Origin of the sequence: Pseudooceanicola sp. HF7, assembly GCF_011806405.1 — a bacterium.
GTDB lineage: Bacteria > Pseudomonadota > Alphaproteobacteria > Rhodobacterales > Rhodobacteraceae > Pseudooceanicola.
The window spans coordinates 1-50428 of the sequence record NZ_JAATOW010000033.1; the positions used below are offsets into that span (position 1 = coordinate 1).

Here is a 50428-nt window from a genome sequence, read left to right on the forward strand (position 1 = left end):
GTCATCGGCGGCGGCTGGGCCGCGCGCTTCCTGCTGAACGGCTGGGACGTGGCCCTGTTCGACCCGGACCCGCAAGCCCCCCGCAAGATAGAAGAGGTGCTGGCAAATGCCCGCGCCTCGCTTCCCGGGCTCTATGACCGGGCTTTGCCGGAAGAGGGCACCCTGACCTTTGCGAGCACCGTGGCAGAGGCGGTTACCGGCGCCGACTGGGTGCAGGGAAACGGGGCTGAGCGGCTTGGGCTGGAGCATTTCGTCTTTGCCCAGATCATGGGCGCCCCGCCGGGGGGCGGGTTTATCGCCCCCCCGACCCCGGGTATCAAGGCCTCTGACCTGGCGGCCAAAGGTGCGCCGGTCGTAGTGGTCCACCCCTTCAACCCGGTCTACCTGCTGCCCCTGGCAGAGCTGTCGGGTCCGGAAGAGCTGCGCACCCGTGCTGAAGAAGTGGTGCGCTCCATCGGTATGTTCCCCCTGCACCTGAAGACGGAAATCGACGCCTTCATCGGCAACCGCTTTCAGGAGGCCGTCTGGCGCGAGGCGCTCTGGATGCTGAAGGACGGGATCGCCACCACGGAAGAGATCGACGATGCGATCCGCATGTCCTTCGGCCTTCGCTGGGCGCAGATGGGCCTGTTCGAGACTTACCGCATCGCGGGCGGGGAGCAGGGCATGAAGGCCTTCCTGGACCAGTTCGGCCCCACGCTGTCCTGGCCCTGGACCAAGCTCATGGACGTACCAGATCTGGACCAGGCGCTGACCGAGAAGATCGCGGCGCAATCCGATGCCCAGTCAGGCGCACGGTCGATCCGGGAGCTTGAGCGCCTGCGCGACGACAACCTTGTCGGCATTCTGCGCAGCCTGCGCCAATCGGGCAGCGGGGCCGGGCAGGTGATCCTGGATCACGAAGCCGCCCTGCCGCAGGGGGGCGAAAGGGACGGGTTGCCGGTCACCACCCGCCGTGCCGTGCCCGCCACCTGGACCGATTACAATGGCCACATGAACGAGGCCGCCTATCTTGAGCTGGGCACCTGGGCCACCGATGGCTTCATGCAGCGGATCGGCGCGGGGCCGGAGTACATCGCCTCCGGCAAGAGTTTCTTCACCGTGGACACCCGCATCCGCTACCTGGCAGAGGTCCACCGGGGTGCCGTGCTGACAGCTACCACGCAGGTGCTGAAGGGCGAGGGCAAGAAGATGCACCTCTTCCACCGGGTCTGGGATGGCGATACCCTGGCCGCAACCATCGAAACCCTGTTGCTGCACACCGATCTGACCACGCGGCGCAGCTGCCCGCCGGAGCCCGAAGTGGCAAGCGCTCTGGACTCTCTGGCGCGCGCCCATGAAGGTCTTGAGACAAGCGGCAGCGGCACCGCCGTCGGCCAGCGCGGCTAATGACCCAGAAGGAGACAGACATGACCCTGCAAGAAACCCCGTTCTCCGCCGATATGTCAGAGGCAGAGCGCAAGACCCGCGAAGACCTGGCGGCTTGCTATCGCCTCGCGGCGCAACACAAGTTCACCGACCATATCTATACCCACATCACCGCCCGCGTGCCGGGCACTGAGAACCACTTCCTGATCAACCCCTACGGCTGGCGTTGGGAAGAGATCACGGCCTCTTCGCTGGTCAAGATCGACGTGGACGGCAACAAGGTGGACGGCTCGCCCCACCGGGTGAATCCCGCCGGCTTCACCATCCATTCGGCCGTGCACATGCACCGTCATGACGCTGCCTGGATCATGCACACCCACACCCGCGCGGGCGTCGCCGTCTCCTGCATGGAAGAGGGGCTGATGCCGCTCAACCAGATCTCTTTGCAGTTCCACAACCGCATTGCCTACCACGATTTCGAAGGCATCGCGCTGGATCTTGAGGAACGCGAACGCATCGTGGCGGATTTTGGGAGCCACCCGGTGATGATCCTGCGCAACCACGGCCTCATCGCCACGGGCCGCAGCGCCGCAGAGATGTACAACAACATGTTCTACCTGGAGCGCGCCTGCGAGATCCAGGTCGCCGCGACCTCCTCTGGCCGCCCCCTGAAGAAGATCGACGATGCAGTCGCGGACCGCGTGCATGGCCAATACGTCCAGATGCTGGACGACGATGGTGACCTGGAGCTGGAATGGCAGGCGCACCTGCGCTCCATCGCCGACATCGGCTCCGATTACCGCAGCTGATCGCAGCTAGACCCGGCCCTTCACAGCCTGTTCAGCAGGGTGCTCATCGCCTGATGAATACGGCGCAGTCGATCCGTTACGGTTTCCCCGGCGCGCAGAGGGCCGGGGACCTCAAGCCCCAGGGGCAGGTCTGCGGGCAGGGTGCGCAGCAGGCCAGGCAGGTCGATCTGCCCCTCGCCCGGGGCCAGCCGTTCTCCGCGCGCGGCGGCCAGAAGCTCCTCGGTCGTGTAGCTGGCTTGCACCGGCGCATCGCAGAGATGGGCAAAGGGGAGACGGTCCGGCGGGATCGCGGCAAGCTGATCCAGGGTGGACCCCGAGCGGCTGAAATGCAGTGCATCGACCAGCAGGCCGGGCAGGGGCCCCGCCGCCTGCACAACCTGCCAGCAGGTGGCAAGGTCGGGCACAGGCGTCCAGGGGAAGAACTCCAGCACCACGCGCAGGCCCCGGTCAGCCGCGGCCCGGGACAGGGCGGCCAGGTTGGCCGACAGGCGTGACAGGTCCGCATCATAGGGCGCGGCGATGACGGTGCGGGCTGCCAGTTCTGCGCCGGTGTCGAGCACGGGCAGGAGGCTGTTCAGCCGGAAGTCCGGGGTCAGGCGCAGGAATTCCACATCCGAGACCTTCAGCCCCGTGGCCTTCAGCGCGCTGCGCGTGGCGCGCAGATCGGCGGCAGAGGTCAGCGGATAGCCCGGGCTGTCATCGGTCACGCGCAGAAGGCGCAACCCGACGGCATCGAACCCGGCGCTGGCGGCGGCTTCGATCAGGGCGGGGGGCGGCAGGTCTATGGCGCTCAGATGCGCCAGGCTCAGGGTCCGGGTCATTGCAGTCCCTCCGCCGCGTCGCGCCCGGCGATGAAGCCGAAGGTAAGCGCCGGGCCAAGGTTTATGCCCCCCGCAGGGTAATGCCCTCCAAAGACGCTCGCGCTGTCTGTGCCCGCCGCCCAGAGGCCGGGGATCGGGGTACCTGTGCCGTCCAGAACCCGGGCACGACCATCGGTGGTGAGCCCCGCGAAGGTGCCGAAGCTGCCCGGAACAACCTCTACCGCGAAGAAGGGGGGCTTCAGGATCGGGGCCACGCAGGGGTTCGGTCCGTGATCGGGATCGCCCTGCAGCCGCATATAGGGGGTGGTGCCGCGCCCGAAGGCGGGGTCTTCGCCCGTTGCTGCATCGCGGTTCCAGTCGGAGAACGTGCGCTCCAGTCCCGTCGCATCAATCCCGCAGGCCTGTGCCAGGGCGGCGATGGTTCGGCCCGTTTTCAGGGTAGCCGCGTCGCACCCAGGGTCGCCAGGGCAGGGGGCGGGGCCGCACGATGCCCAGCCCGTAGTGGCGCAGGAAGCGGTGATCGCAAATCAGCCAGGAGCGCGCCGGTGCGTCAGGCGGCACGGCACGCAAAAGCGCCTCGACATAGTCATGATAGCCCAGCCCTTCGTTGCAGAAGCGCCGGCCATCGCGGAGCACGGCGATCAGTCCGGGCTTGCCGCGCTCGATGATATGGGGAAAGCCGCCGCTGCGGCCATCTGGCCAGGGTACGTGGGAGACCGGGCAGAGCGCCGCGGGGCTGGCGAGGTCTGTCGTGACGGTTGCGCCCAGGTCCTCGGCCAGGGCCAAGCCATCGCCGGTGGCTTCGGGCACGGCCAGGCTGCGGTGTTCGCCGTCACGTGGGAAAAGCGCCGCGCGGCGGGCGGTGTCATGGGGAAAGCCGCCACAGGCCAGCACCACGCCGACATTGCAGGCCAGCCCTGAGCCATCGCGCAGGCGCAGGCCGGTAACCGGGCCCCCGCCGCCCTGCGGCGCATCGGGCGGCGCGGCGCGTTCCAGCGCGGCAACCTCCACGCCGGTGTGGATCTTCACCCCGCGGGCGCGCGCCGCCTGAAGCAGGCGTGCCACAAGGGCGTTGCCATTGCGGAGCTCCATTCCGCGGCCATGCAGGGCAAGGTCGCGCAGGTGGCGCAGCACACGACGGCACGCATAATAAAGGGCGGGGGCAGAGCGTGTCATGGTCATGAAGGCGCGCAGGTCCGGCCCGGCCTGGATGGTCATGCCAAGGAAGCTGGTTTCGGGCAGGGGTTTGCGCAGAAGGGCGATATCCGCCCCGAGCGCCCGCCCGTCAAACGCCCGCGCGATGACGGAGCGCCCCCCGGTCCCTGCGCCGGGCAGGTCGCCGTAGGTGTCCGGGATGGCACTGCCGGGATCGAAAGCCAGCCCGGCCTCCTGCTCGAGGAAGTCGATCATCGCCGGCGCGCCGGCCAGAAAGGCATCGATGCGCTCAGGATCAAAACGGTTGCCCATCACCGCTTGCAGGTAGAGCCGCGCGTCTTCCGGCCTGTCTTTCACCCCGGCGCGTTTCACCACTGGGTTCCCCGGTGCCCAGATCCAGCCGCCGGACCAGGCGGTGGTGCCGCCCAGCACATCGGCCTTTTCCAGCAAGGTGACCCGCAGACCGCTGGCGGCGGCGGTGACGGCAGCGCTCAGCCCGGCGGCCCCGGACCCGATGACGATCAGATCGATGTTCGACGTGGTCATGGCGGCTCCTCTTCCCTTGGCAAAGAGGTTGTCCGGAAATGAATTAACGTCAATGACACAATCTGCTATCAACGTAACATCAGGTTATCCAAGGAGGGGTCGATGCGCGAACTGACCCTGCGCCAGATCGAGGTCATCCGGGCGGTGATGCTGCGCGGCACGATTGCCGGGGCCGCGGAATTGTTGGGCGTATCTGCGCCCGGGATCTCGAGGCTGGTGAAACACACGGAGGAGTCGCTGGGCCTGCGGCTGTTCGAGCGGCGCGCAGGGCTTTTCGTGCCCTCTGTCGCGGCAAGTCGGGTCTTTGACCAGATCCGCGAGGTCTACAAGGGTGTCGAGAACCTGCAGGACGCGCTGGCCTCGCTTCAGAAGGGCGAGGAAGTGCAGCTTGCCTTCGCCTCTGCCCCCTCTGTTGCGCAGTTCATCGCAGCGCGTGCAATCCGGGCGATCCGGGCGCGCTACCCGGACCTCTACATCGACCTCAACATCCTCAAGATCGAGGAAACGACCGATTACCTGCTGCTGGAGCGCGGAGAATTCGTTCTCATGAGTTCGCCCATCCGCAATCCGGGGATCCAGAGTGAAAAGCTGGTGAACGGCCGCATCATCGCGATCCTGCCAGAGGGGCATCCGCTGGCCGAGCAGGAGGTCGTCTCGGTTCACGATCTGGCCCGGGAGCCGCTGATCGGGGTAGATCCGGTCGACCCCTATGGCAGCACCGTGGCGCGGCCCTTCCGCGAGGCGGGGCTGGACGTGCGCCACTCCATGCGCGGGCGCTTTGCACAGACGGTCGTCAGCCTGGTACGGCACGGGCTGGGCGTGGCGCTGATCGACGAATTCAGCGTGGCCGAGGTCTACATGCCCGGCGTCGTCCGCCGGCCGATCCTGGAAGAAACGGCGATCGACATCTACGCGGTGACCAAGAAGGATCGCGTTCTGTCCAATTTCGCGGAGTTCAGCATCCGCCAGTTTCGCCGCGAGCTGACGGAGGCCGGGCGCACCTGGTTCGACGGCCAGAGCTGAGGATAACATCACGTTATCAATATTACCATTTTGGTATTTGACGTTAACGGCAAGGACCGCTCAGACTGGCGGCATCCGGGTATGGGGAGGACCGTATCCGAAAGTTTGAAGTGGGAGGACACTCATGAAACGTTTTGTTTTCGGTGCTGTTTCGGCAGTGATCGTGTCGGCATCCTGCGCCATGGCGCAGGATTACCCGACCAAGGAAATCCAGGGCATCATCCAATGGGGGGCCAGCGGCTCCACCGATACGGTGATGCGCTCCGTCACGCCCCATGCCGAAGAGGCCCTGGGCGGCACGATCGTCATGCAGAACATGACCGGCGGTGTCGGTGCCATCGCGCTGAACCACGTGGCTGGCCAGAAGGCCGATGGCTACACGCTGCTGATGGGGGCGGAAAACCCGCTGCTCTACAAGGTTATGGGCCTGGGCGACAAGGACTACACCGACTTCATCCCGGTCAACATCCTGGCCCGGGGTACGCCGATCCTGGTGGCGAACCCCGAAGCGCCCTTCGACGATTACGCTGGCATGATGGAATACATTGACGCCAATCCCGGTGAGCTGCGCCTGGGCGCGACCGGCCCGGGTGGCCTGCCCTCTGTCGTCACCGGCATGATCGGCTCCGTTGAAGGCGAGATGGACGTGATCTCTGTCCCCTATGACGGCGACGGCCCGGCGCTGACCGCGCTGCAAGGCGGTGCGATCGACGTGATGCCCGCCGTTCTTGGCGCGGCCATCGAAGGCATCCGTGCCGGCAAGATGAAGCCGCTGGCGATCTTCGACGTTGAGGCGAACCCCAAGCTGCCAGACGTCCCGCCCGTCACCGACTTCAACGAGGGCTACAACACCTACCTGCCCTGGGGCCCCTTCTTCGGCGTTTTCGTCGCCAAGGGCACGCCTGATGACGTGGTTGCCAAGCTGTCCGCGGCCTATGCCGAAGGGGCCAAGAACCCCGACTTCGTGGAGCTGATGGACAATCGCGGCTTTTCCATGATGGGCATTTCCGGCGCCGAGGCCGAGGATTTCCTGGCCAAGTGGCAGCAGGGCACGACCTGGCTTCTGCAGGACGCCGGCCTGACGAAGGCATCGCCGGAAGAGTTCGGCATCGCCCGTCCGGATGCCGACTGATCCCGACCCAGGCTGCGCAGCCATGGCTGCGTGACGATCCCGGCGCCGCGCTTCCGCACCGAAGTGCGGCGCCTTTTTTCCGGCTATCCAGGCAGGCGCCTCGGCGTCGCGCATGACGACAAGAGGGGAGGACCCCATGTCCAGGACCACACCCAGCACCGCGGCCGAGGCCCGGGCCTCTGGCAGGACCAGGATTGAACCTGATCACCACGACGGCACCTCCGATGCGGCCCCCGGCGGCTACGAGGAAGAGCGCCGCCCCGGAGAGCTTGTCTTTGGCGTCCTGCTGCTGCTGGCCAGCCTTGGCCTGCTCTGGAGCGCCTATGGCATTTCCGGGTTCCAGGCCCTGTCCGGCCCTGGCACCGTACCCATGGCCGTGACCCTTGCCATGGTGATTTCTGCCGCGCTTATCGTGCTGCGCACGGCCCGCCTGCCGAAGGTCAGCGGGGAAACCGTGCTGAAGGATATCCTGCCGGTCACCGTGATGATCGTGGCGGCGCTGCTGGTCTGCTACGGCGTGCTGCTGCGGCCCCTGGGCTTCCTGCCCACCTCTGCGCTGTTCCTGATCGTGTCGATCAAGATGCTCTCCGGCCGCGGCTGGGGCTGGACGCTGTTCATCGCTCTGGGCAGCCTGCTGCTGGTCTGGCTGATCTTCCGCATTGTCTTCACCGTGCTCATGCCGGTGGGCGTGGTGCCCGAGGCCGAGCTGATCCAGGTCTTCCGCAACCTGTTCGCGGGAGGTGCCTGATGGATACCCTGCTGGCTTTCCTGACCATCTTCACCCATCCCCAGCTTCTGATGCTGGTGGGTCTTGGCACCTTTGCCGGCGTTTACGTCGGTGCGATCCCGGGGCTGTCGGTCACCATGGCGGTGTCGATCCTGATCTCCTTCACCTTCTCCTGGGATGTTTACCCGGCGATCTCTCTGATGATCGGCATCTACATGGGCGGGGTCTATGGCGGCTCGCGCACGGCGATCCTGCTGAACATCCCCGGCGCGCCCTCTGCTATTGCCACGGCGATGGACGGCTATCCCCTGGCCAAGCGCGGAGAGGCGGGCACCGCCATCGGCGTGACCACGGTGATGTCTTTCCTGGGCGGCTTCGTCGGCATCGGAATCCTGGCGCTGGCTGCGCCGATGGTGGCGGATTTCGCCCTGCGCTTCCAGCCGCGCGATTACATGCTGCTGGCGATCCTGGGCATCCTGCTGGTGGGCTCCCTGTCCCAGGGCAGCCTGGTGAAGGGCATCTTTGCCGGAGCGCTTGGTCTGGCCGTGGGCGCCGTGGGGCGCGATCCGCTGACCTTTACCGAGCGCTTCACCTTCGATCTTTCCATCATGGAGGGCGGGATTTCCTTCATCGCGGTGATGATCGGCATGTTCGGCATTTCCGAGGCGCTGATGCAGCTGCATCACGTCGACAAGGCCGCCGTGCGCCAGAAGATCAGCCGCATCGTGCCATCGTTGTCCACGGTCAGGAAGCACCTTCCGCTCAGCCTTCAGACATCCACCATCGGGGTGATCATCGGCGCGCTTCCGGGCACTGGCGGGGATATCGCGGCCCTGATGGCCTATGACCACGCCAAGCGCGTGACCAAGAACCCCGAGCGCCCCTTCGGCGAAGGCGCGATGGAGGGACTTGTCGCACCGGAGACCGCCAACAACGCCGCTGTTGGTGGGGCCTTCATCCCGATGATGACTCTTGGCATTCCCGGCGACGCGGTGACCGCGATCATGATCGGGGCGCTGTTCATCCACGGGCTGAACCCCGGCCCGATGCTGATGATCGACCAGCCGGATATGTTCTGGTTCATCGTCGGGGCGCTGGTCTGTGCTAATGTCTTCATGCTGATCTTCGGACTCACCGGCATCCGCCTGTTCTCCAAGATCGTCGAGATGCCGCGGGCGGTCCTGATCCCCCTGATCATGCTGCTGTCGATCGTAGGCGCTTATGCGGTCAACAACTCGATCAACGATGTCTACTGGATGCTCGGCTTCGGCTTCTTCGGCTACTTCATGCGCCATTACGGCTATCCGCTGGGTCCGGTGATCCTGGGGGTGATCCTGTCACGGCTGCTGGATGACAACTGGCGGCGCGCGATCATCTCTGAACGCGAGGACCTGGGCCGCTTCTTCATGGGTATCTTCACCAGCCCGCTCTCTCTGGTTCTGTTCTGCGCCGTGATCCTGATCTTCGTCTCCCAGACACCGATCTGGACCCGGGCAAAGCGGCGCCTTCTGGGCCGTTCCGGCAAGGAGGTCGAACAATGACGGATACGCTCAAACTGGGCCTGATCGGGGACAACATCGCCCGGTCGCGCTCGCCCTTGTTGCACCGGCTTGCGGGCAATCAGAACGAGATCGCGGTGACCTATGACCGGCTGGTCCCGCGCGACCTGGACCGGGATTTCGACAGCGTCTTCGCGGATTGCGCCGAAGGGGGCTATCGCGGGATCAACGTGACCTATCCCTACAAGGAGCTGGCCGCGGCCAAGGTTCGAGTGGACGACCTGCTAGTACGCGCCATCGGGGCGGTGAATACCGTCACCTTCGCCCCCGAGGGGCCGCGCGGCTTCAACACCGACTACTCCGGCTTCATGGCGGCCTATCGCGCCGCGCGCGGCGAGGCAGAGACCGGCACGGTGTTGATGATCGGCACTGGCGGGGTCGGGCGGGCCGTGGCCTTCGGGCTGGCCGGGCTGGGCTGTCGCCGGTTGCGACTGGTCGATCGCGACCCGGCCAAGGCCGAGGCTTTGACAGAGGCACTGCATTCGGTGGATGCAGAGATGGATATCTCCATCTGGCTGAACGCGGAGAATGCAGCCGAGGGTGCCTGCGGGCTGATCAACTGCACCCCCGTCGGCATGGTCGGTCACGATGGCACGCCGTTGCCCGCGGCAGCCATGGCCGGGGCCGGCTGGGCCTTTGACGCGGTCTATACGCCGACGGACACGCAGTTCCTGACCGATGCGGCCGCCGCGGGCCTGTCGATCATATCGGGCTGGGAGCTGTTCTACTGGCAGGGCGTCCATGCCTGGCGGCTCTTTTCCGGGCGTGGCCTGGACGAGGCCGCCCTGCGCACGGCGCTTCTGGCGCCGGAAAACGACACCTGACACTGCCCGCCATCGTGAGAACATTCCTGGGAGAAAGCTGATGAAAACCGCCATCGCCACGGTCTCTATCTCTGGCACCCTGACGGAGAAGCTGGAGGCCATCGCCGCCGCCGGGTTCGACGGGATAGAGATCTTCGAACAGGATTTCATCACCGATATCGGGTCGGCCCGCGACGTCGGCAACCGGATCCGGGATCAGGGGCTTGAGATCTCCCTTTTCCAGCCGTTCCGCGATTTCGAAGGTCTGCCGGAGGAGCTGCGCGTCAAGGCCTTTGACCGGGCGGAGCGCAAGTTCGACCTGATGCAGGACCTGGGCGCGGATCTGGTGCTGGTCTGTTCTTCGGTGCATCCAAAGGCGCTTGGCGGGATCGACCGGGCCGCGGATGACCTGCGAGAGCTGGGCGAACGGGCGGCGGCGCGCGGGCTGCGGATCGGCTACGAGGCCCTGGCCTGGGGGCGGCACGTCAACGACCACCGCGACGCCTGGGAGATCGTGCGCCGCGCCGATCACGACAGTGTCGGCATTATCTTGGACAGTTTCCACACGCTGGGCCGCGGCCTGGATCCGGAGTCCATCCGCCGCATTCCCGGCGACAAGATCTTCTTCGTGCAGATGGCCGATGCGCCGAAGATCGACATGGACCTGCTTTACTGGTCCCGCCATTTTCGCAACATGCCAGGAGAGGGCGACCTGCCGGTAACCGACTTCATGCGGGCGGTGCTGGCGGCGGGCTATACCGGGCCCGTCAGCCTTGAGATCTTCAACGACCAGTTCCGGGGCGGCAGCCCGAACACCATCGCGCGGGATGGCTACCGTTCCCTCATGGCGCTGCTGGATGACGTGCGCCGCCAGGAGCCCGATGTTCCCGCCCCCCTGCCGGTCATGCCCGCACGGCAAAGGATCGACGGGACCTCTTTCATCGAGTTTGCCACTCGTGGCGCGGACGGCGACCAGTTGCGCGCCCAGCTGACCGCCCTTGGTTTTGCCCAGACGGGTAAACACATGGCCAAGGCGGTGACCCTCTGGCAGCAGGGCGATATCCGTATCGTCGTGAACGAGGAAGAGGGCGATTTCGCCGGCACCGCCTACAACATGCACGGCACCTCCGTCTGTGATGTCGGGCTGGCCGTCTCCTCTGCCAGCGAGACGCTGGAGCGGGCCAAGGCGCTTGGCGCGCGGGGGTTCACCCAGCAACCGGCGCTTGGGCAGCTGGACATCCCGGCAATCCGCGGGCTGGGGGGTAGCCTGCTGCATGTGCTGGATGACAGTCACGCTTCCGTCTGGACCCGGGAATTCGGCGCAGAGCCGAAGGGGCCGAAAGGTGCCGGTCTGCAAGCGGTGGATCACATTGCGCAGACCTTGACCTATGACGAAATGCTCAGCTGGTCGCTGTTCTACGGCACGCTCTTCGACATGGAGAAATCCCCGATGGTCGACGTGATCGACCCTGACGGGTTGGTGCGCTCCCAGGCGCTGTCGACGCCGGAGGGCCGCTTCCGCATCACGCTGAACGGGGCAGAGACGCACCGCACGCTGGCCGGGGCCTTCCTGGCAGATAGTTTCGGCGCGCCGGTCCAGCACATCGCCTTCACCACCGAAGACATCTTTGCCAGTGCAGAGGCCCTGGCCAGCGCGGGGTTCGATCCGCTGCCGATCCCGGGGAATTACTACGACGACCTAGCCAGCCGCTTCGACATCCCGTCCGAGAAACTGGCGCGTATGAAGACGTTGCAGATCCTGTACGACGCAGAGGACGGACAGGAGTTCTTCCAGAGCTACAGCCGCCCCTTTCAGGGCGGGATCTTCTTCGAAATCGTGCAGCGCGCATCTGGATATCGGGGCTACGGCGCCCCAAACGCACCCTTCCGCATCGCCGCGCAGAAACGCCTGGCCCCGGCCAAGGGAATGCCACGGATCTGAGGGGCGCTCTGCTTCTTGACGGAGCGGACGGGACTTGGAATCGGTACTGTATTCAACAGTTTTGGTAATCGTAGAATACGGCCTGTACTCTACGCTTTCAAAAAGTGTAGGATACAGCCATGGAACGCCATTCCCCCATCGCCCATGCGGCCTATCACGATCTGCTGCGCCTGCTGAAGGATGACGCGGCCAGCGGTCTGCGCGGCACGCCCACATCCTTGACCCGCAACGGGCGGGTCTATTGGTACGACAGCTACCGGATCGGCTCTTCCGTCCAGAAGACCTATATCGGCGAGGACAGCGAAGAGCTGCGCGCGCGGCTAGAGCAGGCCCAAGCCCTGAAGGAGCAGGCCAGCGCCCGCCGGGCCGCCCGCAGCCGGCTGGTGCGGCTGCTCAGAGCAGAAGGGTTCCTGGGGATCGATCAGGGGACCGGCGGCCTGCTGAACGCCCTCGCGCAGGCGGGCACTTTCCGGCTTGGTGGCACCATAGTGGGGACCCATGCCTTCCGCCTCTACGAAGGCGAGCTGGGCCTGCGCTATGCCTTTGACGACACCGCCCAGACCGGGGACATCGACATTGCCTCTTTCGAGCGGCTCTCCCTCGCTCTTGAAGACCGCGCCGATCCCCCGGTGGGCGAGGTGCTGGCCGGATTCCGCTTTGCCCCGATGCCAGCGCTGGACAACCGGCAGGCCTGGCGCTGGACCCAGTCCAAGAGCGGCACGTTGGTCGAATTCCTGACCCCCGCCTTCGGCGAGGAAGGCCTGCGCCCGCTGGCGGCGCTGGATGTGCGTGCCCAGGCGTTGCACTACCTGAACTACCTGATCGCAGAGCCGATCCACGCGGTGGCGCTCTATCGCTCCGGCGTGCTGGTGCAGGTGCCCCGCCCGGAGCGTTTCGCGATCCACAAGCTGATCGTGTCGACCCGACGCCCCGCGGGCGACCGGCTGAAATCGGAAAAGGATCGCCGGCAGGCCGAGGTCCTGTGCCGCGCCCTGGCCGAAGACCGTCCCGACGAACTGGCCGACGCCCTGGAAGAGGCGCGCAGCCGGGGGCCGCAGTGGACACGCCGGCTGGACATGGCTCTGGACCGGATGCCCGCCCTGCGCGCCCTGCTGAAGGGGCTGGAGACCGGATGAGCCCGGAAACCGGCGTTCGATCCGTCTGGTGATGCAAAGACTTGGGGCGCTGCTTTCAGCTGTCGCCGGTAAAGCCGAGCTGGCTTGAGATATCCCCGGCGACAGAGGTCAGCAGGTGGATGTATTCGCCGCGACGCCCCTCGTCGAAGCGGAAGATCGGAAAGGCGATCGAGATCGCGCCGACGGATTTGCCCAGGTGGTTGCGCAGCGGCACGGCCATGCAACGCACCCCGGCTTCGCTTTCCTCGATCTCTTCGGAAAAGCCATTGGACCGGGTCAGGGCGATCTGCTCGCGCAGGGCTTCCGGCGTGGTGATCGTGTTGGGCGCGCGTTTGTCAAAGGTCATCTGGCTTATGCGTTCCTCGACCTCGCTTTCATCGCGGAAGGACAGCAGTGCCTTGCCGAGAGAGGTGGAATGCAACGGGTTGCGCATGCCGATGGTGGACTTCATCGACAGGTTGAACGCCGAGGGGTAACTGTGCACGTAGACGACGCGCTGATCGTGGTCATCCATGATGCCCAGGTTGATCGTTTCCCCGGTGCTGCGCGCCAGCTTGCCCATGCCAGCATCGGCGATGTGCAGCAGGTCGCTTTCCTGTTTCACGGCCCGTGCAGCGACGGAGAACAGCTTCATCGTCAGGCCGTATTTCTCTGTCTCCTCGTCCTGGTGCACATAGCCGAGGTCCACCATGGTCTGCAGCAGCCGATGCGTGGTGCTCTTTGAGGTCATTGCCCGCTGCGCGATGGCCGCAAGGCTGGCTTCCCTGTCTTCGGACAGGGTTTCAAGGACAGAGAACACCTTGAGAACCGAGGCGACATTCTCTGATTTCTGGGGATTCGTTGCCATGCGGACCATTCGCTTATTTATGGAATGCCATTCTGAAAAAATCACGCCGCTGTGTCAAGGAAGTCGGTGGCGTCATGCTAACCAATGGATAATTAACGATTTAATTGGATATTACGTGGCTCTGAAATGACTTGCGAGAGCCATGCCGTTATGATTACATGTTTCGGAACGGCGTTTCACTTTTGAAATGACCCGGGAGACTGGCAAGGGAGGCCCATCGAATGCATCCGCTTCTGCGGCAGAAGGATCACTTCATCACGCGTGACAAGGTTTGCGCGCTGATCGACCGGTTGACCGACAATCTGATCAATATCGAAGACACCACCGGGGAGTTCCTGCTGCGGCTCGAAGATGGCCGCGTGATCGATACAAAGGGCTGGGCAGGCTGGGAATGGACCCATGGCATCGGTCTTTACGGGTTGTTCAAATACGCTCAGCTGACCGGCAACACCAATGCCAGGAAGATCATCCACGACTGGTTCTCGGAGCGCCTGGCAGAGGGCACACCGACCAAGAATATCAACACGGTCGCGCCCTTCCTGACGCTTGCGAACCTTTACGCGGAGAGCCCGGATCCCACCTGGGTCCCCCTGATGGAGACCTGGGCCGACTGGGTGATGCACGAGATGCCAAAGACCCGCGCGGGCGGATTGCAGCACATCGTCTACAATTCGGTCAACGACCAGCAGATGTGGGACGACACGCTGATGATGTCAGTGCTGCCGCTGGCCCGGATCGGGCAGGTGCTGGACCATCCCGAGTACATCGAGGAAGCCAAGTACCAGTTCCTGATCCATTGCCAGTACCTGATGGATACCCAGACCGGCCTGTGGTTTCACGGCTGGACCTTCGATGGCAATCACAACTTTGCCCGTGCGCTCTGGGCGCGGGGCAACTCCTGGATCACCATCGCCATCCCGGAGTTCATCGACATGCTGCGCCTGCCGGAAAGCGATCCGATCCGTCGCCACTTGACCGGCCTGCTGGAACGACAGGCAGAGACGCTGAAGGCCACCCAGGCCGAAAGCGGGCTGTGGCACACGCTGCTCGACGATCCCGACAGCTACGAAGAGGCCTCGGCCACCGCCGGCTTCGCCTACGGTCTACTGAAGGCCACCCGGATGCGGCTGCTGTCCGAAGACTACAAGGATTGTGCCGAACGCGCGGTGAAGGGCGTCGTGGCCAATATCAACGACGAGGGTGAGCTGCTGAACACCAGCTTCGGCACCGCCATGGGAGAAGACCTGGACTACTACCGGCAGATCAAGCTGACCTCGATGCCCTACGGGCAGGCGATGGCGATGTTCTGCCTGTGCGAATACCTGCGCGGCTACATCTGACGGCCGCATTATCGTCAATTTCAGGGAGGATAAGACGATGAACAAGATCATGATGAGCACGGCCGTGCTGGCCCTCATGGCCGGCGCCACCCACGCGGAAACGCTGCGTTTTGCCTATGCCAGCAACGCCACCCCCACCAAGGAAGCCATGGCCAAGTTCGGCGAGCTGGTCGAGGAAAAGACCGGCGGCGACGTGACCGTGGAATACTTCCCCGACAGCCAGCTGGGCGGCGAACGCGAGCTCGTGGAGATGGTGCAGGGCGGCCTGCTGGACATGACCAAGGTCTCCGGCGGGCTGATGGAAAGCTTCTCTTCGGTCTACGGCGTCTTCTCCATGCCCTACCTCTTCGACGACGAGGCGCATTTCTACACCGCCATGGACGATGCAGAGATCATGGGCCCGATCTATTCCGCCACCGAAGGCCAGGGCATGGTCGGCCTGACCTACTACAACTCCGGCGCGCGCAACTTCTATACCTCAGACAGCCCGGTCGAAAGCGTGGCGGACTTGAAGGGTCTGAAGATCCGCGTGATGCAAAGCCCGACCTCCATCGAGATGGTCAAGATGCTGGGCGGCTCCCCCATCGCCATGGGCCAGGGCGAGGTCTACACCTCCATCCAGCAGGGCGTCCTGGACGGGGCTGAGAACAACGAATACGCCGTCACCGTGGCCCGTCACGGCGAAGTGGCAAAGTACTACAGCTACGACATGCACAGCCGCATCCCCGACATCCTGCTGATCTCTACCGCGACGCTTGAGCGCCTGTCCGAAGAGAACCGCAAGGCGGTGATCGAAGCGGCCAAGGAAAGCACCGAATACCACAAGGAGCTCTGGGGCGAGGCGATCGAGGCGGAGAAGGCCAAGGCGCAAGAGGAATTCGGCGTTGAGTTCTTCTATCCCGACGTGGCCGAGTTCCAGGCCGCCGTGCAGCCGATGTACGACGAACTGAAATCCGAGCCCGAGAAATACGCGGTCTACGAGCAGATCCGCACCGTGGCCACGGAGTGATCATGCGCCTGATGCGCCGTATCCTTGACGTGACGGTCGGTGGCCTGTGCTGCCTGCTTCTGGCCGGCATGGTTGCCGTCCTGGCCTGGCAGGTCTTCAGTCGCTACATACTGAACGATCCTTCGACCTTCTCCGAAGAGGCGCTGCGCTTCGGTGTCATCTGGCTGTCCCTGATGGGGGCAGCCTATTCCACCGGGCAGGGCACCCACATGGCCGTGGACCTGCTGCAGGGCGTCCTGAACGGGCGCGCCCTTGTCGCGCAACGCTGCCTGGTGCCGCTGTCCCTTGCCATCTTCGGCATCGGCGTGCTCGTGCTGGGGGGCTGGCACGGCGTGCAGATCGCGCGCGGCCAGACCAGTGCCGTACTGCAGATCCCCATGGGCCTGGTCTATGCCAGCCTGCCCGTGAGCGGCGCGCTGATGGCGCTTTATTCGCTTCTCAACCTGACTGACATCCTGCGCGGCGACCGCGCCCCGGCCGATCCGATGGAACGCGCCGTGATTTCCGGAGACTGACCCATGGCCGGACAAGCAAGCCTCGTGCTGATCGGCATATTCGGCGTTCTGGCCTTCCTGGGCGTGCCGCTGGCAGTCTCCATCGTGGCCGCTGCCCTGGGCGCGGTGATGCTGGTGGCGCCGCTGGACATGGCGCTATTCACCTCGGCCCAGAAGATGATGTCCAGCCTGGACAGCTTCAGCCTGCTGGCGGTGCCCTTCTTCATCCTGTCGGGGGTGATGATGAACTCCGGCGGGATCGCGATCCGGTTGGTGAACTTCGCCAAGCTGATTTCAGGCCGCATTCCCGGCGCCCTGGCCCAGACCAATATCGCCGGCAACATGCTGTTCGGCTCGATCTCGGGCTCTGCCATCGCGGCCTCTACCTCCATCGGTGGGGTGATGGTGCCGATGCAGCGCAAGGAAGGCTACGACAACCGCTTCGCGGCGGCGGTCAACATCGTCTCTGCGCCCACGGGCATGCTGATCCCACCCACGACCGCCTTTATCATCTACTCGCTGGTCTCTGGCGGGACCTCAATCGCGGCGCTGTTCATCGGCGGAGCGGTGGCCGGGGCGCTCTGGGGGATCGGGCTTATGGTGCTGACCGGCTTCATGGCCTGGCGGCGCGGCTACAGGCAACCGGCGGCACCTCCCTTCCAGAGGCCTGGCGCATCACCCGCGAAGCGATCCCCAGCCTGTTCCTGATCGTGCTGGTCATCGGCGGCATCACCATGGGCATCTTCACCGCAGTCGAGGCCTCTGGCATCGCGGTGCTTTACACCATGTTGCTGGCCTTCGTGATCCATCGCACGATGCCCGTCACAGCCATGCCCGGCTTCCTGCTGGAAACCGCCCAGATCACGGGTACGATCATGCTGCTGCTGGCGGCCTCTGCCGCGCTGAGCTTTGCCATGGCCTTTACCGGCATCCCGGCGGCCCTGTCGGCCCTTATCCTGAGCATCAGCGAGAACCCGGCGGTGGTCATGCTGATCATCAACGTGATCCTGCTGGTGGTCGGCTGCTTCATGGATATCGGGCCCGCGATCCTGATCTTCACCCCGATCCTGCTGCCCATCGCCCAGAAGGTCGGTTACGATCCGATCCACTTCGGCATCGTCATGGTCTTCAACCTGGCGATCGGCACCATCACGCCCCCCGTTGGGACAGGCCTGTTCGTGGGTGCCTCCGTCGCAAGGGAAAGGGTCGAACGGATCGTTCCGGTCCTTCTGCCCTTCTACCTTCTGCTCTTCGCCCTGCTGCTGCTGGTCACCTATGTCCCTGCGCTGACATTGACCCTACCGCGTCTGCTGGATCTCTGATCCCGGCTAGCCAGGCGTTGCCAACCCTCCCCCTCCCGAAACCAAGGAGACATTCCATGCTGAACGTCGAAACACGTCACGCCGTCCACCCCGAACATGCTGCCCTGATGGACACCGACGGGCTGCGCAGCGCCTTCATGGGCGAGGGCCTGTTCGTCGAAGGCCAGATCAACCTGATCTATACCCATTACGACCGTTTCGTCCTGGGCGGGGCCGTGCCCGGCAGCGGCAAGCTGGTGCTAGACGTGGTCGAAGAGACCAAGACCCCCAATTTCCTGGACCGCCGCGAGATGGGCATCGTCAACGTCGGTGAAACCGGCACCGTTTCCGCGGGGGGCGAGACCTATTCGATGAACCGCGGCGATGTCCTTTACCTGGGCAAGGGCAGCGGCGCCGTGACCTTCGAAGGGGCCGGTCGGTTCTACATCACCTCCGCCCCCGCGCATGAGGCCAAGCCCAGCAAGCTGATCACCCTGGACGATTGTGTCGAGGTCAAGCTGGGCGCCAGCGAAACCTCGAACAAGCGGACCATCAAGCAGTTCATCCACCCTACCGTGATGGACAGCTGCCAGCTGATCCTGGGCTATACCTCGCTTGAGGACGGGTCCGTCTGGAACACCATGCCCGCCCATATTCACGACCGCCGGATGGAGGCCTACCTATACTGGGGCATGTCCGAAGAGGCGCGCGTGCTGCACCTGATGGGCGAACCCGAAGAGACCCGACACATGTTCATCGCCAACGAGCAGGCGGCAATCTCTCCGCCCTGGTCGATCCACGCGGGCGCGGGTATCGGGGAATATACCTTCATCTGGGCCATGGCGGGCGACAACGTCGATTACACCGACATGGACTTCATCCAGCCCGCGGAGCTGAAGTGATGAGCCTGTTTTCCCTGACGGGCCGCCGGGCGCTGGTTACCGGGGCCAACACCGGTATCGGGCAGGCCATCGCCGTGGCGCTGGCGGGACAGGGCGCCTCTGTTACCTGCGCCGGTCGTCGTAGCTGCGCCGAGACGGTCGCGGAGATTCAGGCCGCTGGCGGTACCGCCGAGGAACTGATCCTGGACCTGGCCGACCCGATGGCGGCAAAGGACCTGTTCGCCGGGGCGGGCTATTCGATCCTGGTCAACAATGCTGGGATCATCCGCCGCAATGACAGCGTCGATTTCACGGAAGAGGACTGGGATGCCGTCGTCGACGTGAACATGAAGGCGCTGTTCTTTACCTGCCAGGCCTTCGGGCGTGAGCTGATCGCGCAGGGGCAGGAGGGTAATATCGTCAACGTCGCTTCGCTGCTGTCCTTCCAGGGCGGGATCCGGGTGCCCAGCTATACGGCCTCCAAGCATGGTGTGTCCGGGATTACCAAGATCCTGTGCAATGAATGGGCCGGCAAGGGCATCACCGTGAACGCCATTGCGCCGGGCTACATCGCAACCAACAACACCGAGGCGCTGCGTGAGGATCCCGAGCGCAGCCGCGCGATCCTGGAGCGCATCCCCGCCGGTCGCTGGGGCAAGCCCGAGGATATCGGCGGCACGGCGGCCTACCTATGTTCGCCCGCAGCCGCCTATGTGAACGGCGCGGTGCTGAACGTCGATGGCGGCTGGATGGCGCGATGAACGCAAAGATCATCTGCCTGGGCGAGGCCATGGGGGAAATCTCTGTCGCGCCCGGCGGGACGTCGGTCAATGTCGGCGGAGATACCTTCAACACGGCCATCTACATGGTGCGCGAGGGGCTGACAGCAGGCTTTGCCAGTGCCATCGGCCCGGATCCCTTCGGGAAGATGATCCGGGACCGATTGGGCGTCGAAGGGGTGGCAGACCTGCTGTTCGAAAGCCCCGAAGAGACCGGGCTTTATGCGATCACCACTGCGCCCGACGGTGAGCGCAGTTTCTACTATTGGCGCGCGCAGGCGGCAGCCCGGGGCCTGCTGCGCCGACATGGCAGCGCGCTGGCCCCGCTTCTCGCAGAAACCGAGGGGATCTACCTGTCCGGCATCACGCTTTGGGTGCTGGAACAGGATGCGGAGGCGCTTCTGGGCCTATTGCGCGGCGCGCGGGCCGGTGGGACCAAGGTGATGTTCGACGGCAATTACCGCCCCCGCCTCTGGGACGGGCAAGAGGATCGCGCAAGGGAGTTGTTCGCCGAGGTGATGGCCCTGTCTGACATGGTGTTCCCTACCTTCGAGGATGAGCAGCTCTTGTGGCAGGACGGTGATCCGCAGGCCGTGATCGACCGCATCTTGGCCTTGGGTCCGCAGCTTGTCGTGCTGAAACAGGGGGCGCAGGGCTGTATCCTCGCCACGCCCGAAGGCCAGAACCACGTGCCAGTGCCCCAGCCGGTCACACCCCTGGACACCACTGCGGCGGGGGACAGTTTCAACGCTGCCTTTCTGGCCGCGCTTTGGTCCGGCGCTTCCGCGCAGGAGGCCGCGCTGGCCGGGCATCGCCTGGCGGGCAAGGTGATCCGCCATCGTGGGGCGCTGATCTGAGCAGACGGACCCGCCTCTGCACTTCCGGATCCGTCAGCACCGGCAGCGGCGCAGGGCCGTCTGCCAGTTGGCCTGCAGTTGCGCCGGGGCCGCCCGATCCATTCCTTCATCACCGACGATGGCATCTCTGACGCCACCGCCAGGGAATTCGCGCTGCGCGGGATCGAGGTCCTGGTCGCCCGCTAGCGATCAGGGGTGCTTTCAGGTGCGCCCAGGTCAAGCCGCGGCGCTGGTTGCCTCGCTGGCAAGCTGGGCGTTCAGCTTGTGGATCTGCACGGCGGCATCGGCGGCTTCCCGACCCTTCTTGACGAAATGAGCGTGATAGAAGCCTTCGTGTTCCGCAGAGGGCTGGAAATGGTGCGGCGTCAGCGAAACGGAGAAGACCGGCACTTCGGTCGCCATCTGCGCATCCATGAGGCCGCTGACCACGGCCTGGGCCACGAAATCATGGCGGTAGATGCCACCATCGACCACCAGCGCAGCGGCGGCGATACCGTCATAGCGCCCGGTGCGCGCCAGCTTCTGGGCCAGCATCGGCATTTCAAAGGCGCCGGGAACGTCGAAGCTGTCGACGGTTGCGCCAGGCAGCAACTCTGCCAGGCGTTCGGTGAAACCGGCATAGGCCTGATCGACGATATCGGCATGCCAGCGCGCCTTGATGAAGGCGAAGGTAGGGGATTTTGTCATGTCTCTGGTCCTTATTCCGAATGACAAGATCCCAGAGCACGTCTGCACGCATGCGCCATCCCCGCAAAAGGGTCGGCGCGTACCTGCATTCTCTTCCATCCGGACTATGACCGTCGGCTCCGGAATTCCACCGGGATCTGCTGACCCGCCACAAGGGACGGCGCTCGCGGGCTATTACCGCCGGTGGGGAATCTCACCCCGCCCTGAGAACGTCCAAAAGCAATATCAGTGGAGTTGCGCAGGTCAAGACAGCAGGATGGGGGCAGGACGCCTTTGACGGCACGGCGTAAAGTCCCTAGGCAGAGGCTGTGACGGAGGGCAGCCGCCCGAAACCCACAGCGTTCAGATGAATTATTCACATAATCTCTATTACCCGGGCGCCGCTACGCCTTGCGGAACTGCCGCCTCTTTCAGCACAAAAACAGGGATACGGAAAAATCCCAATCAAAACCTCAGGATCCATGGTCAGCGCCGCAATCGGCCCTAGATGCAGCCCTGAGCCAACCAAAGCTTGACAATGCAACAGGTTGATCCCGCAATGCACCGGGACGCCAACCTTGGAGAACCACATGCCGCAATCTGCCAGACCCGGAACCCCCAGAACGATATTGATCGTCGCAGGCGCGCTTGGCGGGCTTGCCATCGCGATCTACAATTACGTGACGCCGCTGACCGGGGTGAATGGCACCTATGGCGCGGCATTGGCGATCTTTGGCTGCGCCATGCTGATCCTCGGGGCTTTCGTGGTTCAGCTGACACCGCCGGGTGCACTGCGGGGCAGCTTCCGCTTCCTGATCGGCCTAGGCGCGGTGCTGACCGCGCTGGCGGGATACTTCCTGCATGAATGGTGGCTGATCGTGGCCATGGCGATCACCCTGCTGGGGCTGGCCTTCGATATCGCGCAATCGCGTACGACCCGGAAAGGAGCCCTGGCATGAGCCCCCTGCCCCTCAGGAAATCCGCCCCCCTCACCCTGACCGCCGCGGCCATCGCGCTGTGCTTGCCCCTGGCCACCTGGGCGCAGGACACGAGCACGACCGGAGATGTCGCCGCCCCCGAAGCCACCGAGACCGTGATCCCGGAAGGTACCGGGACAGAGGCCGGCGATACGGCACAGACCGAAAGCGCCGAGACTGAAGCTCCGGCGGCGGAAAGTGCCGACACCGAGGCGAGCGAGACCGAAAGCGCGGACACAGAGATCACGCCCTCTGACGAAGCAGAGACCGATGCGGATACAAGCGCCGATACGGATGCCGCGCCCGAACCCTCTCCTGAAGCCGATACAGCCGAGACCCCGGCGCCCGAGGCCGCAGAGGGTGAGGGAACTGCGGCAGAGACCCCTGCCCCCTCTGACGATGCGGAGGCTGAGGCTGACGACAGCGAGACGGCGCAGGCCGATGCCGAACCCGCTCCGGTGGTCGAGGACAAGGTGCCCGGCGTCGCCGACCCGATCCTGAACATGGCCGGGCGCACGCGCTCCGACATTCCCCTGGTGCCGGGCAGCACCGATTGGGTCAGTTTCCACGGTCAGGAAAACGGCCAGAAGTACTCTCCGCTGGACCAGATCACCGTCGATAACGTGGCCGACCTGGAAAAGGTCTGGGAAGTGCACACCGGCGATGTCTCTGACGGATCGGGTGACCTGGCCGCGACGGTCTGGTCCGCCACGCCGATCTTCGCCAACGACACGCTTTACATCGGCACCCCCTTCTATCGCATCCTGGCGTTGGATCCGGCCAGCGGCGAAGAAAAGTGGAGCTTCGATACCGCCTCTGCCCTGGAACCGCTGACCCAGCCGGCGCTGAAGAACCGGGGCGTGGCCTACTGGGAAAGCCCCGATCCCGTCGCGGGAGAGGCCTGCCAGAAGATCGTCTACATCGGCACCATGGATGCCCAGCTGTTCGCCGTTGACGCGGACACCGGCGCGCCCTGCGAAAACTTTGCCAATAACGGCGTGCTGGACGTGAACCAGTGGAACAAGGTCAATGACCGCTTCCCCTTCTCTGTCCTGCAGCCGCCCACCGTTGCGGGCAACCACCTGGTCCTGGGCTGGGCCGGCAAGGACTGGGCCTATGCCGAAGCTCCTCCCGGCGCGGTCTTCTCTGTCGATCCGCAGACCGGTGAGCTGCAATGGTCCTTCGAGACCCTGCCCGAAGAGATCCGCCGGCAGACCGGCACGGCCAACGTCTGGACGCATATGTCCGTGGACGAGGGTCTGAACATGATCTACCTGCCCGTCGCTTCGCCCTCGCCCAACTACTGGGGCGGCAACCGCACGCAGGAAATCCCCTATGCGACCTCCACCACGGCGCTGGATCTGGATACGGGCGAAGTCGTCTGGTCGCGCCAGTGGGTGCACCATGACATCTGGGATTACGACATCAACTCCGCCCCCACGCTGATGGATATCACCGTCGATGGCGAAGAGGTCCCCGCGCTGATGCAGGCCACCAAGATGGGCTTCCTCTTCGTGGTGAACCGCGAGACCGGTGAAGACGTCTGGCCGATCGAGGAACGCCCGGTGCCCGGCGGCGATGGAACGGTGGACGGCGAATACTACGCCCCCACCCAGCCCTTCCCGACCGTCCCGGCCCCCCTGCTGGACCAGTCCGTGAAACCAGAGGTCTGGAAGATCGCGGATATCGTCGGCATGGGCTCCTGCTCCAAGCTGTTTGACGACCTTTGGTACGAAGGGATGTACACCCCGCCGACGACGAAGGGCGAAGGCGTGCTGACCTATCCCGACAGCGCCGGTGGCGTGCAATGGGGCGGCGTGGCCTTTGACCCGGTGACCCAGACGGCGGTCGTGAACACCTCTCATATCGTGCAGTACATCAAGCTGTTCGACCGCGAGGATTACGAAAAGCAGGCCGGCGGGTCGGGCAATGAAAGCGGCTTCTATCCGCAGGAGGGCGCGCCCTACGGCATGAGCCTGATGACCGCGATGAACTGGCTGGGCATGCCCTGCTGGAAGCCGCCCTACGGTGAACTGGTCGCGCTGGACATGACGACCGGCGACGTGACCTGGCGCAAACCCATCGGCTCTTCGCAGCGCTATGGCTTCTTCATGCCCGAAAGCATGGGCTCTCCTACCATCGGCGGCCCGGCGGTCACTGCAGGCGGGCTGATCTTCATCGGCGCGACCATGGACGCCAAGGCGCGCGCCTATGACATGGCGACCGGCGAAGAGCTGTGGTCAGACCAGCTTGAGGCGCCCGTGGTGGCGAACCCGGCGGTCTACGAGTTCCAGGGCAAGCAATACGTGGCCTTCATCTCCGGCGGGAACTCCATCCTGAAGCCGACCGTGGGGGACCAGGTGGCGGTTTACGCCCTGCCGGACTGAGTGCGGTCTGATTGACCATGCCCCGGGGCGCGCGCTGGTGCGTCCCGGGGCAACAGAAAAGGGGGCTGCGCCTGCGCGCAGCCCCCTTCCTTTTGCGTGGCTGCCCCCTCAGTGGTTATGCCGGGGCGGGGTCTGCGCGATGCGGTGGAACCCCTCGGCCGAACGCAGCACGGCGCCATCGCTCAGCTGGTTTGTCTCTGCCCGGTAGATCTTTTGCCAGGGCGTCTGCGTCACCGGGACGGGGGGCGCGGTTTCCTGGCGTCTCTTTTCGATCTCTGCTTCATCGACCAGCATGTCACAGCGCCCGGCGTTCAGGTCGATCCGGATCATGTCGCCGCTGCGCAGCCAGGCCAGCCCGCCGCCATCCGCGCTTTCGGGTGAGGCATGGACGATGGAGGGGCTGTCGGCCGTGCCCGATTGCCGCCCGTCCCCGATGGTCGGCAGGCTGGTAATGCCCGCGCGGATCAGCCGGTCGGGCGGCTGCATGTTCACCACTTCCGCCGCGCCGGGCCAGCCCAGCGGGCCGGAGCCGCGGATCACCAGGATCGAGCGTTCGTCGATGTCGAGCGCGGGGTCGTTGATCCGGGCGTGGTAATCCTCGGACCCGTCGAAGACCACCGCGCGCCCGTCAAAGCAGTTTTCCTTGCCAGGCTCGGACAGGAAGCGGCGGCGGAAGTCCTCGGAGATCACGCAGGTCTTCATGATCGCGAAATCAAAGAGGTTGCCGGACAGAACGCGGAAGCCGGCGCGCTCCATCAGCGGCTTGCCATAGGGGCGGATAACCTCTCGGTCCTTGGCTTCGCGGCCCTTCAGGTTCTCGGCCATGGTCTGGCCGGTGACGGTGGCGCAGCTGGTTTCCAGCACGCCGGCCTCGGCCAGTTCCCACATGATCGCGGGCACACCGCCGGCGCGGTGGAAGCGTTCGGACAGGAAGCGCCCGGCGGGCTGGACGTCAGCGATCAGCGGGATGTCGTAGCCGTGGATCTGCCAGTCATCATGGCTGAGCTCGACACCCACGGTGGCGGCGATGGCCGCAAGGTGGGGCTGCGCGTTGGTCGACCCGCCGATGGCGGCGTTCACCCGCACGGCGTTCAGGATCGCGTCCCGGGTCAGCACCTGCGAGGGCCGCAGGTCTTCGGCCACCATCTCGACCACCCGCTTGCCGGTGCGATAGGCCATCTGCCCGCGTTCGCGGTAAGCCGCCGGGATCGCGGCGCAGCCGGTCAGCGACATCCCCATGGCCTCGGCCAGCGCGTTCATGGTCGACGCGGTGCCCATGGTGTTGCAATGCCCGATGGAGGGCGCGGAATCCATCGCCGCCTCTAGGAACTCGGCCCGATCGATCTCTCCTGCCGCATAGCGGCGGCGGCTCTGCCAGATGACGGTGCCAGAGCCGGCAAGCCGCCCCTCGTGCACCGAATCCAGCATCGCACCGCCGGACAGGACGATGGCCGGGATGTCGACGGTGGCCGCCGCCATGATCGCGGCAGGCGTGGTCTTGTCGCAGCCGGTGGTCAGCACGACCCCGTCGATGGGATAGCCATGCAGCACCTCGACGAGGCCAAGGTAGGACAGGTTGCGATCAAGAGCTGCCGTGGGGCGGCGGCAGTTCTCGAAGATCGGGTGTGTGGGAAACTCGATCGGGATGCCCCCGGCATCGCGGATCCCGTCCCGCACCCGCTTGGCAAGGTCCAGGTGATGGCGGTTGCAGGGCGACAGGTCGCTGCCCGACTGGGCGATGCCGATGATCGGGCGCCCCTCGGTCAGTTCCTCGGGCGTCAGGCCGTAGTTCATGAAGCGCTCGAGGTAGAGCGCGGTCATGTCGGCGTGGTCGGGGTTGTCGAACCAGTCCTGGCTGCGCAGACGGCGTTTGGTCATTTCAGCGCTCCTCTTGCTGCGAGGTTGGACATCAGGGCGCGGGAGCCGAAGGTCCAGGGCGCGACCGCGTCGCAGGGCCGGACCCGGTTCACCAGGGCCCCCAGGGCGGGCGAGGACACGGTGACCACGTCGCCGGTCTTGTGGGTAAAGCCCATGCCGGCGCCTTCACGGTCCTTGGTGGGCGCGAACATCGTCCCCAGATACAGCATCGCGCCGTCCGGGTACTGGTGCGTCGCGTTCAGAAGCTGCCCGGCCAGGTCGGCCGGCTGGCGCGAGATCTGGGACATGTCGGAATGGTCGGACAGCGCGAAACCGTCCTCTCCGGTGATCTCGAGCTGTACGCGCAGGGTGGTCAGGTCCTCCAGCGTGAAGGCATCGTCGAAGACCCGGATGAAGGGCCCGAGGGAGGCGGCGGCGTTGTTGTCCTTGGCCTTGCCCAGAAGCAGGGCCGAACGGCCTTCGAAATCGCGCAGGTTCACGTCATTGCCAAGGGTGGCGCCGCGGATCTCTCCGCGCGAGTTGATCGCCAGCACGACCTCGGGTTCGGGGTTGTTCCAGGACGACCCCGGGTGCACCCCGATCTGCGCGCCGCAGCCCACCGCGGACATCGGCTGCGCCTTGGTGAAGATCTCTGCATCCGGGCCGATCCCCACCTCGAGGTACTGGGACCAGAGCCCGGCCTTTTGCAGATGCGCCTTCACCTCTGCCGCCTTGTCAGAGCCCGGTACCAGCCCGCGCAGGTTGCCGCCAAGGATCTCAGCCAGCTCGGTGCGGATCGACTCGGCCAGCTTTGGGTCGCCCTTGGCGCGTTCCTCAATCACCCGCTCGACCATGGAGCCGGCGAAGGTCACGCCTGCCGCCTTGACCGCCTGCAAATCGCAAGGGGCCAGCAGCTGGCCCAGGTGGCCCGTGCCGTCGCCCTGGTCAATGTAGCCATCAAGCGCCCCAAGCGACGGCCCCCCCTCGCGGAGCGCGCCGGGCAGGTCGTCGATTTCCAGCAGGTCGGCCATGGTGGGGGCGATCTGCGTCAGGTCCAGCACCTCTGCGTCCCGGATCAGCACCGGACAGGGCCCGTTCGTCTCTTTGGACCAGACCCGGCCCAGCAACAGCCCGCCCGTGTCTTGGGGAAGGATATCTTTCGCGTTCAGTGCCACCGGCGTGTTCAAAGTCATTCTGAAACCCTTGTTTCGCGTCCCTTCACCGGCAGCCGGCCGATGAAAGGCGTCTTGAAGATGGTCTGCCGCGATGCCCTGGGATCTGCGGCGCTCAGGCGCGCGGAGCCCTGTACTGGCCGCGCGCCGATGGTCTGCGTCCCGATGCGCCTCAGCCCTTGCTGTCCACCGGATCGGGGAAGCTGGTCAGACCCTGGCTGAGGTGGGTTCGCATCAGGTATTGGTAGGCAAGGTGGTCAGAGGCCTCCACCGCCTTGAGAACGGCTTCGTGTTCCTGGAAGGTCTCGCCCTCAATGATCCTGCGGGTCTTGCCGTGCTGCATGATGCGCAGGATCACCGGCTTCATGATGCCGTAGATATCCAGGATCGACTGGTTCCCGGTCAGCGAGATCAGCTTGACGTGGAACTGGAAGTCGAACTCCGACGCCTCGACGATGCTGCGCGCCTGCACCATCTTGCGGTTGAGCGCGCGCAGCTCTGCCAGGTCCTCTGCCTTGGTGGCGGCGAAGATGGCCAGAGCGCTGCCAGTTTCGATCAGCTCACGGAAGCCCTGGATATCCATGAAGGTCCGGCGAGAGACCTCGCCCACGTTGAAGGAGAAGATATCGAGCGCGCGGTTGATCCGCTGGTCGATGATCGTCGCCCCCACCTTGGGCCGCACGTCGACGATGCCATAGGCCTTCAGCATGCGCATCGCCTCGCGCACCGTGTTGCGGCTGATCTCGAAACGCTCGCAAAGCTCGCGCTCGGTGGGCAGCTTGTCGCCCACGGTCAGCCCGTCGGTGTCGATCAGCTCGCGGATCTGGGCCACCACCTGATCGACAGCCGACCCTCCGCCGCTCTCTTCCGTTGTCTCCCCCACGTCTGAAGCCCCTGATTTATCGGTCACGACATCCCTCATACCAGCCAGGTCGCAATTGGCGGGAAGAACAGGATCGTCGCCAGGACAATCAGTTGCAAGGCGATGAAGGGCAGAAGCGCGACGTAGATATGCTTCAGCGTGATTTCCTTCGGCGCGACGCTCTTGAGGTAAAAGGCCGCGGGGCCGAAGGGCGGCGTCAGGTAGGACACCTGCATGTTCACCGCGAAGAGGATGCCGAACCAGATCGGGTCATAGCCAAGCTGCACCACGATGGGCACGAAGATCGGCAGGGTCAGCAACGCGATGCCGATCCAGTCCAGGAACATGCCCAGAACCAGCAGGATCAGCATCATCACCATGATGATGATCACCGGTGCCGCGTCGATGCCCAGGATCGCCTGCGCCACGAAGCGGTTGCCACCCATCAGGTTGTAGACGCCCACCAGCACGGCCGCTGCGATGCCGATCCAGATGATCATGCCGCAGGTCTGCAGGGTGTGCACAAGGCTGTCCTGCACCATCTTGAAGGTCAGCTCGCGCCTCAGCAGCGAAATGATCAGCACCGCAGACACACCCATGGCCGCCGCTTCGGTGATCGAGGCGATGCCGCCGTAGATCGAGCCCAGCACGACGAAGACGATGAACAGCGGGGCAGCCAATGCGCGCAGGGCAGAGCCGATGGATTCCTGCGCCACTTCCTCGCGCGACATCGGCGGGCCCAGCTGCGGATTGCGCCAGCAGAGGAACAGCACGTAGGCCACGTAGAACCCCAGCAGCAACAGCGCGGGGGTGATCGCGGCGATGAAGAGGTCGGCGATAGAGGTGTTTGCGACCAGCCCGTAGATGATCAGCACGATGGAGGGCGGCATCATCGTTCCCAGCGAGCCGCCGGCGCAGACCACGCCGATGGACAGGCTGCGGTCATAGCCAAGGCGCAGCATCTGCGGCAGGGCCAGGATGCCTAGCAGGACGATCTCACCGCCGATGACGCCGGACATGGCGGCCATCAGGATCGCCACGATCAGGGTCTGGACGGCAACGCCGCCCGGCAGACGCCCGGCCAGGATACGCATCCCGTTGAACAGCGATTTCGCGATTCCAGAGCGATCCAGCAGCGCCGCCATCAGGATGAACATCGGGATGGCGACAAGGGAGTATTCAGTGATGAACCCGAAGATGCGGGAGGTCACCAGCGGCAGGGCCATGGGCCCGAACCAGCCATAGGTGAAGATCAGTGCGACAAAGCCGGTGACCCAGGCCAACGGCTGGCCGGTCAGAAGCAGCAGGAAGATCGCGCCGACAAGAAGGTAGGACCCGTACTCGATCCCGATGGAGCTGAGGTCCATGATTATTTGCCCTCTTCGGAAACGGAGGTATCGCGGCGGATCGCGGCGATCAGGTGGAAGACGGTCTGGACGAACATCAACGCCACGCAGAGCAGCACCAGCAGCTTCAGCAGCGCCGGGGTCGGCGGGTTCCAGGAGGTCCCGGTGCCTTCCAGGTGCAGCGCGCCCGAGGGGTTGAACCAGGATTTCTCGACCATGACCCAGCTGGCAAAGGCCAGCCCGGCAAAGAACATCAGCGCGATGATGGAGTTGAAGATGTCCAGCATTCGGCGCCGCTTGGGATTGACGGAATCGTAGATCATCCGCACCCGGATGTGCCTGTCCCGCGCCAGGGCGACAGGGCCGCCGATCAGAAAGATCGCGGCGATCAGGAAGCTTGTCGTCTCATGCGCCCAGAAGGTCGGGCTGTTCAGGACATAGCGCGCGAAGACCTCGACCACGGTGATGAGGAAGGCCGCGAAGATCGCCCATGCCAGGAACTTGGAAGATCCGGAAACGGCCCGGTCTAGGCCTGTGCGGATCTCTGTGTCATCGTCGTGCTCGACGGTATTGGTGATATCGCTCTGATCGGCCATTTGCGGCTCTCCTCCTGCCTGTCCGGAGCACGCCCGGCAGCGACTGCCGGGCGTGGTACTATTGGTTTATTTAGGGATCAGAGAAGGTTGCGGCCCTTGAGATAGGCAGTCACGGCGTCGTAATAGCGCTGCGTCATCTCGGTCTTGGGCGCCCAGTTCTGCCATTCCTGCTGCGCGATGCGGCGGAATTTGGCGCGCTCGTCACCGGACCAGTTGATGATCTCGATATCTGCATTCGCGTTCGCTTTCTCCACCGCGGCGGCATCCAGCTGACGCACGGAGTAGATGTGATCGAAGCTGAACTGCTTGACGGAAACCTTCATGATTTCCTGCAGGTCTTCGGGCAGCTCGTCCCAGACCGACTTGGTCATAGAAATGTCGATCATCGGCAGCGAGTGGAAGCCCGGGTAAAGTGGGTAGTTCGCGATGTCGTTCATGCCCAGCGACTGGTTGGTTGCGAAGACGGTGTTGTCCGCGGCATCTACGACGCCCTTGTCGAGCGCAGAGAAGATCTCGGACCCCGGCAGGGACACCGGCGCGGCGCCGGCTTTCGAGAAGATTTCGTAGACCATGCCTTCGGGCGCGCGAAGCTTGACGCCTTTCAGATCCTCGACCGTGCGGATCGGAATCCGCGACACGAAGGCTTCCGGCTCCGTCGCGGCCGCACCGATGAACTGGACGCCGTAGGGCTCGACCAGCTCTGCGTACAGCTCATTGCCGCCGCCGCTTTCCATGAAACCCAGAAGCTCGAAAGGATCGCTCCAGGCGCCGACGAGGTTGCCCATCATGGCAAAGGCCGGGTCCTTGCCGGAGAAGTAGCTGGGGTCGGTCAGGTGACCCTGCAGGATGCCGGCGCCGACCGCTTCCAGCGTGTCGGAGTGCGGCACGACTGCGCCGATCGGCAGGATCTCGATCTCGATCCGGCCGCCGGACAGCTTGCCGACTTCTTCCGCCCATTTCGTCTTGTTGACGAAGCCCGGCTCCCCTGCGGTTTCCGAGGTCTGGAACGTCCAGTTGTAGTCCGCGGCCATGGCGGCACTGCCCAGGCTGAGCGCCGAAATCGTCACGGCTGCCAGGCCGGTAAGCCTCTTGATGAATTGCATGTCTTCCTCCCTTTGATCCAATCCCGTTGTCTCTTCTCCTGAGAGCCGGGTGGGCCTGTCTGCCCCTTTGGTTGGACAAATAAGGCATAGGCGCGAGAGAATATCAACGTCTTGTGAGGTGGCGACGCCCCTGATTCTCTCCTGCCTCTTCGCAGAAAAGCGGGTATTCATGGTGTAAAATGAGATTTTTGCGGTTTTATCGCGGTTTCCCTCCATTTTTCCCGCCCGCCTCTGCTAGAAAATCCGCAGCGCCCGAATCAGTCAACCACGCGGGCAGATCGGTATTTGTCACCCAGATGCACCGAAACGGCGATCGGCGGCAGAGGTGAGAGCGACAGAAGGAGAGCAGCGATGACGGACCTCACGGGCAAGGTGGCCCTGATTACAGGCGGCAACGGGGGCATCGGGCTGGCCATGGCGACCGCTCTTGCGGATGCGGGGGCCGCGATCGCGCTGGTCGGCCGAAACGCGGACAAGAGCGCCGCCGCAGCGGCCACCCTCGCACGCGACGGCACCCCCGCCCCGATGGCGATCACCGGCGACATGGCGGATGAGGCCAGCGTAGCCGCAGCCATGGCGCAATTGGCCGAACGTTTCGGGGGCCTGGACATGCTGATCAACAACGCCGGGGCGAACGACCGCAAGCTGCCGCAGGACTATTCGCTTGCCGAATGGAACACCCTAATCAGCAGCAACCTGACCTCTGCCTTCCTGGTATCGCAGGCGGCCTATCCGCTGATGGCGGCGCGGGGTGGCGGCAAGATCGTCAACATCGGTTCGCTCATGTCGACCTTCGGCACGCCCATGTCCGCGCCCTATGCCGCGGCGAAAGGCGGCGTGGTACAGATGACCAAGGCGCTGGCCACGGCCTGGGCCGCGGACAATATCCAGGTGAATGCTATCCTGCCCGGCTGGATCGACACGGAGATGACCGTCACGGCCAGGGAACAGGTGGCCGGGCTGAACGACCGCGTCCTTGCGCGCACCCCGGCGGGACGCTGGGGGCGGCCAGAGGACCTGGGCGGCGCGGCGCTGTTCCTGTGCTCAACGGCGTCGGATTTCGTCACCGGGATCAGCCTGCCGGTGGACGGCGGGTATTCCTGCGCCGCCTGAGGCTCAGGGCGGCGCTTAGTGCGCCGCGCCGCCTGCCCCCTTGCGGGGTGGTTTCATCGCCAGCGCCAGCACCGCCAGCCCGGCAAAGAGCAGCGTGAGCAGCGTGAAGATGTCGATGAAGGACATCACCGTCGCCTGCTGGGCAATCCGCCCGGCCATCTGGCTGAGCGCCGCGGTACTGCTGTCTGAAATGCCATTGGCCTGAAGGTTCGCCGTCAGCATGTTCATCTGCCGCAGGACCTCTGAATTGGCCCAGTTCAGCCCCTCCTGAAGCCGGGCGGTGTGCAGCGCCCCGCGATCCGTCAGCAAGGTGGCGATCATGGCCAGGCCCACGGCCCCGCCCAGGTTGCGCATCAGGTTATAAAGCCCGGAGGCGCTTTTCATCTTGTCCGGCGCCAGGGTGCCAAGCGCCAGGTTGTTGATCGGCACCATGCAGATCATCAGCGAGAGCCCCCGCAACACCTGCGGCCAGAGCAGCTCGGAAAAGTCCCAATCCGCGGTCATGCCCGTCAGCATCCAGCAGGACAGGCCAAATCCGCAGAAGCCCATCAGCAGCATCAGCCGCAGGTCCATGCGCGACGACAGGATGCCCGCCAGCGGCGCAGACACGAACATCGCCAGGCCGGAGACAAAGACCGTCTCACCGGTCATCAGGCTGTCATAGCCCCGGATCGAGGACAGGTAGAGCGGATAGAGATAGGTCATCCCGTAAAGCCCCACGCCCATCACGAAGCTGAAGATCGACCCGACGGCGAAGTTCTTGTTTCCGAACGCGGAAAAATCCACCACCGGATCGTCGCGCGTGAAAGACCGCCAGAAGGTCACCACACCCCCGACGATCATGACGACGAACAGGATCGCCACCAGTTCGTCCTGGAACCAGTCGTTGGCGGGGCCCTCTTCCAGCACGTATTCCATGCCGCCCAGGAAGCAGGCCAGCGCCCCCAGCCCAAGCCAGTCGAAGGTATCGAAGAGCTTCCAGTTCGGCTTGTCGAAATCCACCAGCGCCAGCACCCCCACGGTGACGGCGATCCCGGCAGGGACATTGACCAGGAACAGCCAGTGCCAGCTCATCGCGTGGCTGAGGTAGCCACCGACGGTCGGCCCCACTGTGGGGGCCAGCGTCGCCACCAGCCCGATCATCGGAGAGACGACAGCCCGCTTGGAGGGCGGAAAGATCGTGAAGGCCGCGGCAAAGACAGACGGGATCATGCCGCCGCCCAGGAAACCCTGCAGCGCCCGCCACAGGATCATCTCCGAAATGGAGCCCGAGGTGGCGCACATGAAGGAGGCCGCGGTGAAGCCTGCCGCCGAAATGGCAAAGAGATAGCGGGTGGACATCATCCGCCCCAACAGGCCCGACAGCGGGATCATGATGACCTCTGCGATCAGGTAAGAGGTCTGGACCCAGCTGATTTCCTCGGACGAAGCGCCAAGCCCGGCCTGGATTTCCGGCAGGGAGGCAGAGACGATCTGGATGTCCAGGATCGCCATGAACATGCCGAAGACCATGACGAAGAACGCCGCGACCCTGCGCGGCGTAAGCTCCGGTTCCTGCGGTTGGGCGGCGGGGGCGCTCATTTCAGCGCCTGCGCCACTTCCGTGCCGGCGGGAGCAGACCTGCGGTCGATCTCCACCACGGCGGAAAGGCCGGCGCGCAGCCCGCGGGTCTCCGCGGGCAGTTCGATCCGCACCGGCACGCGCTGCACGATCTTGGTGAAGTTGCCCGTGGCGTTATCCGCCGGCAGAAGAGAGAAGATGGAGCCCGTGGCCGGCGCGACAGAGACCACGCGGCCCTCGATCTCGCGGCCCTCAAGGGCGTCAACGGTCACATGGGCGGTTTCCCCGGCAACGATGTCGCCCAGCTGGGTCTCCTTGAAGTTGGCTTCGATATAGAGCCCGTGATCAGGGACCACGGCGGCCAGGCGGGCACCGATGCTGACCAGCTCCCCTTCCTCGATGGCGATATTGGCGACGGTGCCGTCGAAGGGCGCGCGCAGGATGGTGTGATCCAGGTTGCGTTGCGCCTGCTGGATATCCAGTTGCAGCGCATCGCGGTTGGAGTCGCTTTCCGCCCGCTGTGCTTTCAGAACCTCGACCTGGGCCTCGGCGCCCTTGATGGCGGCCTGGGCTGCGGCGCGGTTGGCGCGGGCGGTTTCTAGCGCCTCGTTGGCGTCATCCAGTTCCGCCTGGGAGGTCACCTTGCGATCGGTCAGCCCCTGGATCCGGGTCTGTGCGGTACCGGCGGTGCGCAGGGCGGCCTCGGCCGCGGAAAGCTCTGCCTCTGTCTGGGAAACCGTTGCGCGGGCGGCGACGATCTGGGCATCGATCCGGGCCAGGGTGCGTTCCAGCGTCGGCAGCTTGGCCTGGGCCTGTTGCAGGGCGATGCGATAATCGCCGTCCTCGATCCGCACCAGCACCTCTCCCTTGGAGACATGCTGGTTCGCTTTCACCGGGATGTCTTCGACGTAGCCCTGCAGCTTGGAAGAGACCAGCGACAGGTCCGCCTGCACATAGGCGTCATCGGTATCCACCAAGAAGCGCCCGTTGGTCCACCATTCGTAACCGGTCGTACCACCGACCAGCAGGACCACCAGGGCGATCCCGCCAAGTACCAGTTTCTTGCGGCTTTTCTTCGGCGGGGCCTCCACCTCGGAGGAGGAGACAGCGGTGGCGGGATCGATCTGTTCAGGGCGGGACATGGCGGGCTTTCGGTCAAACTGGAGGGGCGAAGGGGGAGGCTTCGCCAATCGAACCACTCGGTTCGACATGTTTCGATTGGCATCTAGGATAAAGCACCCGAAGAATCAAGGCTTCATCGAACCGGTCGGTTCAGCTAAGTTAACGCCATGACCAACGTAGCAAAATCCAGTCAGGACAGTCCCGGCGAAGGCCCCTCTTCCCAGAAACGCCGCCACGCGGCAGGCGAGGATCCCGGCAAGCGCCGCCAGATCATGGAGGGCGCCTGGAAGGTCTTCATCGACCAGGGGTTCGACGCGGCCTCCATGAACAGCATCTGCAAGGAGGCGGGCGTGTCCAAGGGCACGCTCTACGTCTATTTCGAGAACAAGGAAGACCTTTTCGTGGCGCTGGTCGAGAGCAAGCGCGCGGCCTTCTTTCAGGGGATCTTCGACCGCCTGTCAGAGGCGGAAACCCTGCGGGAGTCGCTTCTGGCCTTTGCGACCACCCTGGCCCGCCAGGTGACCTCGGACGATGTGATCCACGCGCAGCGGATCGTCATCAGCGTGGTGGAGCGGATGCCCGAGCTGGGCCACCGCTTTTACGATACGGGCTCCAAGCATTTCCTGGGCTGCCTGCAGGATTTCCTGCGCGACAAGACCGCTGAGGGGGCGCTGGCGGTGCGGGACCCCGCGCTGGCGGCCGCCCAGCTGGTGGAACTGTCGACGGCCGGCCTGTGGCGCACCCGGCTTTTCGGGCGCATCACGGTGCCGCCCTCCGAAGCGGAGATCGCCCGTACGGCCGAGGCGGCCGTGGAGATGTTCCTGGCCGCTTACGGGCCGAAGGCCGCGCCAAACCCCTGATATTGCGTGTTTTCGTCACCTCCCGGAAGACATCGGACAGAGCGTCCGGGACCTGCTAGGATGGAGGACAGAGACGGAGGAGCCACGTCATGACATCCCCGAAAGGCGGCGCAGGCAAGGACCTGGACGAGGGCGCGGTGGCCGGCCATTACGGCGGGTCCCGCCTGCGGGAAACGGTCTTTGACGCCCTGGCCAAGGCGGGGCTGGACATGGCGGCCCTGACGCCCCGAATGCTGGCGCCGGTGGATGAATTTCACATGGGCGGCCGGGGTGCCACGAAAGAGATCGTGGTACGTGCCGGCATCGCCGGAGAGCGGGTGCTGGACATCGGCAGCGGACTGGGAGGACTGGCGCGCCACCTTGCGGCAGAGGCGGGATGCCGGGTGACCGGACTTGACCTGACTCCTGAATTTGTCTCTTTGGCTCAGGAGCTTACGGATCTGACCGGGCTGGCGGAGCAGGTCGATTTCAAGCTGGGCAGCGCGCTGGACCTGCCCTTCGGGGCCGAGGTCTTTGACGCCGTGACCAGCTTTCACGTGGCAATGAACATCGCCGATCGCGCCGGCATGTACCGCGAGGCCGCGCGGGTGCTGAAACCGGGCGGCACGCTGGTGATCTACGACGTCTTGAAGGGGCCGCAAGAGGGTCTGCTGTTCCCGGTGCCCTGGGCAGAGACGGCAGAGACCAGCCACCTGGTCAGCGCTGAAGAAATGCAAATTTTGCTGAGTGATCAGGGGTTTGTCATCTCCGAACAGGAGGACCGCACGCCGTCGATCCTGGCCAGCCATACCGCGAGCCTGGCCAACCTGAGCTCTGGCACGCCGGCGCTTGGGCTGCATCTGTTGCAGGGGGAAAACGCGGCGGAGAAATCGCGCAACATGATCGCCATGGCCAAGGCCGGGCAGGTCACCTTGGGGCTGTTCATCGCCCGTAAACCGGCCTGACCGAGGGAGCGAAGCGCGCGGAGACCCGGTCGCGAACAGGGGTGGTTTGGAGGGCCCTAAACCCTGTCGGTGCGGCGTCTGTTTTGTGTCGGTATCAAGTCGGTATTGCGTCGGTGCGCGGCGAACGGGGCGTTCGCGAAGATTTAAGCGGTGACGGGGGGCTTTGCCCCCCACGAAACAGGGGGGCTCGATGCCCCCCTGTTTCGTTCCCCCCAGAGTTTTTCGGCAAGAAGAAGAGGGATGCGGGCGGCCCTGGAAGGCGTGGAGGGCGGCGCCTTTCGGGCGCCTTGGACTGACGCTCGACAGCTCTGACGTTGCCCCCTACCCTATTGAAGAGACGCGATTCTGCCGCGCTTTCTGGCCTTGCAGGTAAGTGCGGGTTTTTGTCTTAGACCATCGCCGTAACACGGCTGATGCGAATCGACCGGGCGGGGTTTCAAGTCCCCTGCCCGTTTGCCGCGCCAATCTGCCCAAAACGGGCGCGCCGGCGCGCTGTGGGATTTTATTTTGGCTTTTCAGAGACTTGCAAACCCGCCCTGAGGCATTGCATGAAGTTTTCTGCGCCCGCTGGCATGGCCGTGGGCCAAAAAAATATTGCCGGAGGGTAAGTTGCGTGCCATGAGTGGTCTTGTCGCCAGAACGCGCAAATATCGCAATCTGGCGACGAAACAGAATTGACCCGGTAAGAGGTCACTTGAGCAGTATGGTAACGATGGCAGAAATTGCAAACTCCGGATCCATCGCGGCCTCCATCGCCGCGAATGCCGCGCGTCTGTCAGAAGCGCTCGACAGCCATATGCGCAACAGCTTCCAGCCGGAAAGCCGCAAGACCCTGCGCAAGTTCCATGCCTCTGAAGTGTCCGAACTGACCGGCATCAGCATGTCGAACCTGCGCACCCGCCACCAGGAAGGCGACTTTCCCGAGGTGGAGACGGATTCGCGCGGGCGGCGGCTGTATTCGGCCGAAGAGATCGACCAGATCCGCCACGTGATGGCCAAAACGGGGCGCAACGGCGATACCTACCTGCCCGGCCGGCGCGAGGGCGACGCGCTGCAGGTGATCTCCATCGTCAACTTCAAGGGCGGCTCAAGCAAGACCACCACGGCGATCCACATGGCGCAGCGCTACGCCCTGCGAGGCTACCGCGTGCTGGCCATCGACATGGATCCCCAGGCCAGCCTGACCACTATGTTCGGCTACCGCCCCGAGATCGAGTTCGCCGAGAGCGGCACGATTTACGACGCGCTGAAATACGACGATCCCGTGCCGCTGAGCCAGGTGGTCCACAAGACCTATTTCCATAACCTGGACCTGGCCCCCGCCGGGCTGCTGCTGTCGGAATACGAGACAGAGACGGCCTATGCGCTGCAGCACAAGATCGACCCCCCCTTCACGCAGCGCCTTGCCATCGCCCTGGATGAGATCGAGGCGGAGTACGACCTGGTGATCATCGACTGCCCGCCTCAGCTTGGCTTTACCACCATGACGGCGCTGCTGGCATCGACCGGGCTTCTGATCACGGTCATTCCCTCCATGCTGGACGTGGCCTCCATGGCGCAATTCCTTGAAATGGCTGGAGAAACCGTCCAGACGCTGGAGGATGCGACCGGGCCGATCGACTGGAATTTCCTGAAGTTCCTGGTGGCTCGATACGAGCCGACGGATGTGCCGCAATCGCAGATGGCAGGCTTCCTGCGGTCGATCCTGCTGGACCAGGTGCTGACGACGCCGATGCTGAAATCCACCGCGATCTCGGATGCGGGGATGACCCAGCAGACGATCTACGAGCTGGAGCCATCACAGGTGGTCAAGAAGACCCTGGACCGGATACTGGAAAGCGTGAACGGCGTGGCCGACGAGTTCGAGAAGACAATTCAACTGGCCTGGGGCCGGGAGGGTGACTGATGGCACGTAGAAACCTGTTCCAGCCCCCTCCCCCACCCGAAGGCAGCGCGCCTGATAGCGCGAGCAAGGAGCCCAAGACGCGGTTCCCCAACACCGGCGCGATGAGCGGCGTGAAGTCGACCCTGAAGGACCTGTCCAGCAATGCTGTACGGGATATCGCCGTTGAGGTGATCGAGGAAGGCGGCCCGAAGGACCGGCTGTCTTTCAGCGATGCCGATGTGGCCGCGCTGGCCGAAAGCATTCGGACCCATGGTCAGCAGGTGCCGATCATGGTGCGCCCGATCCCGGAAAAGCCCGGGTATTACCGGGTTGTCTACGGGCGGCGGCGGCTTCGGGCGCTCAAGCAGCTGGGCCAGCCGGCCAAGGCGCTTGTCCGGTCGCTGAATGACCAGCAGGCGATCCTGGCCCAGGGCCAGGAAAACTCGCAACGGCTGGATCCAAGCTTTATCGAAAAGGCGCTTTTCGCGACGGAGCTCGCGGACACGGGCTATACCCAGCCGGTGATCCTGGATGCGCTGGCGATCGACAAGCCGATGCTGTCGCGCATGACCAAGGTCGCCCGCACGATCCCGCAGGAGGTGATCCAACAGATCGGCTCTGCCCATGGGATCGGGCGGCGCCGCTGGGAAGAGCTGGCCGACCGGGTGCGAAGCCATGATCTGGACCTGACCGGCATCGTGGCCCGGCTGACACTGACCGAGGACGCGCCCTCTGACGCGCGGTTCGGCCAGGTTGCAGACGCAGTGGGCCGCCATCTGAAGGCCCCGGCGTCTGAAAGCCAGGCCCCCTCCCCTGCCCTGTCGATCACGCTGAGCGATGGCACGCGCGTGGCAGAGATCAAGGACAGCGCGCGGTCCCTGACCGTGAAACTGTCCAAGACGGAGACCCCGGAATTTGCGCGGTGGATGCGGGAGAACGCTGAAGCCGAGCTGACACGCCTTTACGAGGCGTGGCGGTCAGATCAGAAGACTGACTGACCCAGAGACGAGCAGAGAGAAACAGGCAACAGGAGCACGAGGCACAGCCCAAAAAGAGAGAGCCCCCCAAGGTCACCCCCGGAGAGCCCAATCTGTACTTAGCACCTTCAGATTTATCAGCTTCTCCCCCGCAGTCAACAGCAACCGATTCGGTTGACAGGTGAATTGCGGCCTTTTTCCTGGAAACCAGGAGAACCGGGGCTTTCCCCGTCCGGCTGTCGTGAAAATTTCATGGCTTTTACACATGCAACCGCCTCTTACGGAGCGCGGACCAAAGAGCTGTTGTCCGCGGACAACGCGGTTCCGGAGCGGCATATCGTGATGGAAACCCTGCGCAATGCCGCCCCACGCTTGGGGTTGAAAGCGCCTGTGCTGGCGACGCTGGACGCGATGCTGTCCTGCCTGCCGCCGAAGCGGAGCCACCACACTGTCTTTGCATCGAACGAAACGCTGATGTTCCGGCGTGACGGATTGTCCGATCGCACGATCCGGCGCCACGTGGCCATCCTGCAGGAACACGGGCTTCTTGAGCGGCGCGACAGTGCCAATGGCAAACGGTTCACCCGCCTGGACCGGCACCGCGGTGTCGCCCTGCGCTTTGGCTTTGACCTGACGCCGCTGTTCGACCGCCTGCATGAGATCGCTGTGCTGGCCGCCGAGGCGCTGCGCGAGAAGGAAGAGCTTGCCTACCTGCGGGCCCAGATCCGCGCGGCGGCCAACCAGATCCTGCGCCAGGAGCCGGAGAGCTCTGAGGCAACAGACGCCCTGCGCATCCTGCGCCGCAAGTTGACCGTTCAGGATTGCCAGACACTGCTCTGCGCCCTCCAGGACCAGGGCGCAACGTCCGGGACGGAAGCCGCATATCGACCCCTTGAAGCGGAAGAAATGGCCGGCAATGACGGTCAAAATGTCCGCCACCATCAGAAGTCAAAAAAAGAAAATACTGATAAGAAAGAGGCTGAGGTTGGTTTGGCGCCAGCTGAGCCGGCAGAGGACATCTCGCTCAAGGACCTGTTGGCCGCCTGCCCGGAAGCTGCCGAGTTTTCCATGAAAGAGATCCAGAGCTTTTCTGACGTGATCGCTCATGCGCAGACGCTGGCACCGATGATCGGGGTGGACCGGCAGAACTACCAGGCGGCACAGGCGCGGCTTGGGCCACTGGGGACGGCTGTGACGATCTGGGGGCTGGTGCAAGGGCATGACCGCATTCAAAGAGCGGGGGCCTATTTCAGGGCGATCACGACGGGCAGCCGCAGCGAAGGGTTCAGCCCGGTACGGCTGGTGAAACGGTTGGCGATGGCGCAGGAAAGCGCCGGGCAAACCGGGCAATTGTCCGCGGACAATTTTGCAGCGGGATGCAGGTGAGGCGGGCAGGGGCCGGTTTACCGTCTTCGCTTTGCTGGCCGGGGAATGGGCAGATGCTCTTGATCGATATCGCGTAATGTAATCCGACGGGGCTCCGTTGAGACGCATTTTCAATGCTTGGTGAGACCCGGATGAATAGAGCAACGCCCGCCAATGAATATTCCCGGAACGGGTTTGAAGAGGAACCGAGGAAGGCACCCATCTTTCATAGAAAGCAGAGGTTCATTCCCGGGGGATACGGCTTGAGATCTGCCCGGACCTGGCCAAGCTCTCGGTGACCGCGACGGTTCGTCAGGCCGCGAGAGTCAGCCCTCAACAAGTGCGGCGGTAAAGCTCTGGCATTCCTGACTTAACCGCCGTTGGGTTCCAAGACGGGAGATAGCAGGGAAAGAGGCCAAGCTTCTCCGAAAACAAGATCGGACATGCCATGACTGGCAGGATCAGGCCGGAAAATGACCTTAAGTAATTGAATTAAATAGATAATAGTAAGTTTTCAGCCCGAAATCCGGCGTTTCACGCCTGAACGCCGATAGGGCAGGGGGCCGCCATCGCAGACAGCCCCCCACAACATCAAAACCCGCTCAGGCCGCGCCGGCCAGAAGGCTGCGGCTCAGCGTTCCCATGCGGGACAGGGCTTCGCGCAGGTCCGCATCGGGCACGGTCAGCGCCACGCGGACAAGGTTCAGCCCCTCGTTTCCGAAGGAAGAGCCGGGCATGACCGCCACGCCGTGCTCTTCGATCAGGCGGGTGGCGAAGGCATCGCCGTCCAGCCCGGTCCCAGAGACATCGATCATGATGAACATGCCCCCCGCCGGCAGACGAGAGGACAGGCCCGGCACCTGTTGCACCAGCCCGTGCACCAGAGCAGCGCGGCGGCCAAGGGCCTCTCTCAGCAGGGCGGCGGTGGGGTAGTTCCCGCGCAGGGCGGCCTCGGTCATGTCGGCGATGAAGGGCTGGTTGCCGAAGAGCATGGTTTCCGAGATCGGCAGCAGGCGGCGCGTGAACTCTGCCGGGCCGATGGCCCAACCGCTGCGGAACCCGGTCGCCGCGTGGCTCTTGGAGATCGAGGAGACCACGATCGTGCGTTCCCGCAGCGCCTCGATCTCCAGCGGAGAGGCAAAGCTGCCGTCAAAGATCAGCGCCTCGTAAACCTCGTCGCAGACGATCCAGAGATCATGCGCGATGCAGAGCTCGCCCAGGGCCAGCAGCGTGTCACGGGTCAGCACCGCGCCTGTGGGGTTATGCGGGGTGTTCAGCAGCAGCACCCGGCTCTCCGGGGTGATCGCGGAGGCCAGGTCCGCGGGCTGCAGTTCAAAGTCGTGCTCCATATGCAGGGGCACGGGCTGCACATGGGCGCCGCTGGCCTGCACGACGCCTTCATAGGTCGCGTAATAGGGATCGCCGATCAGCACGCCGTCCCCGTCGCTGGTGAGGGCGGTGAAGACGGCATAAAGCGCGGTCTGGGTGCCGGGGAAACACAGCACGTTTTCCGGCCCAATGTCGGGCATGCGGGGGCGGTAGGTCTCCACCAGCGCATCGACCAGCCCGGCCTCACCCCGGCCATTGGAATAGCGCGTCCGGCCTGAACGCAGGGCGGTCACGCATTCCTCGATCAGGGCGGGGTCGGGGGTGATGTCCGGTTCGCCGATGGTCAGCTCGATGACCTCTTCGCCCTTTGCCATGCGGGCGCGGGCCGCGTTGTGGATAGCCCACTTGTCGCCGCCCAGGTCCTTGAGGCGGTCGGTGATGGCAGCGTAGCGCATTGGGGGTCCTTTCAGTTTGTCTTCAGGTCGGCGCCAGCGCGGGCAGGTGGCGCAGCAGGGTCTGGTCAGGCAGACGCAGCAGGCCTTCGGCCGCGGCAAGCACGATACGGGGCAGGCGGGCCGGGTCATACAGCCCATGCCCAAGAGAGCCTTCGATCCACAGGCCGTCGATCAGCCCGTTCATGGCGATGGCCAGCCCCTGGCAGGTGGCCGGATCGGCGGGGCGTCCATGGGCGGCCAGCACGGGATGGATCAGCCGTTCCAGCGCCTCCAGGAACTCGCGGTAGCCATCGCGGTGGATCGTGGAATAGCCGGGTTCGCTTTCGACCCGGCCGATGAAGGTGGCCCAGAGAGAAACATGGCGCACCGATAGGCTGGGCGTCATGACATTGGCGCCGATGAAGCGGGCCAGTGCCTCGTCCGGGTCCTGGCTAGCATCACGCGCGGCCTCTTCGGCGCGGTCGGTGAGCTGCTCCATCAGGTAGGCATAGGCGGCGCGGACCATCTCGTCCTTGCTGCCGAAGTAATGGCGGATCAGCCCCGGCGTCACACCGGCGCGATCGGCGATTCGGCGCGCGCTGGCGCCGTTCAGCCCGTGTTCGCCAATGCAATCCAGCGTCGCCTCAAGCAATCCGTGGCGGCGGTCATCCTTGGCAAGCCTGCGAAATGTCTTGCGTGTCATCTGGGCATCTCCCCCTTGGGTGGCGCCATGGAACAAGGGCGGCGGCGCGCTGTCTGTGCGTCTGTCATGTGGCACATCACGGCGTCTCCTTCCCGTGGTGAAAGATGTTTTCCCCCGGGCTGTTGGATTCTTGTCGGCCCGCTGTTATACAGTCGTGCAACAGTCGGAAAAAAGCAAGGGGCGGCCGACCCATTCTTCGCCGCACGTGCAAGGAGACAGAATGACCGAACAACCGGCAATCCGCGTCAAGGGACTGCGCAAGCGGTTCAACAGGCTCGAGGTTCTCAAGGGGATCGACCTGGAGGCCCGCCCCGGTGACGTCGTCGCGGTGATTGGTGGATCGGGGTCAGGCAAATCGACCATGCTGCGCTGCATCAACCTGCTTGAGATCCCCTCGGCCGGGACCATCAGCATCCAGGGCGAAGCCTATGCGATGCGCGAAACCCGCCAGGGGCTGCAACCGGCAGACCGCCGCCAGGTCCAGCGCATCCGCGCCCAGCTGGGCATGGTGTTCCAGTCCTTCAACCTCTGGCCGCATCGCACCGTTCTGGGCAACGTGACAGAGGTGCCCGTGCACGTCCTGGGCGTGCCCCGGGACGAGGCAGAGGCCCGCGCCCGCGAGGTGCTGGACCGCGTCGGGCTGGGGGCCAAGCTGGATGCCTGGCCCGCGCAGCTCTCCGGTGGGCAGCAACAGCGCGCCGCCATCGCCCGCGTGCTGGCGGTCGATCCGCTGGCGATGCTCTTTGACGAACCGACCTCTGCGCTTGATCCGGAACTGGTGGGCGAAGTCCTGTCGGTCATCCGCGACCTGGCGCAGGAAAAGCGCACCATGATCCTGGTCACCCACGAAATGGCCTTTGCCCGCGACGTGGCGACCCACGTGGTCTTCCTGCGTGAAGGCCGGATCGAAGAACAGGGGCCGCCCGACCAGATCTTCGGCGCGCCCAAGTCGCCCCATCTTCAGCAATTCATCAGCTCGGTCGCCTGAGGCCGCGCTCAACCACGGGGCCGGAAACGGCCCCCATAAAAGACCCCAACAGAAAGACCCAACATGATCAGATCCCTTGTCGTCTCGCTTGCAGCCGCCACCGCCCTTGCCGCGCCGGCCATGGCCGAAACCTACAAGATCGGCATCTCGGCAGAGCCCTATCCGCCGTTCTACACCCCGGATTCGGAAGGCAACTGGAGCGGCTGGGAAATCGACTTCATCGACGAGCTCTGCGGCCGGATCGAAGCCGATTGCGTGCTGGCGCCTGTTGCCTGGGAAGGGATCATTCCCGCGCTGAAGACCGGCAAGATCGACATGATCATCGGCTCCATGTCCATTACCGAGGAACGGGCCAAGCAGATCAACTTCTCCGACAAGTACTACGATGCACCCACCGGCATCGTGGCGCTGAAATCCTCTGACGTGCAGCCCACGCCGGAAGGCGTCAAGGGGGCCTACCTGGGCGCGCAATCCGGCACCATCCAGGAAAAGTACACCCAGGCCTATTACGCCGACACCGCGGCGGATGTGCGCATCTACCAGACCGTGGATGAAGAGCTGCAGGATCTCATGTCGGGCCGGATCGATGCCGTCGTGGGCGATTCCCTGGCCATGGTACCCTTCACCGAAACAGAGGCCGGCAAGGCCTGCTGCGAATACCGCGGCGCGGTCCAGGCCGATCCCGATATCCTGGGTCATGGCATCGCCGTCGGCCTGCGCAAGGACGACACCGCGCTTCTGGAGCGGGTCAACACCGCCATCGCGGCGATCCGCGAAGACGGCACCTACGAAGAGCTGGCCAAGCCCTACTTCGGTGAGCTCGACATCTACGGCGAATAAGCCTCTCTGCCGGATCCCCACCGGGGTCCGGCCCTTCCCCTAAGGACGTTATCCCCCATGTTCGACGCAATCGACCTGAGCCTGCTGGCGCTTGACGCGCCGGGGTGGGGCGGGGCCCTGCTGAAAGGGTTCCTGCGCTCCGTGGAGCTCGCCGTTGGCGGCTATGCCCTGGGCATCGTCATCGGCATCTGCGGCGCCCTGGCCAAGCTGAACGGCGGGCGGGTCATCCGCGACCTGGCCGAGGTCTATACCATGATCATCCGCGCGGTGCCGGAACTGGTGCTGATGCTGCTGTTCTACTATGTCGGCACGGACCTGGCGAACCGCGGGATGCAGGCGCTTGGCTATTCGGGCTTTGACATCGACGGGCTGACCGCCGGGATCCTGGTGATCGGTCTGGTGCAGGGCGGCTACGCGACAGAGGTGCTTCGCGGCGCCATCAAGGCCATTCCGCGCGGCCAGATCGAGGCCGCCCAGGCCTTTGGTATGTCGCCCTTCAAGGTGCTCACGCGCGTCACGCTGCCGGCCATGACGCCCCATGCGCTGCCCGGCATGGCGAACCTGTGGATGATCGCCACCAAGGATACCGCGCTGCTGGCCGTCATCGGCTTTTCCGAACTTACGCTTGCCACCCGGCAGGCGGCGGCGGCAACGCGCGAATACTTCCTGTTCTTCTTCGCGGCAGGGGCGCTTTACCTGACGCTCACGCTGGTCTCCAACGCCGGTCTGCGCTGGTTCGAGAAACGGGCCCGTCGCGGTCTGACCGCAGCAAGCTGAGGAGCCGACATGCCTGACATAGACATCGTGACACCGCTGCGCCCCGCCTCCCTTTCCCGCATGGGCCGCAGCCTGACCGCCTTTTTCCTGCCGCACCGCATCATCATGGTGCTGGTGGCGCTCTTCGCGCTGGCCATGATGATCCGGACGATGGACTGGTCCTGGCTGCCCGCCTACATGCCCCGCCTCTGGGAGGGGCTGGGGATCACGATGCTGATGCTTGTCGTCAGCGTCGTGCTGGGCTTCATCCTGGCGCTGCCGCTGGCCATCGCCCAGGTGGTCGGCCCGCTGCCGCTGCGCTGGCTGGCGCTGTCCTTCTGCACGGTGATCCGGGGCACGCCGCTTCTGTTGCAGATGTGGCTGTTCTACTTCGGTCTCGGCTCGCTTCTGGGCCAGTTCCCAGAGATCCGCGAGACCTGGGCCTGGCCCTACCTGCGCCAGGCCTGGCCCTACGGGTTGTTCTCGCTCACCATATCCTTCGCGGCCTACCAGGGTGAGATCATGCGCGGCGCCTTCACGGGCGTCCCGAAAGGAGAGCTGGAGGCGGCGCGCGCCTTCGGCATGTCCCGGGCCAAGACCTTTCGCCGGGTCTGGTTTCCGCGTGCCGTGCACCGTGCCCTGCCGACCCTGGGCGGAGAAATCATCCTGCAACTGAAGGCCACGCCGCTGGTGGCCACCATCACGGTGACGGATCTTTACGCGGTGATCACGAAGGTCCGCCAGGATACCTTCCTGACCTATGAACCGCTGCTCTTTCTGGTCGCGGTCTACCTTTGCCTCTCCGGCGTGCTGACGGTCCTGCTGCGCTGGATGGAAAGCCGGGTGCCCGACGCAAGGTGATCCGGTGATCCCCAGTTCGGGGTCTTCCGCCCCTGAAACGCGAAACGGCGCCACCCCGGCCAGGGTGGCGCCGTTTTGCTTTCTCGCAGTCGGGTGTCAGTACCCGCGGGCGCGGTCGATGCCATAGGCCAGCGGCGCGCCATCGCGCAGCGCGCGGGCGGTCTCGATCACCTGGGTCGCGACCACATCGGGCAGGGTATCGCTGGCCACATGGGGCGTGATGCGCAGGCGGGCGTCGGCCCAGTAAGTGTGATCGGCGGGCAGGGGCTCCTGGCGGAAGACATCCAGCGTCGCCCCGGCCAGCTGGCCGCTGTCCAACGCCGCCATCAGGTCGCCCTCCACCAGGTGTTCGCCGCGCCCGATCTGGATCAGCCGCGCGCCCGGGGCCAGGCAGGCGAAGAGATCGGCGTTCAGCACGTTCTCCGTTGCGGCGGTCAGCGGCAGCACGTTGATCAGATAGGCCGCTCCGCGTGCCGCATCCTGCATCCCGGTCGCCCCGGTCCTGTAAGAGACCCCCTCCAGCGGGGCTTCGGGTGTGCTGCGGCAGGCGACATGGGTGTCAAAGCCAAGCGCGGACAGCCCCTTGGCCACAGCGCGCCCCATGGTGCCATGTCCCAGCACCGCCACCTTGACCGAGGCCGGCGCGCGCATGGGGGCCGGATCCCAGCGGGCGGCGCGCTGGTCGGCGGCCATGTCATCGAAGCCGCGTTCATCGCGCAGCACCTCGTGAAGCGCAAAGCCCGCCATCAGGTCGGCCTGGTGGGGATCGCGGACACGGGCGATGGCGGCGCCCTCGGGCAGGCCGGGATGGCCAAGCAGCGCATCGACCCCGGCCCCGATGGACATCGCCAGCCGCAGGTTAGGGTAGGGGGCAAAGGCCTGCGGGCCCGGCACCCAGCACAGCGCAAAGGCGATCTGGTCCGGGTCCTGCACGGCCTCTGGCTGGTGCAGGATCACATCCGTCCCGGCCGCGCGCAGGGCCGCGCCGTAGATCGCGTCCAGGTCATGGCTGTCGCTCAGGTAGACGCCGTGGATCGGTGTTGGCTGTGACATGCGGGGTCCTTCGTCTGGGGATGGCCCGGGGCGGGGCTCCGGGAAAACTGACTGTTACACAATCGTATAACAAATGTCGGACCGAATGCAAAAGCCCTTGGGGTGCTCCGCCGCAGGATTGGGCCGCGCCGCGCCTTGGCGCAGGTGGCTTGGAGTGAGCGGGGCAGGGGGGTGCAGCAAAGCGCGCGCAGGCTGTCGACCTGCGCGCGCTCTTTTGGCTCATCAAGTCCGGCTTGCAGGGGCCCCTCCTGCGGGGCCGCCCTGCGCCGTCAGCTCAATGACCGGGGTAGATGCGGGCCCAGTCCCGGGCCATGTCCACGATCGTCCAGCCCCGATCCGGGCCCTCGTCCAGCCCACGGTCGAGCGTGCCGATAAAGCCCTCGCGGTCATAGGCATACTCGCGCTCCGCATCGGTGTGATGCACGATCAGGCCAAAGCCGGGGCCCTCTCCGGCGGTGGTATAGTCGATCATGGCGAAATCCCCGTCAGAGTTTCCGGCGGCGAAGATCGGCTTCTGTCCGATGTGGCGCATGATGCCCACGGGCTTGCCTTCCTTGTCGTCCAGGAAGGTCATGCCCCCGCCCTTGGTGAACGTCGGCACCCCGTCGATCACCTCGTAGCTGACCCGCCCTTCAGAGCCGACGACCTGCCAGGGCGGAATGCCATAGGCGTCATCGGCAATGGCGCGGATGAAGTCGATGCCGCCACCGGACACGATGTAGGTCGCGAAATCCTCGTCCCGCAGGTAGCTCAGCAGCTCCAGCATCGGCTGGAAGGTCATGCCGGCATAGGGCAGCCCCGTCGCGGGATGCTCCGCAGTGGTCAGCCATTCGTAGGCGCTGGTCTTGAAGGCCTCCGGCGTGGTGTCGGCGTGAGAGACATCCAGGATCTCAAGCAGCCCCTCCTCCCCGCCGGCCATGACCACCGCCATGTCGCCCTCATTGGCGGCCTTCAGCACGTCCGAGCTCAGGACGGAGGGATCCTCGGCCGCCATCCGGCGCAGCACCTCCATGGCATAGAGAAGCTGGAAATAGATCGGCTGCTCTGTCCAGAGCGTGCCGTCGTTGTCGAAGGTGGCAATGCGATCCTTCACCGGCACGAAATCGGCCGAGTCCGGATCGGTCACGCTGTCCACGAAGGCGATGATGCTGTCCTTGGCCGCGCCCTCGTTCCAGGAGGGCAGCGGATCGGCCAGCAGCGCAGCCGGAACGGATGTCAGGGCCACCAGGGCCAGGGGAAGGGAAATACGCAAGGGGGCCTCCATCAAACCTAGGGCAGATCAGGGAAGAACCGGCGAAACACCCGCCCGCCGGTCTGGTGCGTTTCAGCGGACCATGCCGCTCAGCTGGTCTTCCAGCTGCGCCTGGATCTGGTCGACCGAGAAGCTGGCCGCGCGTTGCGAGGGCTCGAATCCCTCGAAGGTGGCGAAGAAGTCTGCCGCTTCGACCTGCGCCGGCGTCAGCAGGAACACGTGGTCCAGAAGCCAATCGTAATAGGTATTGGACGTAACGTCAGCCCTTTCATGGGGATCCGCGCGCAGATCGAAGATCTTGGGGACGCGCAGCGCGGTGAAGGGGTCCGCCCAGATGTTCAGGGTGCCCGTCGCGCGCTGCTCCTGGAAGACGATCTTTCAGGTCTCCGGCGCGCCGGCCTAAGGCGTCTATGACACCTACATCGGCGCCGGCCTGACCACCCTGCCGGCCTTCGTGGATGTTCCCATCCATGACCGGGTCGACTGTCGCCAGCTCATGCGCCACGGACTCGCTGTCGCCAACCTGCCACCCGCCACCGCCGTCGGCTCCGTCCAAGAGCTTCTGGACCTGCCGCAAATCGTGGCGCCCCCCTGGGCGCGGGTCGATCTCAAGCTGCCGGGAAAAAGCGGCTTCGAAGCCGCGATGGTCCTGCGCAGACTCTCGCCGCGCATGCGCATCGTCCTGATGACCGGCACCGATGAGCCAGGCAACCGATCCCGCGCCCAGGCCGCCGGCGCAGACCGCTACCTGCTCAAACCCATCCGCGAGGCAGAGCTGCTGGCCACCCTCGCCCGGGCCTGACCCCGCCCTGCCTTCTTCTTGCCGAAAAACTCTGGGGGGAACGAAACCGGGGGGCATCGAGCCCCCCAGTTTCGTGGGGGGCAAAGCCC

The 50428-nt window shown here is 64.7% G+C and carries 46 protein-coding genes, 1 pseudogene and 1 riboswitch; of the genes and pseudogenes, 29 read left to right on the forward strand and 18 right to left on the reverse strand.

What is annotated here, in order from left to right; all coding sequences use genetic code 11:
* Nucleotides 1–1389, forward strand: a 1389-nt coding sequence (locus HCZ97_RS15880; protein WP_167689884.1) for a carnitine 3-dehydrogenase, incomplete at its 5' end; no start/stop codon positions are given.
* A gap of 20 nt (nt 1390–1409) precedes the next feature.
* On the forward strand, nt 1410–2177 hold the full coding sequence (locus HCZ97_RS15885; RefSeq protein WP_167689885.1) for a class II aldolase/adducin family protein: 768 nt from the start codon (nt 1410–1412) through the stop codon (nt 2175–2177).
* Between the two features lie 20 nt (nt 2178–2197).
* On the opposite strand, the gene HCZ97_RS15890 is transcribed toward HCZ97_RS15885, so the two are convergent.
* The 3 genes from HCZ97_RS15890 to HCZ97_RS15895 are packed head-to-tail and all read right to left on the reverse strand — an operon-like array spanning nt 2198 to nt 4699.
* Nucleotides 2198–2998, reverse strand: a complete 801-nt coding sequence (locus tag HCZ97_RS15890) for a sugar phosphate isomerase/epimerase (RefSeq protein WP_167689887.1) — start codon at nt 2996–2998, stop codon at nt 2198–2200.
* Nucleotides 2995–3435, reverse strand: coding sequence for an FAD-binding protein (locus HCZ97_RS20645; protein WP_368484384.1), 441 nt, complete (start codon nt 3433–3435; stop codon nt 2995–2997). Before HCZ97_RS20645 ends, HCZ97_RS15890 begins: the two co-directional genes overlap by 4 nt.
* Nucleotides 3386–4699, reverse strand: a complete 1314-nt coding sequence (locus HCZ97_RS15895) for an FAD-dependent oxidoreductase (protein WP_254871567.1) — start codon at nt 4697–4699, stop codon at nt 3386–3388. The genes HCZ97_RS20645 and HCZ97_RS15895 overlap by 50 nt, the downstream gene beginning before the upstream one ends.
* A gap of 102 nt (nt 4700–4801) precedes the next feature.
* Here HCZ97_RS15895 and HCZ97_RS15900 point away from each other — a divergent pair, with 102 nt between their 5' ends.
* The 7 genes from HCZ97_RS15900 to HCZ97_RS15930 all read left to right on the forward strand — a co-directional run bounded on the left by HCZ97_RS15900 (nt 4802) and on the right by HCZ97_RS15930 (nt 13021).
* On the forward strand, nt 4802–5722 hold the full coding sequence (locus HCZ97_RS15900) for a LysR family transcriptional regulator (protein WP_167689889.1): 921 nt from the start codon (nt 4802–4804) through the stop codon (nt 5720–5722).
* Nucleotides 5723–5846: 124 nt separating this feature from the next.
* Nucleotides 5847–6854 carry a tripartite tricarboxylate transporter substrate binding protein gene (locus tag HCZ97_RS15905; RefSeq protein WP_167689891.1) on the forward strand — a complete coding sequence of 336 codons (1008 nt, stop codon included), beginning with the start codon at nt 5847–5849 and terminating at the stop codon, nt 6852–6854.
* A 136-nt stretch (nt 6855–6990) separates the two neighbouring features.
* Nucleotides 6991–7602, forward strand: a complete 612-nt coding sequence (locus tag HCZ97_RS15910; RefSeq protein WP_167689893.1) for a tripartite tricarboxylate transporter TctB family protein — start codon at nt 6991–6993, stop codon at nt 7600–7602.
* Nucleotides 7602–9122, forward strand: coding sequence for a tripartite tricarboxylate transporter permease (locus HCZ97_RS15915; RefSeq protein WP_167689895.1), 1521 nt, complete (start codon nt 7602–7604; stop codon nt 9120–9122). The genes HCZ97_RS15910 and HCZ97_RS15915 overlap by 1 nt, the downstream gene beginning before the upstream one ends.
* On the forward strand, nt 9119–9964 hold the full coding sequence (locus HCZ97_RS15920; RefSeq protein WP_167689897.1) for a shikimate dehydrogenase: 846 nt from the start codon (nt 9119–9121) through the stop codon (nt 9962–9964). Before HCZ97_RS15915 ends, HCZ97_RS15920 begins: the two co-directional genes overlap by 4 nt.
* A gap of 40 nt (nt 9965–10004) precedes the next feature.
* Nucleotides 10005–11885: a bifunctional sugar phosphate isomerase/epimerase/4-hydroxyphenylpyruvate dioxygenase family protein gene (locus tag HCZ97_RS15925; RefSeq protein WP_167689899.1), complete on the forward strand. Its 1881-nt coding sequence runs from the start codon at nt 10005–10007 to the stop codon at nt 11883–11885.
* Nucleotides 11886–12004: 119 nt separating this feature from the next.
* Nucleotides 12005–13021 (forward strand): GSU2403 family nucleotidyltransferase fold protein, encoded by a 1017-nt coding sequence (locus HCZ97_RS15930; protein ID WP_167689900.1) that lies wholly within the window; start codon nt 12005–12007, stop codon nt 13019–13021.
* 55 nt (nt 13022–13076) lie between these two features.
* Here the strand turns inward: HCZ97_RS15930 and HCZ97_RS15935 are convergent, their stop codons facing one another.
* Nucleotides 13077–13868 carry an IclR family transcriptional regulator C-terminal domain-containing protein gene (locus tag HCZ97_RS15935; protein ID WP_167689902.1) on the reverse strand — a complete coding sequence of 264 codons (792 nt, stop codon included), beginning with the start codon at nt 13866–13868 and terminating at the stop codon, nt 13077–13079.
* Between the two features lie 221 nt (nt 13869–14089).
* Here HCZ97_RS15935 and HCZ97_RS15940 point away from each other — a divergent pair, with 221 nt between their 5' ends.
* The 7 genes and pseudogenes from HCZ97_RS15940 (at nt 14090) to HCZ97_RS15970 (ending at nt 20529) form a co-directional block, all read left to right on the forward strand.
* Complete coding sequence (locus tag HCZ97_RS15940; RefSeq protein ID WP_167689904.1) at nt 14090–15208, forward strand: glycoside hydrolase family 105 protein; 1119 nt, start codon at nt 14090–14092, stop codon at nt 15206–15208.
* A 37-nt stretch (nt 15209–15245) separates the two neighbouring features.
* Nucleotides 15246–16217: a TRAP transporter substrate-binding protein gene (locus HCZ97_RS15945; protein WP_167689906.1), complete on the forward strand. Its 972-nt coding sequence runs from the start codon at nt 15246–15248 to the stop codon at nt 16215–16217.
* Nucleotides 16218–16219: 2 nt separating this feature from the next.
* The gene (locus tag HCZ97_RS15950) at nt 16220–16732 is read left to right on the forward strand and encodes a TRAP transporter small permease (protein ID WP_167689908.1); all 513 of its coding nucleotides are present in this window, start codon (nt 16220–16222) and stop codon (nt 16730–16732) included.
* Between the two features lie 3 nt (nt 16733–16735).
* A pseudogene (locus HCZ97_RS15955) lies at nt 16736–18033 on the forward strand (TRAP transporter large permease).
* A 56-nt stretch (nt 18034–18089) separates the two neighbouring features.
* Complete coding sequence (gene kduI / locus HCZ97_RS15960) at nt 18090–18914, forward strand: 5-dehydro-4-deoxy-D-glucuronate isomerase (protein WP_167689910.1); 825 nt, start codon at nt 18090–18092, stop codon at nt 18912–18914.
* Nucleotides 18914–19654, forward strand: a complete 741-nt coding sequence (gene kduD, locus HCZ97_RS15965; protein WP_167689911.1) for a 2-dehydro-3-deoxy-D-gluconate 5-dehydrogenase KduD — start codon at nt 18914–18916, stop codon at nt 19652–19654. Before kduI ends, kduD begins: the two co-directional genes overlap by 1 nt.
* Complete coding sequence (locus HCZ97_RS15970) at nt 19651–20529, forward strand: sugar kinase (protein WP_167689913.1); 879 nt, start codon at nt 19651–19653, stop codon at nt 20527–20529. The genes kduD and HCZ97_RS15970 overlap by 4 nt, the downstream gene beginning before the upstream one ends.
* A 216-nt stretch (nt 20530–20745) precedes the next feature.
* On the opposite strand, the gene HCZ97_RS15980 is transcribed toward HCZ97_RS15970, so the two are convergent.
* On the reverse strand, nt 20746–21216 hold the full coding sequence (locus tag HCZ97_RS15980; protein WP_167689915.1) for a 6,7-dimethyl-8-ribityllumazine synthase: 471 nt from the start codon (nt 21214–21216) through the stop codon (nt 20746–20748).
* A gap of 83 nt (nt 21217–21299) precedes the next feature.
* Nucleotides 21300–21431, reverse strand: a riboswitch (FMN riboswitch).
* A gap of 393 nt (nt 21432–21824) precedes the next feature.
* Here HCZ97_RS15980 and HCZ97_RS15985 point away from each other — a divergent pair.
* Both HCZ97_RS15985 and HCZ97_RS15990 read left to right on the forward strand, forming a co-directional pair.
* Nucleotides 21825–22154 (forward strand): hypothetical protein, encoded by a 330-nt coding sequence (locus HCZ97_RS15985; protein WP_167689916.1) that lies wholly within the window; start codon nt 21825–21827, stop codon nt 22152–22154.
* A complete protein-coding gene (locus HCZ97_RS15990; protein ID WP_167689918.1) occupies nt 22151–24559 on the forward strand; it encodes a pyrroloquinoline quinone-dependent dehydrogenase in 2409 nt (802 codons plus the stop codon). The genes HCZ97_RS15985 and HCZ97_RS15990 overlap by 4 nt, the downstream gene beginning before the upstream one ends.
* A 108-nt stretch (nt 24560–24667) precedes the next feature.
* On the opposite strand, the gene HCZ97_RS15995 is transcribed toward HCZ97_RS15990, so the two are convergent.
* The 6 genes from HCZ97_RS15995 to HCZ97_RS16020 form a co-directional block, all read right to left on the reverse strand.
* On the reverse strand, nt 24668–26437 hold the full coding sequence (locus HCZ97_RS15995) for an IlvD/Edd family dehydratase (RefSeq protein ID WP_167689921.1): 1770 nt from the start codon (nt 26435–26437) through the stop codon (nt 24668–24670).
* Nucleotides 26434–27609: a fumarylacetoacetate hydrolase family protein gene (locus tag HCZ97_RS16000; RefSeq protein ID WP_167689923.1), complete on the reverse strand. Its 1176-nt coding sequence runs from the start codon at nt 27607–27609 to the stop codon at nt 26434–26436. Before HCZ97_RS16000 ends, HCZ97_RS15995 begins: the two co-directional genes overlap by 4 nt.
* A 151-nt stretch (nt 27610–27760) precedes the next feature.
* Entirely contained in the window at nt 27761–28471 is a 711-nt protein-coding gene (locus tag HCZ97_RS16005) for a FadR/GntR family transcriptional regulator (protein ID WP_217701799.1), read from the reverse strand.
* Nucleotides 28472–28506: 35 nt separating this feature from the next.
* On the reverse strand, nt 28507–29817 hold the full coding sequence (locus HCZ97_RS16010; protein WP_167689926.1) for a TRAP transporter large permease subunit: 1311 nt from the start codon (nt 29815–29817) through the stop codon (nt 28507–28509).
* Between the two features lie 2 nt (nt 29818–29819).
* Nucleotides 29820–30392, reverse strand: a complete 573-nt coding sequence (locus tag HCZ97_RS16015) for a TRAP transporter small permease subunit (protein ID WP_167689929.1) — start codon at nt 30390–30392, stop codon at nt 29820–29822.
* A 77-nt stretch (nt 30393–30469) separates the two neighbouring features.
* A complete protein-coding gene (locus HCZ97_RS16020) occupies nt 30470–31495 on the reverse strand; it encodes a TRAP transporter substrate-binding protein (protein ID WP_167689931.1) in 1026 nt (341 codons plus the stop codon).
* A gap of 351 nt (nt 31496–31846) precedes the next feature.
* Between HCZ97_RS16020 and HCZ97_RS16025 the strand changes: the two genes are divergently transcribed.
* Entirely contained in the window at nt 31847–32608 is a 762-nt protein-coding gene (locus HCZ97_RS16025; protein ID WP_167689933.1) for an SDR family NAD(P)-dependent oxidoreductase, read from the forward strand.
* 15 nt (nt 32609–32623) lie between these two features.
* Here HCZ97_RS16025 and HCZ97_RS16030 read toward each other — a convergent pair whose 3' ends face one another.
* Together HCZ97_RS16030 and HCZ97_RS16035 are read right to left on the reverse strand one after the other, a co-directional pair.
* Nucleotides 32624–34189 (reverse strand): DHA2 family efflux MFS transporter permease subunit, encoded by a 1566-nt coding sequence (locus HCZ97_RS16030; protein WP_167689934.1) that lies wholly within the window; start codon nt 34187–34189, stop codon nt 32624–32626.
* A complete protein-coding gene (locus HCZ97_RS16035; RefSeq protein ID WP_167689936.1) occupies nt 34186–35310 on the reverse strand; it encodes an HlyD family secretion protein in 1125 nt (374 codons plus the stop codon). The genes HCZ97_RS16030 and HCZ97_RS16035 overlap by 4 nt, the downstream gene beginning before the upstream one ends.
* Before the next feature lie 147 nt (nt 35311–35457).
* Between HCZ97_RS16035 and HCZ97_RS16040 the strand changes: the two genes are divergently transcribed.
* The 5 genes from HCZ97_RS16040 to repC all read left to right on the forward strand — a co-directional run bounded on the left by HCZ97_RS16040 (nt 35458) and on the right by repC (nt 41342).
* Nucleotides 35458–36150, forward strand: a complete 693-nt coding sequence (locus HCZ97_RS16040; protein WP_167689938.1) for a TetR/AcrR family transcriptional regulator — start codon at nt 35458–35460, stop codon at nt 36148–36150.
* 89 nt (nt 36151–36239) lie between these two features.
* Nucleotides 36240–37094, forward strand: a complete 855-nt coding sequence (locus tag HCZ97_RS16045) for a class I SAM-dependent methyltransferase (RefSeq protein ID WP_167689939.1) — start codon at nt 36240–36242, stop codon at nt 37092–37094.
* Between the two features lie 703 nt (nt 37095–37797).
* Entirely contained in the window at nt 37798–39000 is a 1203-nt protein-coding gene (gene repA, locus HCZ97_RS16050) for a plasmid partitioning protein RepA (protein ID WP_167689961.1), read from the forward strand.
* Nucleotides 39000–39977, forward strand: coding sequence for a plasmid partitioning protein RepB (gene repB / locus HCZ97_RS16055; RefSeq protein ID WP_167689941.1), 978 nt, complete (start codon nt 39000–39002; stop codon nt 39975–39977). The genes repA and repB overlap by 1 nt, the downstream gene beginning before the upstream one ends.
* A gap of 231 nt (nt 39978–40208) precedes the next feature.
* Nucleotides 40209–41342 (forward strand): plasmid replication protein RepC, encoded by a 1134-nt coding sequence (gene repC / locus HCZ97_RS16060; protein WP_167689943.1) that lies wholly within the window; start codon nt 40209–40211, stop codon nt 41340–41342.
* A 581-nt stretch (nt 41343–41923) separates the two neighbouring features.
* Here repC and HCZ97_RS16065 read toward each other — a convergent pair.
* Complete coding sequence (locus HCZ97_RS16065) at nt 41924–43105, reverse strand: pyridoxal phosphate-dependent aminotransferase (RefSeq protein ID WP_167689945.1); 1182 nt, start codon at nt 43103–43105, stop codon at nt 41924–41926.
* Between the two features lie 22 nt (nt 43106–43127).
* Nucleotides 43128–43787, reverse strand: a complete 660-nt coding sequence (locus tag HCZ97_RS16070) for a TetR/AcrR family transcriptional regulator (protein WP_167689947.1) — start codon at nt 43785–43787, stop codon at nt 43128–43130.
* 220 nt (nt 43788–44007) lie between these two features.
* On the opposite strand from HCZ97_RS16070, the gene HCZ97_RS16075 reads away from it, so the two are divergent.
* From HCZ97_RS16075 to HCZ97_RS16090, 4 genes are all read left to right on the forward strand, one after another.
* The gene (locus HCZ97_RS16075; protein WP_167689949.1) at nt 44008–44775 is read left to right on the forward strand and encodes an ABC transporter ATP-binding protein; all 768 of its coding nucleotides are present in this window, start codon (nt 44008–44010) and stop codon (nt 44773–44775) included.
* A gap of 63 nt (nt 44776–44838) precedes the next feature.
* The gene (locus HCZ97_RS16080) at nt 44839–45615 is read left to right on the forward strand and encodes a transporter substrate-binding domain-containing protein (RefSeq protein WP_167689951.1); all 777 of its coding nucleotides are present in this window, start codon (nt 44839–44841) and stop codon (nt 45613–45615) included.
* Between the two features lie 57 nt (nt 45616–45672).
* A complete protein-coding gene (locus HCZ97_RS16085) occupies nt 45673–46392 on the forward strand; it encodes an ABC transporter permease (protein WP_167689953.1) in 720 nt (239 codons plus the stop codon).
* A 9-nt stretch (nt 46393–46401) separates the two neighbouring features.
* Nucleotides 46402–47232: an ABC transporter permease gene (locus HCZ97_RS16090; RefSeq protein ID WP_167689955.1), complete on the forward strand. Its 831-nt coding sequence runs from the start codon at nt 46402–46404 to the stop codon at nt 47230–47232.
* Nucleotides 47233–47328: 96 nt separating this feature from the next.
* Here HCZ97_RS16090 and HCZ97_RS16095 read toward each other — a convergent pair whose 3' ends face one another.
* The 3 genes from HCZ97_RS16095 to HCZ97_RS20405 form a co-directional block, all read right to left on the reverse strand.
* Nucleotides 47329–48285 carry an NAD(P)-dependent oxidoreductase gene (locus HCZ97_RS16095; protein ID WP_167689956.1) on the reverse strand — a complete coding sequence of 319 codons (957 nt, stop codon included), beginning with the start codon at nt 48283–48285 and terminating at the stop codon, nt 47329–47331.
* 274 nt (nt 48286–48559) lie between these two features.
* Complete coding sequence (locus HCZ97_RS16100; protein ID WP_254871569.1) at nt 48560–49537, reverse strand: HAD family phosphatase; 978 nt, start codon at nt 49535–49537, stop codon at nt 48560–48562.
* A 72-nt stretch (nt 49538–49609) separates the two neighbouring features.
* Nucleotides 49610–49756: a hypothetical protein gene (locus HCZ97_RS20405; protein ID WP_175581749.1), complete on the reverse strand. Its 147-nt coding sequence runs from the start codon at nt 49754–49756 to the stop codon at nt 49610–49612.
* 235 nt (nt 49757–49991) lie between these two features.
* Between HCZ97_RS20405 and HCZ97_RS16110 the strand changes: the two genes are divergently transcribed.
* On the forward strand, nt 49992–50339 hold the full coding sequence (locus HCZ97_RS16110) for a response regulator (protein ID WP_167689959.1): 348 nt from the start codon (nt 49992–49994) through the stop codon (nt 50337–50339).
* The last annotated feature ends 89 nt before the right edge of the window (nt 50340–50428 follow it).

Excerpts from the sequence above, each read along its gene's own strand:
- HCZ97_RS15885 (WP_167689885.1), top strand. The coding sequence starts at position 1,410 with ATGACCCTGCAAGAAACCCCGTTCTCCGCCGATATGTCAGAGGCAGAG.
- HCZ97_RS15890 (WP_167689887.1), bottom strand. The coding sequence starts at position 2,998 with ATGACCCGGACCCTGAGCCTGGCGCATCTGAGCGCCATAGACCTGCCG.
- HCZ97_RS15895 (WP_254871567.1), bottom strand. The coding sequence starts at position 4,699 with ATGACCACGTCGAACATCGATCTGATCGTCATCGGGTCCGGGGCCGCC.
- HCZ97_RS15900 (WP_167689889.1), top strand. The coding sequence starts at position 4,802 with ATGCGCGAACTGACCCTGCGCCAGATCGAGGTCATCCGGGCGGTGATG.
- HCZ97_RS15905 (WP_167689891.1), top strand. The coding sequence starts at position 5,847 with ATGAAACGTTTTGTTTTCGGTGCTGTTTCGGCAGTGATCGTGTCGGCA.
- HCZ97_RS15910 (WP_167689893.1), top strand. The coding sequence starts at position 6,991 with ATGTCCAGGACCACACCCAGCACCGCGGCCGAGGCCCGGGCCTCTGGC.
- HCZ97_RS15915 (WP_167689895.1), top strand. The coding sequence starts at position 7,602 with ATGGATACCCTGCTGGCTTTCCTGACCATCTTCACCCATCCCCAGCTT.
- HCZ97_RS15920 (WP_167689897.1), top strand. The coding sequence starts at position 9,119 with ATGACGGATACGCTCAAACTGGGCCTGATCGGGGACAACATCGCCCGG.
- HCZ97_RS15925 (WP_167689899.1), top strand. The coding sequence starts at position 10,005 with ATGAAAACCGCCATCGCCACGGTCTCTATCTCTGGCACCCTGACGGAG.
- HCZ97_RS15930 (WP_167689900.1), top strand. The coding sequence starts at position 12,005 with ATGGAACGCCATTCCCCCATCGCCCATGCGGCCTATCACGATCTGCTG.
- HCZ97_RS15935 (WP_167689902.1), bottom strand. The coding sequence starts at position 13,868 with ATGGCAACGAATCCCCAGAAATCAGAGAATGTCGCCTCGGTTCTCAAG.
- HCZ97_RS15940 (WP_167689904.1), top strand. The coding sequence starts at position 14,090 with ATGCATCCGCTTCTGCGGCAGAAGGATCACTTCATCACGCGTGACAAG.
- HCZ97_RS15945 (WP_167689906.1), top strand. The coding sequence starts at position 15,246 with ATGAACAAGATCATGATGAGCACGGCCGTGCTGGCCCTCATGGCCGGC.
- HCZ97_RS15950 (WP_167689908.1), top strand. The coding sequence starts at position 16,220 with ATGCGCCTGATGCGCCGTATCCTTGACGTGACGGTCGGTGGCCTGTGC.
- kduI (WP_167689910.1), top strand. The coding sequence starts at position 18,090 with ATGCTGAACGTCGAAACACGTCACGCCGTCCACCCCGAACATGCTGCC.
- kduD (WP_167689911.1), top strand. The coding sequence starts at position 18,914 with ATGAGCCTGTTTTCCCTGACGGGCCGCCGGGCGCTGGTTACCGGGGCC.
- HCZ97_RS15970 (WP_167689913.1), top strand. The coding sequence starts at position 19,651 with ATGAACGCAAAGATCATCTGCCTGGGCGAGGCCATGGGGGAAATCTCT.
- HCZ97_RS15980 (WP_167689915.1), bottom strand. The coding sequence starts at position 21,216 with ATGACAAAATCCCCTACCTTCGCCTTCATCAAGGCGCGCTGGCATGCC.
- HCZ97_RS15990 (WP_167689918.1), top strand. The coding sequence starts at position 22,151 with ATGAGCCCCCTGCCCCTCAGGAAATCCGCCCCCCTCACCCTGACCGCC.
- HCZ97_RS15995 (WP_167689921.1), bottom strand. The coding sequence starts at position 26,437 with ATGACCAAACGCCGTCTGCGCAGCCAGGACTGGTTCGACAACCCCGAC.
- HCZ97_RS16000 (WP_167689923.1), bottom strand. The coding sequence starts at position 27,609 with ATGACTTTGAACACGCCGGTGGCACTGAACGCGAAAGATATCCTTCCC.
- HCZ97_RS16010 (WP_167689926.1), bottom strand. The coding sequence starts at position 29,817 with ATGGACCTCAGCTCCATCGGGATCGAGTACGGGTCCTACCTTCTTGTC.
- HCZ97_RS16015 (WP_167689929.1), bottom strand. The coding sequence starts at position 30,392 with ATGGCCGATCAGAGCGATATCACCAATACCGTCGAGCACGACGATGAC.
- HCZ97_RS16020 (WP_167689931.1), bottom strand. The coding sequence starts at position 31,495 with ATGCAATTCATCAAGAGGCTTACCGGCCTGGCAGCCGTGACGATTTCG.
- HCZ97_RS16025 (WP_167689933.1), top strand. The coding sequence starts at position 31,847 with ATGACGGACCTCACGGGCAAGGTGGCCCTGATTACAGGCGGCAACGGG.
- HCZ97_RS16030 (WP_167689934.1), bottom strand. The coding sequence starts at position 34,189 with ATGAGCGCCCCCGCCGCCCAACCGCAGGAACCGGAGCTTACGCCGCGC.
- HCZ97_RS16035 (WP_167689936.1), bottom strand. The coding sequence starts at position 35,310 with ATGTCCCGCCCTGAACAGATCGATCCCGCCACCGCTGTCTCCTCCTCC.
- HCZ97_RS16040 (WP_167689938.1), top strand. The coding sequence starts at position 35,458 with ATGACCAACGTAGCAAAATCCAGTCAGGACAGTCCCGGCGAAGGCCCC.
- HCZ97_RS16045 (WP_167689939.1), top strand. The coding sequence starts at position 36,240 with ATGACATCCCCGAAAGGCGGCGCAGGCAAGGACCTGGACGAGGGCGCG.
- repA (WP_167689961.1), top strand. The coding sequence starts at position 37,798 with ATGGTAACGATGGCAGAAATTGCAAACTCCGGATCCATCGCGGCCTCC.
- repB (WP_167689941.1), top strand. The coding sequence starts at position 39,000 with ATGGCACGTAGAAACCTGTTCCAGCCCCCTCCCCCACCCGAAGGCAGC.
- repC (WP_167689943.1), top strand. The coding sequence starts at position 40,209 with ATGGCTTTTACACATGCAACCGCCTCTTACGGAGCGCGGACCAAAGAG.
- HCZ97_RS16065 (WP_167689945.1), bottom strand. The coding sequence starts at position 43,105 with ATGCGCTACGCTGCCATCACCGACCGCCTCAAGGACCTGGGCGGCGAC.
- HCZ97_RS16070 (WP_167689947.1), bottom strand. The coding sequence starts at position 43,787 with ATGACACGCAAGACATTTCGCAGGCTTGCCAAGGATGACCGCCGCCAC.
- HCZ97_RS16075 (WP_167689949.1), top strand. The coding sequence starts at position 44,008 with ATGACCGAACAACCGGCAATCCGCGTCAAGGGACTGCGCAAGCGGTTC.
- HCZ97_RS16080 (WP_167689951.1), top strand. The coding sequence starts at position 44,839 with ATGATCAGATCCCTTGTCGTCTCGCTTGCAGCCGCCACCGCCCTTGCC.
- HCZ97_RS16085 (WP_167689953.1), top strand. The coding sequence starts at position 45,673 with ATGTTCGACGCAATCGACCTGAGCCTGCTGGCGCTTGACGCGCCGGGG.
- HCZ97_RS16090 (WP_167689955.1), top strand. The coding sequence starts at position 46,402 with ATGCCTGACATAGACATCGTGACACCGCTGCGCCCCGCCTCCCTTTCC.
- HCZ97_RS16095 (WP_167689956.1), bottom strand. The coding sequence starts at position 48,285 with ATGTCACAGCCAACACCGATCCACGGCGTCTACCTGAGCGACAGCCAT.